At 65.6% G+C, this 54,501-nt stretch carries 58 protein-coding genes (2 of these 58 only partly in view); 25 read left to right on the forward strand and 33 right to left on the reverse strand.

Annotated elements, in window-relative coordinates; genetic code table 11:
- The 14 genes from G4Z14_RS04590 to G4Z14_RS04655 all read right to left on the reverse strand — a co-directional run.
- Window positions 1-936, reverse strand: the 5' portion of a protein-coding gene (locus G4Z14_RS04590) for an adenosylmethionine--8-amino-7-oxononanoate transaminase (RefSeq protein ID WP_164623609.1). It extends 306 nt beyond the left edge of the window; the window shows 936 of its 1,242 coding nt (coding positions 1-936); it begins with the start codon at window positions 934-936; the stop codon falls past the left edge of the window.
- A complete protein-coding gene (bioD, locus tag G4Z14_RS04595; RefSeq protein ID WP_164623610.1) occupies window positions 933-1,556 on the reverse strand; it encodes a dethiobiotin synthase in 624 nt (207 codons plus the stop codon). Before bioD ends, G4Z14_RS04590 begins: the two co-directional genes overlap by 4 nt.
- Window positions 1,557-2,681, reverse strand: a complete 1,125-nt coding sequence (locus tag G4Z14_RS04600; protein WP_164623611.1) for an 8-amino-7-oxononanoate synthase — start codon at window positions 2,679-2,681, stop codon at window positions 1,557-1,559. It lies immediately after the preceding gene.
- Window positions 2,678-3,643, reverse strand: a complete 966-nt coding sequence (gene bioB / locus G4Z14_RS04605) for a biotin synthase BioB (RefSeq protein WP_164623612.1) — start codon at window positions 3,641-3,643, stop codon at window positions 2,678-2,680. The genes G4Z14_RS04600 and bioB overlap by 4 nt, the downstream gene beginning before the upstream one ends.
- Before the next feature lie 96 nt (window positions 3,644-3,739).
- Window positions 3,740-4,363, reverse strand: a complete 624-nt coding sequence (locus tag G4Z14_RS04610) for a GntR family transcriptional regulator (protein ID WP_164623613.1) — start codon at window positions 4,361-4,363, stop codon at window positions 3,740-3,742.
- 304 nt (window positions 4,364-4,667) lie between these two features.
- Window positions 4,668-6,092 carry a gamma-aminobutyraldehyde dehydrogenase gene (locus G4Z14_RS04615; RefSeq protein ID WP_164623967.1) on the reverse strand — a complete coding sequence of 475 codons (1,425 nt, stop codon included), beginning with the start codon at window positions 6,090-6,092 and terminating at the stop codon, window positions 4,668-4,670.
- Between the two features lie 17 nt (window positions 6,093-6,109).
- Complete coding sequence (locus tag G4Z14_RS04620; protein WP_164623614.1) at window positions 6,110-6,928, reverse strand: ABC transporter permease; 819 nt, start codon at window positions 6,926-6,928, stop codon at window positions 6,110-6,112.
- Window positions 6,918-7,856, reverse strand: coding sequence for an ABC transporter permease (locus tag G4Z14_RS04625; protein ID WP_164623615.1), 939 nt, complete (start codon window positions 7,854-7,856; stop codon window positions 6,918-6,920). Before G4Z14_RS04625 ends, G4Z14_RS04620 begins: the two co-directional genes overlap by 11 nt.
- Before the next feature lie 127 nt (window positions 7,857-7,983).
- Window positions 7,984-8,982 (reverse strand): ABC transporter ATP-binding protein, encoded by a 999-nt coding sequence (locus G4Z14_RS04630; protein WP_164623616.1) that lies wholly within the window; start codon window positions 8,980-8,982, stop codon window positions 7,984-7,986.
- A 143-nt stretch (window positions 8,983-9,125) separates the two neighbouring features.
- A complete protein-coding gene (locus tag G4Z14_RS04635) occupies window positions 9,126-10,286 on the reverse strand; it encodes an ABC transporter substrate-binding protein (protein WP_164623617.1) in 1,161 nt (386 codons plus the stop codon).
- A 149-nt stretch (window positions 10,287-10,435) separates the two neighbouring features.
- Window positions 10,436-11,338, reverse strand: a complete 903-nt coding sequence (locus G4Z14_RS04640; RefSeq protein ID WP_164623618.1) for a LysR substrate-binding domain-containing protein — start codon at window positions 11,336-11,338, stop codon at window positions 10,436-10,438.
- Between the two features lie 3 nt (window positions 11,339-11,341).
- Window positions 11,342-11,773 (reverse strand): GAF domain-containing protein, encoded by a 432-nt coding sequence (locus G4Z14_RS04645; protein WP_164623619.1) that lies wholly within the window; start codon window positions 11,771-11,773, stop codon window positions 11,342-11,344.
- A 30-nt stretch (window positions 11,774-11,803) separates the two neighbouring features.
- Window positions 11,804-12,862 carry an HPP family protein gene (locus tag G4Z14_RS04650; RefSeq protein ID WP_164623620.1) on the reverse strand — a complete coding sequence of 353 codons (1,059 nt, stop codon included), beginning with the start codon at window positions 12,860-12,862 and terminating at the stop codon, window positions 11,804-11,806.
- Entirely contained in the window at window positions 12,859-13,203 is a 345-nt protein-coding gene (locus G4Z14_RS04655; protein WP_164623621.1) for a hypothetical protein, read from the reverse strand. The genes G4Z14_RS04650 and G4Z14_RS04655 overlap by 4 nt, the downstream gene beginning before the upstream one ends.
- Window positions 13,204-13,269: 66 nt before the next feature.
- Here G4Z14_RS04655 and G4Z14_RS04660 point away from each other — a divergent pair, with 66 nt between their 5' ends.
- Complete coding sequence (locus G4Z14_RS04660) at window positions 13,270-13,668, forward strand: OsmC family protein (protein ID WP_164623622.1); 399 nt, start codon at window positions 13,270-13,272, stop codon at window positions 13,666-13,668.
- Window positions 13,669-13,762: 94 nt separating this feature from the next.
- Here G4Z14_RS04660 and holA read toward each other — a convergent pair whose 3' ends face one another.
- From holA to G4Z14_RS04680, 4 genes are all read right to left on the reverse strand, one after another.
- On the reverse strand, window positions 13,763-14,764 hold the full coding sequence (holA, locus tag G4Z14_RS04665) for a DNA polymerase III subunit delta (RefSeq protein ID WP_164623623.1): 1,002 nt from the start codon (window positions 14,762-14,764) through the stop codon (window positions 13,763-13,765).
- Window positions 14,761-15,249, reverse strand: coding sequence for an LPS assembly lipoprotein LptE (gene lptE / locus G4Z14_RS04670; RefSeq protein WP_164623624.1), 489 nt, complete (start codon window positions 15,247-15,249; stop codon window positions 14,761-14,763). Before lptE ends, holA begins: the two co-directional genes overlap by 4 nt.
- Window positions 15,236-17,791, reverse strand: a complete 2,556-nt coding sequence (leuS, locus tag G4Z14_RS04675; RefSeq protein WP_164623625.1) for a leucine--tRNA ligase — start codon at window positions 17,789-17,791, stop codon at window positions 15,236-15,238. Before leuS ends, lptE begins: the two co-directional genes overlap by 14 nt.
- 83 nt (window positions 17,792-17,874) lie before the next feature.
- A complete protein-coding gene (locus tag G4Z14_RS04680) occupies window positions 17,875-18,387 on the reverse strand; it encodes a DUF3576 domain-containing protein (protein WP_164623626.1) in 513 nt (170 codons plus the stop codon).
- 311 nt (window positions 18,388-18,698) lie between these two features.
- On the opposite strand from G4Z14_RS04680, the gene G4Z14_RS04685 reads away from it, so the two are divergent.
- Both G4Z14_RS04685 and G4Z14_RS04690 read left to right on the forward strand, forming a co-directional pair.
- Window positions 18,699-19,592, forward strand: a complete 894-nt coding sequence (locus G4Z14_RS04685; protein WP_164623627.1) for a porin — start codon at window positions 18,699-18,701, stop codon at window positions 19,590-19,592.
- Window positions 19,593-19,703: 111 nt separating this feature from the next.
- The gene (locus G4Z14_RS04690) at window positions 19,704-20,357 is read left to right on the forward strand and encodes a YggS family pyridoxal phosphate-dependent enzyme (RefSeq protein ID WP_164623628.1); all 654 of its coding nucleotides are present in this window, start codon (window positions 19,704-19,706) and stop codon (window positions 20,355-20,357) included.
- Here G4Z14_RS04690 and G4Z14_RS04695 read toward each other — a convergent pair.
- The 5 genes from G4Z14_RS04695 to G4Z14_RS04715 are packed head-to-tail and all read right to left on the reverse strand — an operon-like array spanning window position 20,354 to window position 25,135.
- Window positions 20,354-21,817 carry an aldehyde dehydrogenase gene (locus G4Z14_RS04695; RefSeq protein ID WP_164623629.1) on the reverse strand — a complete coding sequence of 488 codons (1,464 nt, stop codon included), beginning with the start codon at window positions 21,815-21,817 and terminating at the stop codon, window positions 20,354-20,356. The two genes, G4Z14_RS04690 and G4Z14_RS04695, sit on opposite strands and share 4 nt — an antisense overlap.
- 7 nt (window positions 21,818-21,824) lie before the next feature.
- A complete protein-coding gene (locus G4Z14_RS04700; protein ID WP_164623630.1) occupies window positions 21,825-22,862 on the reverse strand; it encodes an LLM class flavin-dependent oxidoreductase in 1,038 nt (345 codons plus the stop codon).
- Window positions 22,859-23,782 carry a flavin reductase family protein gene (locus G4Z14_RS04705; RefSeq protein WP_164623631.1) on the reverse strand — a complete coding sequence of 308 codons (924 nt, stop codon included), beginning with the start codon at window positions 23,780-23,782 and terminating at the stop codon, window positions 22,859-22,861. Before G4Z14_RS04705 ends, G4Z14_RS04700 begins: the two co-directional genes overlap by 4 nt.
- Window positions 23,779-24,561 (reverse strand): alpha/beta fold hydrolase, encoded by a 783-nt coding sequence (locus G4Z14_RS04710; RefSeq protein WP_164623632.1) that lies wholly within the window; start codon window positions 24,559-24,561, stop codon window positions 23,779-23,781. The genes G4Z14_RS04705 and G4Z14_RS04710 overlap by 4 nt, the downstream gene beginning before the upstream one ends.
- Window positions 24,533-25,135 (reverse strand): amino acid synthesis family protein, encoded by a 603-nt coding sequence (locus G4Z14_RS04715; RefSeq protein ID WP_164623633.1) that lies wholly within the window; start codon window positions 25,133-25,135, stop codon window positions 24,533-24,535. The genes G4Z14_RS04710 and G4Z14_RS04715 overlap by 29 nt, the downstream gene beginning before the upstream one ends.
- A 99-nt stretch (window positions 25,136-25,234) precedes the next feature.
- Between G4Z14_RS04715 and G4Z14_RS04720 the strand changes: the two genes are divergently transcribed.
- On the forward strand, window positions 25,235-25,912 hold the full coding sequence (locus G4Z14_RS04720) for a GntR family transcriptional regulator (protein ID WP_164623634.1): 678 nt from the start codon (window positions 25,235-25,237) through the stop codon (window positions 25,910-25,912).
- Window positions 25,909-26,196 carry a DUF1330 domain-containing protein gene (locus G4Z14_RS04725; protein ID WP_164623635.1) on the forward strand — a complete coding sequence of 96 codons (288 nt, stop codon included), beginning with the start codon at window positions 25,909-25,911 and terminating at the stop codon, window positions 26,194-26,196. Before G4Z14_RS04720 ends, G4Z14_RS04725 begins: the two co-directional genes overlap by 4 nt.
- 3 nt (window positions 26,197-26,199) lie before the next feature.
- On the opposite strand, the gene G4Z14_RS04730 is transcribed toward G4Z14_RS04725, so the two are convergent.
- Complete coding sequence (locus tag G4Z14_RS04730; RefSeq protein ID WP_164623636.1) at window positions 26,200-27,192, reverse strand: MDR family oxidoreductase; 993 nt, start codon at window positions 27,190-27,192, stop codon at window positions 26,200-26,202.
- Window positions 27,193-27,292: 100 nt separating this feature from the next.
- On the opposite strand from G4Z14_RS04730, the gene mtgA reads away from it, so the two are divergent.
- From mtgA to G4Z14_RS04750, 4 genes are all read left to right on the forward strand, one after another.
- A complete protein-coding gene (gene mtgA, locus G4Z14_RS04735) occupies window positions 27,293-28,015 on the forward strand; it encodes a monofunctional biosynthetic peptidoglycan transglycosylase (protein WP_164623637.1) in 723 nt (240 codons plus the stop codon).
- Between the two features lie 63 nt (window positions 28,016-28,078).
- Window positions 28,079-28,744, forward strand: coding sequence for an FtsZ-binding protein FzlA (fzlA, locus tag G4Z14_RS04740; protein ID WP_164623638.1), 666 nt, complete (start codon window positions 28,079-28,081; stop codon window positions 28,742-28,744).
- A gap of 49 nt (window positions 28,745-28,793) precedes the next feature.
- Entirely contained in the window at window positions 28,794-29,810 is a 1,017-nt protein-coding gene (gene queG / locus G4Z14_RS04745) for a tRNA epoxyqueuosine(34) reductase QueG (RefSeq protein WP_227751540.1), read from the forward strand.
- 94 nt (window positions 29,811-29,904) lie between these two features.
- A complete protein-coding gene (locus G4Z14_RS04750) occupies window positions 29,905-30,090 on the forward strand; it encodes a hypothetical protein (RefSeq protein ID WP_164623640.1) in 186 nt (61 codons plus the stop codon).
- Between the two features lie 39 nt (window positions 30,091-30,129).
- Here the strand turns inward: G4Z14_RS04750 and G4Z14_RS04755 are convergent, their stop codons facing one another.
- Complete coding sequence (locus G4Z14_RS04755; RefSeq protein WP_164623641.1) at window positions 30,130-30,996, reverse strand: branched-chain amino acid aminotransferase; 867 nt, start codon at window positions 30,994-30,996, stop codon at window positions 30,130-30,132.
- Window positions 30,997-31,130: 134 nt separating this feature from the next.
- Here G4Z14_RS04755 and G4Z14_RS04760 point away from each other — a divergent pair, with 134 nt between their 5' ends.
- The 6 genes from G4Z14_RS04760 to dxs are packed head-to-tail and all read left to right on the forward strand — an operon-like array spanning window position 31,131 to window position 36,280.
- A complete protein-coding gene (locus tag G4Z14_RS04760) occupies window positions 31,131-31,631 on the forward strand; it encodes a MarR family winged helix-turn-helix transcriptional regulator (RefSeq protein ID WP_164623642.1) in 501 nt (166 codons plus the stop codon).
- Complete coding sequence (locus G4Z14_RS04765) at window positions 31,628-32,329, forward strand: response regulator (protein WP_164623643.1); 702 nt, start codon at window positions 31,628-31,630, stop codon at window positions 32,327-32,329. The genes G4Z14_RS04760 and G4Z14_RS04765 overlap by 4 nt, the downstream gene beginning before the upstream one ends.
- Complete coding sequence (locus G4Z14_RS04770) at window positions 32,329-33,249, forward strand: histone deacetylase family protein (RefSeq protein WP_164623644.1); 921 nt, start codon at window positions 32,329-32,331, stop codon at window positions 33,247-33,249. The genes G4Z14_RS04765 and G4Z14_RS04770 overlap by 1 nt, the downstream gene beginning before the upstream one ends.
- Window positions 33,249-33,488, forward strand: a complete 240-nt coding sequence (locus G4Z14_RS04775; RefSeq protein ID WP_164623645.1) for an exodeoxyribonuclease VII small subunit — start codon at window positions 33,249-33,251, stop codon at window positions 33,486-33,488. The genes G4Z14_RS04770 and G4Z14_RS04775 overlap by 1 nt, the downstream gene beginning before the upstream one ends.
- A complete protein-coding gene (locus G4Z14_RS04780) occupies window positions 33,485-34,354 on the forward strand; it encodes a polyprenyl synthetase family protein (RefSeq protein WP_321573006.1) in 870 nt (289 codons plus the stop codon). The genes G4Z14_RS04775 and G4Z14_RS04780 overlap by 4 nt, the downstream gene beginning before the upstream one ends.
- Before the next feature lie 12 nt (window positions 34,355-34,366).
- Window positions 34,367-36,280, forward strand: coding sequence for a 1-deoxy-D-xylulose-5-phosphate synthase (dxs, locus tag G4Z14_RS04785; protein ID WP_164623646.1), 1,914 nt, complete (start codon window positions 34,367-34,369; stop codon window positions 36,278-36,280).
- 34 nt (window positions 36,281-36,314) lie between these two features.
- On the opposite strand, the gene G4Z14_RS04790 is transcribed toward dxs, so the two are convergent.
- A complete protein-coding gene (locus G4Z14_RS04790; RefSeq protein WP_164623647.1) occupies window positions 36,315-36,782 on the reverse strand; it encodes a GNAT family N-acetyltransferase in 468 nt (155 codons plus the stop codon).
- A complete protein-coding gene (locus G4Z14_RS04795; RefSeq protein ID WP_164623648.1) occupies window positions 36,779-37,165 on the reverse strand; it encodes a GFA family protein in 387 nt (128 codons plus the stop codon). The genes G4Z14_RS04790 and G4Z14_RS04795 overlap by 4 nt, the downstream gene beginning before the upstream one ends.
- Window positions 37,166-37,337: 172 nt before the next feature.
- Here G4Z14_RS04795 and smc point away from each other — a divergent pair, with 172 nt between their 5' ends.
- Window positions 37,338-40,793: a chromosome segregation protein SMC gene (smc, locus tag G4Z14_RS04800; protein ID WP_164623649.1), complete on the forward strand. Its 3,456-nt coding sequence runs from the start codon at window positions 37,338-37,340 to the stop codon at window positions 40,791-40,793.
- Between the two features lie 318 nt (window positions 40,794-41,111).
- Here smc and cbiB read toward each other — a convergent pair whose 3' ends face one another.
- Window positions 41,112-42,023 (reverse strand): adenosylcobinamide-phosphate synthase CbiB, encoded by a 912-nt coding sequence (gene cbiB, locus G4Z14_RS04805; protein ID WP_164623650.1) that lies wholly within the window; start codon window positions 42,021-42,023, stop codon window positions 41,112-41,114.
- A 178-nt stretch (window positions 42,024-42,201) separates the two neighbouring features.
- Between cbiB and G4Z14_RS04810 the strand changes: the two genes are divergently transcribed.
- Window positions 42,202-42,552, forward strand: a complete 351-nt coding sequence (locus tag G4Z14_RS04810) for a hypothetical protein (RefSeq protein ID WP_164623651.1) — start codon at window positions 42,202-42,204, stop codon at window positions 42,550-42,552.
- Here the strand turns inward: G4Z14_RS04810 and G4Z14_RS04815 are convergent.
- On the reverse strand, window positions 42,549-43,079 hold the full coding sequence (locus tag G4Z14_RS04815; protein ID WP_164623652.1) for a L,D-transpeptidase family protein: 531 nt from the start codon (window positions 43,077-43,079) through the stop codon (window positions 42,549-42,551). The two genes, G4Z14_RS04810 and G4Z14_RS04815, sit on opposite strands and share 4 nt — an antisense overlap.
- The gene (locus tag G4Z14_RS04820; RefSeq protein ID WP_164623653.1) at window positions 43,076-44,251 is read right to left on the reverse strand and encodes a MalY/PatB family protein; all 1,176 of its coding nucleotides are present in this window, start codon (window positions 44,249-44,251) and stop codon (window positions 43,076-43,078) included. The genes G4Z14_RS04815 and G4Z14_RS04820 overlap by 4 nt, the downstream gene beginning before the upstream one ends.
- 66 nt (window positions 44,252-44,317) lie before the next feature.
- Between G4Z14_RS04820 and def (G4Z14_RS04825) the strand changes: the two genes are divergently transcribed.
- Genes def (G4Z14_RS04825) through G4Z14_RS04840 form a run of 4 tightly spaced genes read left to right on the forward strand, consistent with a single transcriptional unit; the run spans window position 44,318 to window position 46,516 of the window.
- A complete protein-coding gene (gene def / locus G4Z14_RS04825) occupies window positions 44,318-44,833 on the forward strand; it encodes a peptide deformylase (protein WP_227751541.1) in 516 nt (171 codons plus the stop codon).
- Window positions 44,833-45,336 (forward strand): peptide deformylase, encoded by a 504-nt coding sequence (gene def / locus G4Z14_RS04830; RefSeq protein WP_164623655.1) that lies wholly within the window; start codon window positions 44,833-44,835, stop codon window positions 45,334-45,336. The genes def (G4Z14_RS04825) and def (G4Z14_RS04830) overlap by 1 nt, the downstream gene beginning before the upstream one ends.
- Window positions 45,333-46,235, forward strand: a complete 903-nt coding sequence (fmt, locus tag G4Z14_RS04835; RefSeq protein ID WP_164623656.1) for a methionyl-tRNA formyltransferase — start codon at window positions 45,333-45,335, stop codon at window positions 46,233-46,235. The genes def (G4Z14_RS04830) and fmt overlap by 4 nt, the downstream gene beginning before the upstream one ends.
- A 47-nt stretch (window positions 46,236-46,282) precedes the next feature.
- Window positions 46,283-46,516 (forward strand): GlsB/YeaQ/YmgE family stress response membrane protein, encoded by a 234-nt coding sequence (locus tag G4Z14_RS04840; protein ID WP_164623657.1) that lies wholly within the window; start codon window positions 46,283-46,285, stop codon window positions 46,514-46,516.
- Here the strand turns inward: G4Z14_RS04840 and G4Z14_RS04845 are convergent.
- Both G4Z14_RS04845 and G4Z14_RS04850 read right to left on the reverse strand, forming a co-directional pair.
- On the reverse strand, window positions 46,513-47,019 hold the full coding sequence (locus tag G4Z14_RS04845) for a transcriptional regulator (protein WP_164623658.1): 507 nt from the start codon (window positions 47,017-47,019) through the stop codon (window positions 46,513-46,515). The genes G4Z14_RS04840 and G4Z14_RS04845 overlap by 4 nt on opposite strands.
- A gap of 40 nt (window positions 47,020-47,059) precedes the next feature.
- Complete coding sequence (locus tag G4Z14_RS04850; RefSeq protein WP_227751542.1) at window positions 47,060-47,956, reverse strand: hypothetical protein; 897 nt, start codon at window positions 47,954-47,956, stop codon at window positions 47,060-47,062.
- 245 nt (window positions 47,957-48,201) lie between these two features.
- Here G4Z14_RS04850 and G4Z14_RS04855 point away from each other — a divergent pair, with 245 nt between their 5' ends.
- The 3 genes from G4Z14_RS04855 (at window position 48,202) to G4Z14_RS04865 (ending at window position 51,717) form a co-directional block, all read left to right on the forward strand.
- Complete coding sequence (locus tag G4Z14_RS04855) at window positions 48,202-50,097, forward strand: glycosyltransferase family 2 protein (protein WP_321573007.1); 1,896 nt, start codon at window positions 48,202-48,204, stop codon at window positions 50,095-50,097.
- Between the two features lie 67 nt (window positions 50,098-50,164).
- The gene (locus G4Z14_RS04860; protein ID WP_164623660.1) at window positions 50,165-50,980 is read left to right on the forward strand and encodes a hypothetical protein; all 816 of its coding nucleotides are present in this window, start codon (window positions 50,165-50,167) and stop codon (window positions 50,978-50,980) included.
- Window positions 50,977-51,717 (forward strand): FkbM family methyltransferase, encoded by a 741-nt coding sequence (locus tag G4Z14_RS04865; RefSeq protein ID WP_164623661.1) that lies wholly within the window; start codon window positions 50,977-50,979, stop codon window positions 51,715-51,717. Before G4Z14_RS04860 ends, G4Z14_RS04865 begins: the two co-directional genes overlap by 4 nt.
- On the opposite strand, the gene G4Z14_RS04870 is transcribed toward G4Z14_RS04865, so the two are convergent.
- A complete protein-coding gene (locus tag G4Z14_RS04870) occupies window positions 51,718-53,313 on the reverse strand; it encodes an alpha-glucosidase (protein ID WP_164623662.1) in 1,596 nt (531 codons plus the stop codon). It abuts the gene before it with no gap.
- Window positions 53,314-53,522: 209 nt separating this feature from the next.
- On the opposite strand from G4Z14_RS04870, the gene G4Z14_RS04875 reads away from it, so the two are divergent.
- Window positions 53,523-54,501 carry the 5' portion of an MFS transporter gene (locus G4Z14_RS04875; protein ID WP_164623663.1) on the forward strand. Its footprint extends 269 nt past the window's final position, so the window shows 979 of its 1,248 coding nt (coding positions 1-979); the start codon lies at window positions 53,523-53,525; its stop codon lies off the right edge, out of view.

A 54,501-nucleotide genomic window follows, 5' to 3' on the forward strand; every position in this document is an offset into this window, starting at 1 on the left:
ACGCCAAAGGCCCAGATTGGCCGCTCCCGCCGCGCAGGCGATCGGATTGGCGGTATAGGACGACGAATGGAAAAACGTCTTCCGCAGATCCTCGGACCAATGCGAGGCATAGATCTCCTCGCGGCAGCAGGTCACGGCCAGTGGCAGCGAGCCGCCGGTGATCCCCTTGGACAGACAGAGGATATCGGGCGCCACCGCGGCATGGTCGCAGGCGAGGAAGCGTCCGGTGCGGCCCCAGCCGGTCATCACCTCGTCAGCGATCAACAGAACGCCATGACGGGCGCAGATTGCGGCCATCTCGGACAGGACCTCGGGCGGGTAAAACAGCATGCCGCCGGCACCGAGGACGAGCGGCTCGACCACCAGAGCCGCGAGGTCGCCCCGCCGGGCGGCACTCTCAAGCGCGTCCAGCGTCGCTTGCGGGTCAGACGGAAAGGGCAACCGGGTGACGGCGAAAAGCAGCGGGTCATAGGGCTGGCTGAAGACCCCCCTTTCGCCCACTGACATCGTGCCGACGGTGTCGCCGTGATAGCCGTGCTGCATCACGGCGATGCGGTGCCGCGCTTCGCCACGGTGGCGGAAATGGCCCAGCGCCATCTTGATCGCCACCTCGACAGACGTCGAGCCGCTGTCGGAAAAGAACATCCGAGTCAGGGTTTGGGGCAGGCGCGGCAGAAGGGCGGCGGCAAAGGCCTCGGCGGCGGGGTGGGTATAGCCGGCGAAGATCACCTGATCCAAAGCCCCCGCCTGGTCGCGGATCGCCGCCACGATGGCGGGGTGGCAGTGGCCATGGGTGATGACCCACCAGGACGAGATCGCGTCGAAAATCCGCGCCCCCGCCGCATCGGTCAGCCAGGCGCCCTCGCCCTTGACTATGGGGCGCATGGCCGGGTGCAGCGCGTGCTGGGTGAAAGGGTGCCAGATGGGCGAGGTCATGCGGGCGCTCCGGCAAAGGCTTCGGGCGGGAAGGCGGCGTCGAACGCCGCGCGCAGCGTCGCGGCGTCCAGATCGGGCAGCAAGGGCAGGCGGCCCAGATGCCGCACTTCGCCGATGCGGGCGATGGTCGCCTCGACCTGGGGTTCGGGCGGGCCGATGAAGGCCACACCCCAGACCGTCACCCGCCGCGCCCGCAGCGCCAGAAGCGACAACAGGCTGTGGTTGATCGTCCCGAGTGCCGTCCTTGCGCAAAGGATCACCGGCAGGCGCCATTGCACCATCAGATCCAGCATCAGCGCCTTGTCGTTCAGGGGCACCATGACGCCGCCAGCGCCCTCGACGACCAAGGGGCGTTCAACCGGCAAGACCAGCGCCGAGGCGTCGATCTGCCGCCCTTCCGCCGCCGCCGAGATGTTGGGCGAGGCGGGCAGCGCCAGCCGCAGGGCCTCGGGCAGGGCCGGGGCACCCGACAGGCGGGTCACGGTGGCGCTGTCGGTTTCGTCTTCAAGCCCGGACTGGATCGGCTTCCAGTACTGCGCGCCCAGCCGCCCGGCGAGGCCAGCGGAAAACACGGTCTTGCCGATGCCGGTATCGGTGCCGGTCACGAAAAAGGCGGTCATTCAGGTCTCCCAGAGGTCGGTGATGGCGGTGAAAAGCGCGTCGAGATCCGCCTCGTCGGGGTTCAGCGTCAGGGAGAGTCGCAGGCGTTCCGTCCCTTTGGGCACGGTGGGCGCCCGGATGGCGCGCAGGTCGAAGCCGCAGCTCTGAAGCGCCGCTGCCCGGGCGAGCGCGCGGGCCTCGCCCGGGGCGGGCAGCGACATGATCTGGGACTGCGGCGCGGGTAGGCCCAGCCGGGCCGCAAGGCCCGCAAGTCGCGCAACGCGGGCTTTCAGCCGTTCGCGCGTGCCGGGATCGGCCGCCAGATGGCAAAGGACGCCGCGCAGGATCTCGGCGCAAAGTGGCGAGGGGGCGGTGGAATAGATGAAGCTGCGCCCCCGGTTCACCAGCGTCTCGATCAGGGCGCGCGGCCCGCAAACCAGCGCGCCCTGCACCCCCAGCGCCTTGCCGCAGGTGTGCAGGGTGACGACATTCTCCGCCCCGGCGAAGGGCTGCGACAGGCCCCGGCCTCCGGGCCCCCAGATGCCGCTGGCATGGGCCTCGTCCAGCATCAGGAAAGCGTCATGCCGTGCGGCGAGGGCCGCGAACTCGGCCAGCGGGGCGAAATCGCCGTCCATCGAGTAAAGCGTCTCGACCGCGATCCAGACTTGCCCGCGCCCGCCCTCGCGCCGCCAGTCCAGAAGCGCGGCCTCTGCCGCCGCCACGTCGTTATGGGCAAAGGCGCGGGCGCTGGCTGTGCCCAGCCGCAACCCGTCATGCAGGCTGGCGTGGATCAGCGCGTCATGCAGCACCAGATCGCGGGCGGCGGGCAAGGCGGCGGCCAGCGCCAGATTGGCCGCATAGCCGGCGCCGAAATACAGGGCCGCCTCGGTGCCGTAATGCGCCGCAGCTTCTTGCTCCAGAGAGACCAGCGCGGGATGATTGCCGCGCAACAGGCGCGCCGCCCCGGCACCGGCGGGCACGCCCGCCTGCAGCGCCTGCAGCGCCAGATCGCGCACCAAGTCCGACCCCGCCAACCCCAGATAGTCGTTCGAGGCGAAATCCACCCCCCGCGCCGGCATCAGGACCCGGCGCTGACCGCGGCTTTCCAGGGCCTGCAACAGGCCGCGGTGGCGGTCCAGCATCATGGCTGAACCGTCTCGGCCTGCAGGCCCAGCCGGGCGAAAAGGGCGCGGTCGCGATCCTCTTCGGGGTTGCCGGCGGTCAGCAGCTTTTCCCCCATGAAGATCGAATTGGCACCGGCGAAGAAACACAAGGCCTGGGTCTCGTCGCTCATCCCGCTGCGCCCGGCCGACAGGCGCAGTTCCGTTGTGGGCATCAGGATGCGGGCAAGGGCGATCAGCCGGACAAGGTCAAGCGGATCGACCGGCGCGGCCTTGGAAAGCGGTGTATTCTCCATCGGCATCAACAGGTTGATCGGGACGCTTTCGGGATGGGCGGGCAGGGTCGCCAGTGTCACCAGCATCGAGATACGGTCCGCCACCGTCTCGCCCATGCCAAGAATGCCGCCGGTGCAGACCTTGATCCCGGCCTCGCGCACCCGGGCCAGCGTCGCCAGCCGGTCGCCGAAACTGCGGGTGGTGATGACCTCGGGGTAATAGGCCTCGGAGGTGTCGATGTTGTGGTTGTAATAGTCCAGCCCCGCCTCGCGCAGCCGCAGGACCTGATCGTCCGACAGCATGCCAAGCGTCATGCAGGTTTCCATCCCCAGCGCCTTGACGCCGCTCACCATGGCCTCGACTTCGGCCATGTCGCGGTCCTTGGGGCTGCGCCAGGCCGCCCCCATGCAATAGCGCGTCGCCCCGGAGGCCTTGGCCTTGCGCGCCTCGGCCAGAACCCGTTCGACCGCCATCAGCCGCGAGGCCGACAGCGTCGAGCCATTGCGCGCCGACTGGCTGCAGTAAGAGCAATCCTCGGGGCAGCCCCCGGTCTTGATCGACAAGAGCCGGCTGAGCTGCACCGTGTTCGGATCGAACCGCGCCCGGTGCTGGCCCTGGGCCTGCCACAGCAGGTCCATCAAGGGTTGGTGGTAAAGCGCGGCAGCCTCGGCTTCGGTCCAGTCGTGGCGCGGCGTGGCGGGTTCGGTCATGGTATCCCCTTGCTGCGGGGATTTTATCTATAAAAATTCACATCCTCGCGGCATGATGTGCCATTCGATCTATTCCAAGTCCATATCGATTCGAAATCAGACATAATTATCTATAATTTGTCGTCCGACATGGGCGCGACGGATATGCCGCGCCAGCGCCTCGCCGGCCTTGCCGATGGCCCCCTCCTGCAGCGCCTGCAGGATCGCGCGGTGGTCGCGGTCTTCGCGCGGGTAACTGGCGGCCCGCTGCGGCGCCAGAACCCGTCCGCCCCATTGCGCCAGCATCTGCAGTCGCTCCAACGCCTGCATCAGATGCGGCAGGGGGCAGGGCGCGATCAGAAGCCGGTGGAAGTCGCGGTTGGCGGCCTCCCAGGTCTCGGCATCGGTGGCCAGACTGCAGGCGCGGTCAGCCTGGACCACGCGCGCCATATGGCCGCGCGAATAGCGCTCGGCGGCATGATGCAACGCGAGGGATTCCAGCGCGGCCCGCATCTCCAGCACCTCGAAATGCCGTGCGGCATCCATCACCGCGACGCGCACCCCGCGCCGCGGCAGGGCCTCCAGCAGACCCTCGGCCTCCAGCCGGCGGAAGGCCTCGCGCACGGGGACATGGCTGGCCTGAAAGCCGGTGGCGATCTCGTCCTGCCGCAGTTTGGAACCCGGTGCGAGGTCGCCCGACAGGACCCGCCGCGACAGGTCGGCAAAGATGCGATCAGACAAAGTAGGATCGGAGTCTTGCGGCATTTGACGAACCTTGGCTTGCGGGCGAACGGAATGGCGATAGCACAGCCGGACCGCATGTTCACCCCGGCACCGCTGGAAATGCAGGGCCAATCTGCAAACCCGATTTCCCGGGGTGTCCGGGGGATGGGCGAACCCCTTGCCCGGACTTGCAGCCCACGGCCGGGTCCGTCTGGCCCTGCTTCACGACAGTCGGGGCGCCGCAGCGGTCGTCCATGCCGGGCGATCGTGCTCAGTGCCTTCGGCCTTACCCGACGAGACACGCGATGCGCGTTCGAGGCGGTCAGCCGTGCTTCACCATGATGTGCCGTACCACGGTGTAATCTTCCAGCGCATAGGCCGACATGTCCTTGCCATAGCCCGACTGTTTCAGCCCGCCATGCGGCATTTCATTGGTCAGCATGAAATGGGTGTTGATCCAGGTGCAGCCATAGCGCAGCCGGGCGGCCGTCGCCATTGCCCGACCGACGTCGCGGGTCCAGACCGAGGACGCAAGGCCATAGTCGCTGTCATTGGCCCAGTCCACCGCCCGATCGACATCGCTGAACGGCGTGACCGAGACCACCGGGCCAAAGACCTCGCGCCGCACGATTTCGTCGCTTTGCAGCGCGCCGGCCACCACGGTGGGCTTGTAGTAAAAGCCCTGATCCATCACCTCGCCGCCGGTGGTGACCTGAATGTGGTTCACCTCCTTGGCGCGGTTGACGAAACTTGCCACCCGGTCGCGCTGACGCTGCGAGATCAGCGGGCCGATTTCGTTCGTCGTGTCATCTGCCGCGCCCAGCGTGATCGAGGCGGCGGCCGAGGTCAGGTCGGCCACCAGATTGTCATACACCTTCTTGCCGGCATAGACGCGGCAGGCGGCGGTGCAGTCCTGCCCGGCGTTGTAGAAGGAAAACGCCCGTAGCCCTTCGACGACCGCGCCGACATCGGCGTCGTCGAACACCAGAACCGGGGCCTTGCCACCGAGTTCCAGATGGGTGCGTTTCACGGTCTTGGCGGCGGCGTCCAGCATCTTCTTGCCGGTGGCCACATCGCCGGTGAGGCTGATCATGTCGATGCCGGGGTGGTTGATGAGATAGCTGCCCACGGTCTGCCCGCGCCCGGTGATGACCGAGACCACGCCTTCGGGCAGCTCTTCGGCTAGGATATGCGCCATCTTCAGCGCAGTCAGCGGCGTCTGTTCCGAGGGCTTGAACACCACAGTATTGCCGCCGCCGATCGCCGGGCCAAGCTTCCACGCCATCATCATCAGGGGGTAGTTCCACGGCGCGATGGAGGCGACAACGCCGATCGGGTCGCGGCGGATCATGGAGGTATGACCCGACAGGTATTCCCCCGCCACCGCGCCATGCTGGCAGCGCACGGCGCCGGCGAAGAAGCGATAGCAATCGACAATCGCCGGAATCTCGTCGCCGCGCGCGGCATTGATCGGCTTGCCGCAGTTCAGCGCCTCGAGCGCGGCAAAGGCATCGGCCTCGGCCTCGATGCGGTCGGCGATGCGCAAGAGCGCGGCCGAACGTTCGCCGGGGGTGGTGCGCGACCAGCCGTCAAACGCCTTGCGGGCGGCGGCCACCGCGCGGTCGACCTGCGCGGTCGAGGCTTCGGGCACTTCAAGGATCAGACCGCCGGTGCGCGGGTTCAGGATCTGCTCTTTCGCCTCTTGCCCGGCTTCAAAGGAATTGCCGATCAGCAGATGGGTCTGGATGGTCATGGTTGGGCCTTTCATTTGCCTGCGCCTGCAGTCTCGGACCCGCTGCGGGTGAGGTAATAGGCGGCGAGGATGGGAAGGATGGTGGCGAGGAAAACGAGGATGGCGACGACATTGGTGACCGGGCGCTGGCGCGGGCGGATGAGTTCTTCCAGCATCCAGATCGGCAAGGTGGCCTGCTGTCCGGCGGTGAAGGTGGTGACGATCACCTCGTCGAACGAGAGCGCAAAGGCCAGCATGCCGCCCGCCAGAAGCGCGGTGCCGAGGTTCGGCAACAGCACATGCCAGAAGGTCTGGAAGGCATTGGCGCCAAGGTCGGCGCTGGCCTCCAGCACCCCGCCCGACAGGCGGCGGAAGCGGGCGACGGCGTTGTTGTAGACGATGACGATGCAGAAGGTGGCGTGGCCAAGGATGATGGTCCAGGTCGAGAACGGAATGTCCATCATCCCGAAGGCCGAGCGCAGCGAGATGCCGGTGATGACGCCGGGCAGCGCGATGGGCAGCACGATCAAGAGGCTGATCTGCTCACGCCCGAAGAACCGGGCCTGCGCCATGGCGGCCGAGACCAGCGTGCCGAGGATCATGGCAAGGAAGGTCGCGACGCTGGCGACCTTGAGCGACAGCCAGAGCGCCTGCCAGATGTCAGGGCGGTTCCAGGCGGCGGCGAACCACTCGGTCGTCAGGCCGGGCGGCGGGAAGGCATAGGTGCGTTCCTCGGTGGTGAAGGCATAAAGGAAGATCAGGAGGATCGGCAGGTGCAGGAACAAGAGCCCGCCGATGGCCGCGAGCTTCAGGCCGAGGGAGGCGCGGTTCGGATTGGCGTCAGAGCGCATCGAAAGCCCCCGCGCGTTTGGCCAGCGTCAGATAGACCAGCATGATGAGGATGGGGACCATTGAGAAGGCGGCGGCCAGCGGGATGTTCCCGGCGGTGCCCTGCAACTGGTAGACCGCCATGCCGATGAAATTCGCCGAATTGCCGACGATCTGCGGGATGATGTAATCGCCCATGGTCAGCGAGAAGGTGAAGATCGACCCGGCGATCACGCCGGGAAGCGCCAGGGGCAGGATCACCGTGCGGAAGGTCTGGGCGCGGGACGCGCCAAGGTCCTGGCTGGCCTCCAGCATCGAGGTCGGCACCCGTTCCAGCGCGGCCTGCATCGGCAGGATCATGTAGGGGATCCAGACATAGACGAAGACCATGAACATGCCGATGTAGCTGGTGGACAGCGAATTGCCGCCGATCACCGGCAGGGCGAGAAGCGCGTTCAGGAGGCCAGAGGTGTGGGTGGCCTCCGCCGCCCAGGTGACGATGCCTTCCTTGGCGAGGATCAGTTTCCAGGCGTAGACCTTGACGAGATAGGACGACCACAAGGGCAGCATGACGCCGAGGTAGAACACCGCCTTCCAGCGGCCCCTGGCGAAGCGGGCGGCGAAATAGGCGATGGGAAAGGCGAGGAGGGCGCAGCCAAGCGTGACGGCGGCCGACATCAGAAGGGTGCGCAGGATGACGTCGAAATTCGCCGGGCGCAGCAGTTCGGCATAGGTTTTCAGGGTGAAGTCTTCCTTCACCATGCCGGAAAACTCGTCGATCGAGTAGAAGCTTTGCCACAGCAGGGTGGCGAGTGAACCAAGATAGACCACGCCCAGCCAGAGCAGCGGCGGGGCGAGCAGAAGGGCCAGAAACACCCGTGGCCGGCGCCAGAAGAAGGCGGTGAGCCGGTCCGCCGGCCCGCGTTCGGGAAGGATGGCGGGGGCGGTCATGGTGTGGCCTTTCGGGCGGCAAAATTCTTGAAGAAAGAATTTTGGGCGGGCCCGGTTTGAGGCCGTCGGGATCTGGTCAGGCCGGGGATGCCTCCGGCGGGGATATTTGGGCCAGTATGAAAGGACATCACTTGTCCTCCATCAGGTGGAGGTGCTGGGGGGCGAAGGCGATGGCGGCGGTGCTGCCAGGGTCGGGAAGCGGATCGCCCGCGGGGACGAGGGCGGCGATTTCGGTGTCGCCGGATTTCAGCACCACGCGAGTCGCGGCACCGAGATAGCGCAGGGCGGTGACGGTGCCGGTGAGCGGACCAGTGGCGGCAAGGCGGGTGTGTTCGGGGCGCAAGGAGGCCCATTGCGCCGGGCCGCCGAGGGCTTGGGTCAGCGCCGGGGGCAAGATGTTGGAGGAGCCGACGAAATCGGCGACGAAGCGGGTGCGGGGTTTGGCGTAGATGTCTTCCGGGCTGCCGATCTGGGCGATCTTGCCTTGGTTGAACACCGCGAGGCTGTCGGCCATCGACAGCGCCTCGTGCTGGTCATGGGTGACGAAGACGAAGGTGATGCCGAGGCGCTGCTGCAGGGATTTCAGCTCGTCCTGCATCGCCTCGCGCAGTTTCAGGTCCAGTGCGCCGAGGGGCTCGTCGAGCAAGAGGACGCGGGGCTCGTTGACAAGGGCGCGGGCGAGGGCGACGCGCTGGCGCTGGCCGCCGGACAGCTGGCCCGGCTTGCGGTCGCCGTAACCGCCAAGCTGGACGAGATGCAGCATTTCCTCGGCCTTGGCGTGGCGCAGGGCGCGGGGGGTGCCCTTGACCATCAGCCCGTAGGCGACGTTGTCGCGCACGTTCATGTGCGGAAAGAGGGCGTAGTCCTGAAACACCGTATTCACGTTGCGCCGGTTCGGCGGGATGGCCGAGACATCCTGCCCGAAGATGCGGATTGCGCCGGCGCTGGGCTGTTCAAACCCCGAGATCAGCCGCAGGCAGGTGGTCTTGCCCGAGCCGGAAGGGCCAAGCATGGCAAAGAAGCTGCCCTCGGCGATGGTGAGGTCGACCGCATCGACGGCTTTCACGGCATTGGGGCCGGAGCCGAAATGGCGCGAGACGGATTGGAATTCGACGGCAGCGGTCATGGGGGACTTTCAGGTTCATGCCCCCCACCCCCAGCCCCTCCCCACGAGGGGGAGGGGAGGTGACGGGCCTCTTTGCGTTGCACGGAAGATCACGGTTTGCGGACCCCTCCCCCCTTTTTGGGGGAGGGATGGCGAGGGAGGCCTCAGCGGCCGCCGATCACGCCGATGTAGTCGGACACCCAGCGATAGTAGGGCACGCAGGCGCCTTCGCCTTGGGCGCAATTGGCGACCGGCGTGGTCCAGAACCGGATCTTGTCGAAATCATCCAGCCCGTTGGCCGTGCAGCCTTCGGCGGTCTGCATGCCGCGCCCGTCGGTGCAGGCAGCCAGAACCGCCGGGTTGGCGCCGAACCAGACCGAGAGGTCGGATTGCAGGTTCGAGGCCAGCGAATGCTCCATCCACTTGTAGGCGCAGTTCGGATGCGCGGCGTCGACATGCATCATGGTGGTGTCGGCCCAGCCGGTGGCGCCTTCCTGCGGGATCACGCTGGCGATCGGCTGCTTTTCGGATTGCATCAGGCCGACCTGGAACGGCCAGGAGCCGGAAGCCACCACGCCTTCGTTCTTGAAGTCGTCCATCTGGATGAAGGCGTCGTGCCAGTAGCGGCCCACAAGATCGCGCTGGACGCGCAAGAGGTCGAGCGCCGCCTTGTATTGCTCTTCGTTCAGCTCATAGGGCGAGGTGATCTTCAGTTCCGGCTTGTGGAACATGAGGTACTGCGCGGCGTCGGCAATGTGGATCGGGCCGTCATAGGCCTGCACGCGGCCCTTGTTCGACTGGCCGTCGGGCAGGGTCATTTCCTCGAACACCACGTTCCACGAGGTCGGCGGGGCGTCCTTGAAGGCGTCGGTGTTGTACATCAGCACGTTCGGCCCCCACATGTAGGGTACGCCGTAATGCACGCCGTCGACGGTGTGCCAAGGCGCGTCCTTCAGCCGGTCATCGACCGTGGCCCACGACGGGATGAGGTCGATGTTGACCGGCTGCACCCGGCCGCCGGCGATCAGCCGGAGCGAGGCGTCGCCCGAAGCCGTGACCAGGTCGAACCCGCCTTCGTTCATCAGCGCCACCATCTCGTCCGAGGTGTTGGCGGTCTTGACCGAGACCTTGCAGCCGGTGTCGGCCTCGAACTTCGTCACCCAGTCGAATTCCTTCATGGTCTCGCCGCGCTCGATATAGCCGGCCCAGGCGACGATCGACACTTCGCCTTCGCCCTCGCCGATGGCGGTGACCTGCGCCACGGCCGGGGTGAGGCCGGTCAGGACGGCAAGCGCCGTGGTGCCCATCAGTCTAATGGTCTTCATCGCAAAAACTCCCTGAAGGTTGGCCGCCCGGTCGGGCGGGCATGGCAATCGCGCCGGATTCCCGGTCATGCCAGCAGCCTGCCGGGGGTGCCGGCTTTTCGCAATATCAAAACGCAGAAAGGATCGTTCGGTTTTTCCGATGGATATGCCTAGCGGCTGGGCATCGCATCCTGCGCCGAGCGGATGAAATGATGCGCCGGGGTCGAGAGCGGCGCGCCGCGGCGCCAGGCGAGGCCGACCTGCACCGAGGGCAAGTCGCCCGAGATGTCGCGGATACCGATCCGGTCGCCTTCCAGTGACCAGGGCCGGTAGACGAGGCTCGGCAGGATCGCGAGACCGGCGCCGGTGGCGACAAGGCTGCGCACCGCCTCGACGCTGCGGGTGCGGAAGGCGATTTCCGGCTTCACCGCGAGCGCGCCCATCAGCTTGCGGGTGGATTCCTCGATCTCGTCCACCATCAGCTGGATCAGCGGCTGGCCCGCCAGGTCATCAAGTGCAATCGTCTCCTGATCCGAAAGGGGGTGCCCCAGCGGCAGCCAGAGCCGGTAGGGCGTGACCAGCAGGGTTTCGACGTTCAGCGCCATGCGGTCCTTGACCGAGGAGGTCAAGAGCACGGCCACGTCCAGCTCACCGCCGATAAGCAGGTGCTGAAGATAATCGCCATTGTCCTCGATCACGTTCAGCTCGACCTGCGGGAAGGCGCGGCGGTAGCGTTGCAGGATGTCCGACAGGACATAGCCGGCGACAAGGCTGGTGACACCCAGCGACAGGCGCCCGGTCAGCGGGCCGTCTTCCTTGGTAAAGGCGGTGCGGGCGGTGGCGACATCGGCGAGGATCTGCCGGGCATGGCGCAGGAAGGCGCTGCCCTTGTGGGTGATGAGAAGGCCGCGCGCCTGCCGGTCGAACAGCTGGACGCCAAGATCGTCTTCCAGCGCGCGGATCGCCTCGGTGACTGAGGATTGCGAGATGGACAGCTCGCGCGCTGCGCCTGTCACCGACCCGGCCTGCGCGGCGGCGACGAAGAACTGGAGCTGGCGCAGGGTGAAGGCCACGGCTCAGTCCTTGGCCATCTCGGCCACCAGCGCGGCGTGATGGGCGGCGGCGAGCGCCTGATAGGCGGCGAGCTTGTCCGGGGTGAAATGCTGTTCTTCGGCCAGAAGGTTCACGGTGCCCAGAACCCGGCCGCCGTCGACCACGGGAATGTTGATGCAGGAGCCGAGGCCGAGCGAGGTGATGAGGGCGTGGTCGAAGAAGTATCTGGCGAACTCGGGCGTGGTGTTGGCGACAAAGACCTGCTGGCCGGTGATGCAGTGGTCATACCAGCCGTCGCGGGTCAGCGGCTTGGTGCCGGATACCGGATATTCCACCGGGTGCGAGGTATAGGCGCGGCGGGCGAGGCCGGCGGCCTCGTCTTGCGTGGTGATGGTAAAGAGCCGCGTGCCAAGGGCAGCGCAGGCGGCGTGCAGGGTGTCATAGACGCTGGGCATCAGGGGTCTCCGGGGGGCGGGGCGCAAGGGTCAGGATGGCAGGCTGCGCGCCAGAAGCGCGATCAGGTCGGAGCGGGTGACAAGGCCGACAAGCTGTCCGGCCTCGACGATCGGCACGGCCTGCTCCTGCCCGTCGGCCAGCCGCTGCACCAGATCGGCGGCCGGGGTTTCCGGCGCGGCGTCGGGGGCAGGGTGGGCCAGATCGGCGGCGGTCAGGGCGGGATCGGCAAGGCCGACCAGCGCTTCCTCGGCGACCAGTCCGCGATAGCGGCCAGCCTCGACCAGCGGCAGGGTCTTGAAATGGTGACGGTGAAACGCTGCCGCCAGATCGGGCAGCGGGGTGGCGGGCGCGACCGTGACCAGATCGCGCGACATCAGGTGCCGGGCGGTCAGGCCGGCGAGCGGGCGGGTTGCCGCCTCGGCCTCGGCGGCGGTGATGAGGCGGGTCAGGTCCTCGACCCCGATGTTGGCATCAAGCCGCAGCCGGGACAGGAGTTCGGCCAGCGCGCCGGGGGGCGGCAGGTGGCGGCGCTCGGGCACGGCATCGGCGGTGCCATGCGGCGAAGGTGGCGGCAGGCGGAACGGATAGGCCCGCCCCGTCGCGCGGTTCCACATCAGGCCGGCGGCGACCAGCGCCAGACTGCCGACCAGCACCGGCGCCAGGGCAAAGCCCCATCCGGCGGGCGCGGCAAGGGCGGCGAACAGCGCCACTGCCCCGCCCGGCGGATGCAGCGCCCGGGTGGCGCCCATGGCCAGCACGGCAAGCGTCACCGCCAGCGGCGCGGCGACCAGTGCCGGCAAACCCGCCTGCAGGACGGCAAGCGCCGAAAGCGCCGACAGGCTGTTGCCGACCACCACCGCCCAGGGCTGGGCCAGCGGGCTGTTCGGCACGGCGAAGATCAGGAAGGCGCTGGCCCCGAAGGGCGCAATCAGCAAGGGATGGGCCAGCAGGTCAGCGTCCGGTGGTGCAAGGACCCACAGGACGACCGCCGCCAGCGCAAGGCCCACCCCCGCGCCAAATCCCGCCCGCAGCGTCTCGCTGCCCTTGGGGCGCGGCACGGCGGGGCCAAGGGCACGCCACAGGCTCATGCTGCGGGGAACCGGGCTTCGGCAAGCACCTGCCAGTCCTCGCCCGCCAGCAGCACCTCGGGGTTCGCTCCGGGTTGCCAGAGAAAGAGCAGCACCAGAACCGGATCTTTCGGGGCCTCGGTCTCGGCCAGAACCTGCCAGTGCAGGCCGAAGCCTTCGGCCAGCAGACCCTCGGCGTAGAACGCGATCTCCTCGCCGTCGATCATCTCCTCGGCCTCGTCCTGCGCCTGCCAGTCGCCGTCTTCCCACCAGATCGCCTGTCCTTCGATATCAGGATGACGCAGGGCAAGTTTCGCCAGCGGCGCAAGGAAACTCTGGTGCGGGGTCGGAGTGCGGGCCATGATGGGGTTCCTTTCCGGCTCAGGCATGGCAGAGCCGGGCGGCGGGATCAAGCGTTGGGGGCGAGGATGGACTATCGGGTGGTGGCGCATCGCGTGGACGCGCAGGGCAGCGTTGCGCGGGCGAAGGCGGCCGAACTGGTGCTGGGCACCGATCTGGCCGGGCGGCCTGACGCCTTCAACCCGGTGGAATTGCTGCTGGCGGCGCTGGCGGCCTGCATGATCAAGGGGGTGGAGCGGGTGGCCCCCATGCTGGGCTTTCAGTTCGACACGGTGGAAGTGCGGCTGCAGGCGCAGCGGCAGGACAGCCCGCCGAAGCTGGTGGGGATTTCCTACGAGATTGTCATGGGCAGTTCGGAAAGCGATGCACGGCTGGACCTGATGCACCGCAACATCCTGAAATATGGCACGATTTCAAATACGCTTGCAGCGGCGGTTCCCCTGCAAGGCACCCTTCGGCGGGCGTGAAACGGGGGCTTCACGCCCCCGCGCGGAGTTTGTGCCAAACTCCGCTTCCCCCGTGGGATATTTGCGCCAATGTGAAGGGAAGCCGGGCTGAAATTCAGCGTTTCATCATGGCGAGCCGGATCAGCGCGCGCTCCATCACGGCCATGGCGGGCGCCTTGGAAGCCGATCGCAGCGTCATGTCGGTCTCGACCAGAAGCGCCAGCGCCTGTTCCAGCGCACGCAGCCCCCATTGATTGGCCTGCCGCTGCACCGCGTCGCGCAGTTTGAAGATCACCCGCGCCTTGTTGATGCCGTTTGGATCGGCGGCGACCAGGTGCAGGGTGCGGAAATGGCGCAGCGCGGCGATGCAGATGGTGACGGGAGCGGTGCCTTGCCCTTCCAGACGGCGCAGCAGGGGGCCGATGGCGGGGGCGCGGCCTTCGGCGGTGGCGATGATGAGATCGTCGACCTCGGCCTCGATGGTGGCGGGGGCCATGGCGGCAACCTCGGCCGGGGTCAGGGGCGTCTCGTCGCGGTATTTGTAGAGCGCGATCTTCTCCAGCGTTTGCCGAAAATCGCCGGGGTCCAGCGCGCGGGCAAGGGCGGACAGATCGGCCATGGCGGCGGGTTCGATCCGGGTCAGGCCGGATTTCTTCAGCGCGTCCTCGATTTCCTCGCGCGAGGGCGGGTCGTCGTAAAGCCCGATCGACACCGCATTGAGGTGCTTTTCGAACAGCGTCTTGAGCGTGGATTTCGCGGTCAGTCCGCCGGCGGTAACCGTGATCTGGGCGTCCCCGAGCTGCCAGGATTTCAGCGCGGCGGCGATGGTGTCCAGCAGCCCGTCGGTGGCGTCCTCGACAAAGGCGACGCGCGGGCCGGGGAAGAAGCCGACGGATTTGATGGCGTCCTGCAAGAGGCTTGCGTCCTTGCGCAGATCGGAGGCGGCGATGCGGGTCAGCCGCATTTCGGCCTCGCCTTCAGGGCCGATGAGGGCGGCAATCGCCTCTTGCCGCTTCAAGGCGACGCGCATCGGGTCGGCCCCGAAAATCAGCAGCCCGGCATGGGCGGGGTTCGGCTTCTGGCAATAGCGGCTGGCCTCAAGCCCTTTCAGGATCATGGGGCAAAGCGGGCGGAGGCGGCGAGGATCTGCAGGGCGATCTGGTCAGCGAGGATGACCATCAGCCGCTCGGCCGCGTCTTCCTCGGCCGAAAGCCCGGCGACGGTGGCGCTGGTGGCAGACCAGGACGTGAAGTTTTCCGCCGTCCCGCCGGCAACCCGCGCCTCGCTGGCAAGATCGGTCAGCGACCAGTCGATGCTGCCTTTCAGGTTGTAGCGGGTGATCGAAGTGTCGGTGGCATAGCCGACGCCGACGGCTTCCGTCGTGATCGTATAGGCCAGCGCATAGCGCGGGTCCTTGGTGCGGCCGAACCGGGCCTGAACGGCTGTCACGAAGTCGAAGCTGTTCTTGTCGGTCGGTCCGGCAAGGCGGATGTGGCCTTGCAGCCCCCCCGCCGGACCGTTCGGGCCATAAGCCGGGGTAAAGCCGCAGGCGGCGAGCGCCAGCGGCAGGGCAAGCAGGGTTCGGCGGTTACACGACGACATTGATGATGCGCCCCGGCACGACGATGATCTTCTTCACCGGCTGGCCGGCAAGGAACTTGATCACAGCTTCGTCTGCGAGGGCGATCTTTTCAACCTCGGAGGCGGGCATGATTTTCGGCACGCTGATTTCCGCCCGGCGCTTGCCGTTGATCTGGATCGGCAGCGTGACAGAATCGTCGACCAGAAGGGCAGGGTCGGCCTTGGGCCAGGGGGCGAGGGCGCACAGCCCGACGCCGCCCTGATAGGCCCAGATCGATTCGGCGATATGCGGAGTCATCGGCGACATCAGTTTCGCCAGCGTGCGGATGGCCTCTTTCATCACCGGAGTCGAGGCGTTGGCCCGCGCGATGGTGTTGGTCAGGCCGTAGAGCGCGGCGATGGCCTTGTTGAAGGCGAAGCCTTCGATCGAGCGGGTCACCTCGTCGATGGCCCGCGCTACGGCGCGCGCCAAGTCGTCGTCGCCTTCGCCCTTGTGATCGCCGGGCATCTCGCCGATGCGCGAGCAGGTTGCCCAGACGCGGGAGAGGTGTTTGAAGGTGGCCTCGGCGCCCGAGGCCGTCCATTCCACGTCGCGCTCGGGCGGGCTGTCGGACATCACGAACCAGCGCGCGGTATCGGCGCCGAAGCTGGCGATGATGTTCATCGGGTCGACGACGTTCTTTTTCGACTTCGACATCTTGGCCGACGGGATCACCTCAACCGCCGTGCCATCCTTCAGCGTCGCTCCAGCTTCCGAGCGGAGGATATCTTCCGGCAGGTGATAGACCGGGCGGCCGTTGGCATCGCGCGTCATGTAGATTTCATGCGTCACCATGCCCTGGGTGAAAAGCGCGTTGAACGGCTCGATGGCCTTGGCCGGCAGGTGGCCGGTCTTCTGCATCGCGCGGGCGAAGAAGCGGCTGTAGAGCAGGTGCAGAATGGCGTGCTCGATGCCGCCGATATACTGGTCGACGTTCATCCAGTAATCGGCATCCTCGGCCACGGTGGGCGTCGTCGCGCGCGGGCTGGTGAAGCGGGCATAATACCAGCTTGAGTCCACGAAGGTGTCCATCGTGTCGGTCTCACGCCGGGCCTTGGCGCCGCAGGTCGGGCAGGTGCAATCGCGCCAGGTCGGATGACGGTCCAAGGGGTTGCCGGGAATGTCGAAGGTCACATCGTCGGGCAATTGGACCGGCAGGTTTTCCTTCTTCTCGGCCACCACGCCGCAGGTGGCGCAATGGATCACCGGAATCGGGCAGCCCCAGTAGCGCTGCCGGGAAATCCCCCAGTCGCGCAGGCGGTATTTGGTGACGCCCTGGCCATAGCCGTTGGCCTCGGCGTGCGCGATGGCGGATGCCACGCCCTCATCGCCGGTCTGGGTTTCGGCCCCAGCAAAGCCGCGCACATAGCGGACCTTTTCCGACTTCATCGGGGTGAAGGCCTCGGCCAGAACGGTTTCTTCCGCGCCTTCCGCGACAAAGACCGACTTGATTGGCAGGCCGTATTTGGTGGCAAAGTCGAAATCGCGCTGGTCATGGCCGGGGCAGCCGAAAATCGCGCCGGTGCCGTAATCCATCAGGATGAAGTTGGCGATCCAGACCGGAAGCTCCCAATTGGGGTCCAGCGGGTGCTGCACGCGGATGCCGGTATCCATGCCGATTTTCTCGGCGGTTTCCAGCGCCTCGGCGGTGGTGCCGCCCAGACGGCACTGGGCGAGGAAGGCGGCGACCTTGGGGTCGGCTTCCAGCGATTTCGCCAGCGGGTGATCGGGCGAGATGGCGGCGAACGACGCGCCCATCAGCGTGTCGGGGCGGGTGGTGTAGACCTCCAGCGTGTCAAAGCCTGCGGGGGCGCCGACGGTCTCGAAGGCAAATTGCAACCCGCGCGACTGGCCGATCCAGTTGGCCTGCATCAGCCGCACCTTCTCGGGCCAGTCCTTCAGCCCGTCCAGCGCGGTCAGCAACTCTTCGGAATAGTCCGAGATCTTGAAGAACCACTGGGTCAGCTCGCGCCGCTCCACCGCAGCACCCGAGCGCCAGCCCTTGCCGTCGATCACCTGCTCATTGGCCAGCACCGTCATGTCGACCGGGTCCCAGTTCACCACGGCGGCCTTGCGATAGACCAGCCCGGCTTCCATCATGTCGATGAACATCGCCTGCTGCTGGCCGTAATATTCCGGGTCGCAGGTGGCGAACTCGCGGCTCCAGTCGATCGACAGGCCAAGGGGCTTCATCTGCGCCCGCATGTCGGCGATGTTGCCGTAGGTCCATTCCTTGGGATGGCCGCCGCGTTCCATCGCGGCGTTTTCGGCGGGCATGCCGAAGGCGTCCCAGCCCATCGGGTGCAGCACGCTGAAGCCTTGCGCCATCTTGTAGCGCGCCACCACGTCGCCCATGGTATAGTTGCGCACATGCCCCATGTGGATGCGCCCCGAGGGATAGGGGAACATCTCCAGCACATAATACTTCGGTCTGGCCGGATCGCGCCGCGCGGTGAAGGCCCCGGCCTCATCCCAGGCGGCTTGCCATTTCTGTTCAATGGATGCGGGTTCGTAGCGCGACATGTCTGGCCTCAAAGCTTTGCCCGGCGGGATTACACCGCCGCGCGCTTGGGGTCCAGTAGGTCGGGCTGAGCCCGACCTGCGGCTCAAAGCTTGCCGTCTTGCACGCGCAGTTGCCGGGCGCGGGTCAGGATCGCGTCTTCCACCGCGCGCACCGTCGCCGGGTCGACCGCGCCGCCCTTGGATTGCAGCGACAGTTTCAGGCTGCGGGCATCCAGCGCCGGATCCTGCACCAGAACCGTGGCGCGATAGGCGCGGCCACCGCCGGGGGGCGTGCCGTAACCCGTGACGATCACGCCGGAAAACGGATCCACCGATTCGATGGGCAGAAAGTTCAGCACCTCAAGGCTTGCCGCCCAGATATAGCGGTTCACTTCCAGCGTGGTGTTGGCATTGGCGCCACCGCCAAAAAGATCGCTCAACCGCGTGGGGTTGGTGCGCTTGAACCGGCGCTCTTCGCTGGAGAGGAACGCCTCTTCATTCTGGACGTTCGCCTTTCCAGCCCCGCGGAACAGGCCGCCACCAAAGCCGCCACAGGCCGAAAGGCTTGCCAAAGCAAGAACAAGAACAGCGTTGCGGGCAAGGCGTTGCACGGTCATTCGGGCCCCCGGGGACGATCTTGCCTTGTTGTCTAGCCGAGGGGGCGGGGTGGAACAAGGCTTTTCGCGGCGCCCCTGCGCCCCTTGCCGCGCCCCGCGATCCGCAGGCTGCGAGGCGGGGTTGTCGCCGCTGTTTGCACGCTGGAAAGGGCCCGTCAGGGTGACTGTGACATTGCTGCATCATGATTTCGCTTCTTCCCCGTGGCGGGTTCGTCCGCATTGCAATCGCAGGCTCGAGCGGCGAGATATGCTCCATACCCAATTCGGATTCCCCTGAGTTGGGCCGCACCTTTGACACAAGAGGGAAAACGATGAAAAAGGTTCTTCTCGCGACCACCGCCGTTGTTCTGTCGGCTGGCGTCGCTTCGGCTGAAGTTGCTCTGTCGGGCAACGCCCGCATGGGCCTGCAGTACGACAGCATCTCGGGCGACACCGTCCTCGAAAAGCGCATGACCGTGAACATCGACGCCACGACCGAATCGTCGTCGGGCATCACCTTCGGCGCTCGTCTGCGTCTGCGCTCGAACGAAGCCGGTGCTGGCACCGTCAACGGCGCCCGCGTTTACATGTCGACCAACGGCCTGGAAATCGCCGCCGGCAACATCTACGGCGCTCTGGACTCGATGCCGGGCATGTATGACTCGGAAGTCGGTCTGACCGCTCTGAACGACGCTGGCGTTGTCACCAACACGGTCGCCAACCCGGCCACCGCCTGGGGCTTTGACGGCTACTCGTCGAGCGGCAACGGCGCGGAAGGCATCGAAGCCATCTACACCGCTGGCGGCTTCACCGGCCACCTGTCGTACTCGGAGCCGACCCTGTCGAGCGGTGCTTCGGCCCAGAAGCGTACCGCTGTTTACGGCGCCTACGTGTTCAACGACTGGACCGTCGCTCTCGGCCTCCAGGACTCGAGCGTTGCTGCTGAAGACAAGGTCGTCCTGACCGTCGGCGGCAAAATCGGCGACTTCGGTGTTGGCTTCGCTGCTGCCGACAACGACGGCGAATCGAAAGTCGCTCTGAACGGCTCGGCCACCTTCGGCGCGACCACCGTCAACGGCTTCATCGCTGACGAAGAGTCGGGCGCTGAACTGGCCATCGGCCTGGGCGTGACCTACGACCTCGGCGGTGCTTCGGTCATGGCCGGCGTTGAGCGTGACGCTGTTGGCGACACCCGCGCTGACCTCGGCGTGTCGTTCTCGTTCTAATCCGAACGAAACCACCTAAGGAAAAGGCGGCCTTCGGGCCGCCTTTTTCTTTTGCGCGCGGCTTTTCTTTCGGCCCGCGATATGGCCATCTGCCGCGCAGGAGGATTGCCCATGTCGCTTGCCGAGATCACCCGCCGCATCCGCGAGGCCGAGGCCGCGCATGGTCGCGCGCCCGGGTCCGTCAACCTGATCGCTGTCTCCAAGGTGCAGCCGCTGGAGCGGGTGGTGGCGGTGCTGGCCGAGGGGCATCGGCTGTTCGGCGAGAATTATGTGCAGGAAACGCAGGCGAAATGGCCCGATCTGCGGGCGCGGTTCTCTGGCGTCTCGGTGCATATGATCGGCCCGTTGCAGACCAACAAGGCCAAGCTGGCGGTCGAGTTGTTCGACGCCATCCACTCGGTTGACCGCCCGTCGCTGGCGGAAAAACTGGCCCGTCTGGCGCAGGACCGGGGCAGGTGCCCGGAGCTGTTCGTTCAGGTGAACACCGGGGAGGAACCGCAAAAGGCCGGGGTTCTGCCCGCCGATCTGGATGCTTTCCTGGCTGCGGCCCGTGCGATGGACCTGCCGGTGCGCGGCCTGATGTGCATTCCGCCCGAGGCCGAAGATGCCACCCCGCATTTCGCCGCTCTGGGTGCGATGGCCACCCGCAATGGCCTTGCGGGCCTGTCGATGGGCATGAGCAGCGATTTCGAGGCCGCCATCGCCCATGGTGCAACCCATGTGCGGGTGGGCTCCGCGATTTTCGGTGCGCGGAGCTACGCTTAGCGCATCACGAAGGGGTCGGGGATCGGATCATCCGAGGTGCGCAGCCAGACGGTTTTCACCGTGGTATAGTCCAGCGCCGCGGCCATGCCGCCCTCGCGCCCATGCCCCGACAGCCCATGCCCGCCGAAGGGCGCAATCGGCGAGACCGCGCGGTAGGTATTCACCCAGACGATCCCGGCGCGAATGCCCCGGATCATCCGGTGCGCCCGCGTCAGACTGCGGGTGAACACGCCCGAAGCCAGCCCATAAGCGGTGTCATTGGCCATTTCCAGCGCCTGTTCCTCGGTGTCAAAGGCCACAACCGACAAGACCGGTCCGAAGCATTCCTGCTGCACCGCCGGTGCGTGGGGAGCATCGGTGCAATCGAGAATGGTCGGCGGATAGTAGAACCCCGGCCCTTCCGGCGTTTTGCCACCCGTCACCAGACGCGCCCCGGCGGCGATGGAGGCGTCAACCAGGGCCTGAATCCGGTCGCGTTGGCGCCGGGTGCAAAGCGGGCCAACCTCGGTGGTCATCTGGTCAGGCGCCCCGATGGTCACCGCTTCGGCCTTGGCCTTCAGCCGCGCCAGCATGGCATCCTTGACTGTCCGCTGTACCAGATGGCGCGAACCGGCGACGCAGCTTTGCCCGGTGGCGGCGAAGATCCCCGCCACCTGCGCATTCGCCGCCGAGTCAAGATCGGCGTCGTCAAACACGATGAAGGGCGACTTGCCGCCAAGTTCCAGCGAGGTTTTCGACAGGTTCTCGGCTGAGGCGCGCACGATATGCCGCGCCGTCTCCGGCCCGCCGGTAAAGGCGATGTGGGCCACTTTCGGATGGGTGGTCAGCGCCTTGCCCGCCTCCGGCCCGCCGGTCAGCACATTGACGACGCCGGGGGGAAAGCCCGCCTCATGCACCAGCTTGGCAAATTCCAGAAGCGGTGCCGGGCCGTCTTCGCTGGCCTTCAGAACCACGGTGCAACCCGCCGCCAGCGCCGGGCCGACCTTCACCGCCGACAGGAAAAGCTGGCTGTTCCACGGCACGATCGCCGCCACAACGCCCACCGGCTCGCGCCGCAGCCAGACTTCCATGTCCGGCTTGTCGATCGGCAAGTGCGCGCCTTCGATCTTGTCGGCAAGGCCGGCGTAATAGCGGTAATACTCGGCCACATAGGCAATCTGGGCCGAGGTTTCGCGGATGATCTTGCCGGTATCGCGGGTTTCCAGCGCGGCCAGCCGGGGGGCGGCGGCCTGCACCAGATCGGCCAGCCGCATCAGCAGCTTGCCGCGCGCCGAGGCCGTGAGCCCCGACCACGCGCGGCCGAGAAAGGCGCGATGGGCCGCTTCCACGGCACGGTTCACATCGGCGGCCGAGGCATCGGGCATTTCGGCCCAGGGCTGGCCCGTGGCCGGGTCAAGACTGGCGAAATGCGCCGAAGCGGTATGAAACTCGCCGTCGATGTAGTGCTGAAAGCGGTCCATGTTGTCCTCAGGCGAAAGCGGGCATGACGTCTTCGATGAAGCGCTTCAGGCTGTCGCGCTTGCGCTCGAACGACATGCCGGAATCGATCCAGAGCGAGAATTCGTCATAACCTAGATCCTCGATCTTCTTCAGCTTTTCGATGACCTCCGCCGCATCGCCGATCAGCAGGTTATCCCGCATCACCTTGGGCGAATAGAACGGATGCGCCGCCATCTCCTCGGCCGTCAGGGGCTCGATCAGGCCCTGATTGATCGGCCGTTTGTTCAGGAACCATGCTCCGAAATAGCAGTAGAAGGCGTTCAGCTCCTCCGCCGCCTTGTCGGCATCGGCGGCGTCCTTGGCAACATAGCCGTGCTGCAAGATCATGATCTTCGGCCGTTCCACCTCGGGGTGGGCGGCGCAGGCGGTGTTGAAGCGGTCCATCAGGCTGACCACTTCCTCATGCGGCTGGTGCAGCGGCGTCACCTGCACGTTGCAGCCCTGCGAGACGGCGAAATCATGGCTGTTGGGGTCACGCGCCGCAACCCAGATCGGCGGGAAGGGCTGCTGCAGGGGCTTCGGCGCCGAGGTGGTTTTCGGGAACTGCCAGTATTCGCCGTCATGGGTATAATCGCCGGCCCAAAGCCCCTTGATCGCCGGGATCAGCTCGCGCATCCGGCCACCGGCGCCCCAGGCGTCAAGGCCCGGAAGAACGCGCTCGTATTCAAAGGAATAGGCGCCGCGCGCGATGCCCAGATCCAGCCGGCCATCCATGATGATGTCGGCCATCGCTGCCTCGCCGGCCAGTTTGATCGGGTGCCAGAAGGGGGCAATCACCGTGCCGGTGCCAAGGCGCACGTTCTTTGTCCGCCGGGCCAGATCGACAAGGTTCAAAAGCGGGTTCGGCGCGATGGTAAAGCTCATGCCGTGATGTTCGCCGGTCCAGATGGCGCACATGCCGCCCTCGTCGGCCATCTGGCACAGATCGAGCATTTCCTGATACAGCCGCGGCTCCTCGTCGGCCGCGTTCACCCGCTCCATGTGGATGAAAAGCGAGAATTTCATGGGGTATCCCTTTCGTCGGTTCGGTGCACGCGTCCCTGTTCGTGAGTGCCGAAGTAGATGCCAAAGCGCCCTGTCGGGGCCTCGTCCGCCAGCCGCTCCAGCATGATCCGCGCAGCGGGGTCGGAGACATCGGCCACGCCCTCGCGGCTGAGGTCCACGAGCGCGCCTTGCCGGGGTTTGCCGGGGCTGGTCGGGCAGAGGAACGCGATATGCTGCGCGCCCTGGCCTACGTCGTCATATACGGAATAGACTGCGCCGGGCTGGGCCTGCAGCCCCGAGGCGGCGATCAGCCGGGCAAGTGCTGCCTGCACGCCATCGCGGCCCGCCTTGGCCATCGGCAGGGTGACCCCGCCGCGCCCGTCGTCGATCAGCAGCACCTTGCCCTCGGCTTCCAGAATGGCGGTGATGACCACATCCGGGCCGGCGGGCAGTTGCGCGGCGGTCTGTGCCGGGGTGACATAAGCGCCCCGGTAATAGCCCAGCCCCGCCACTGGCGTCGCCTCGAACCCGCCAATGCGGCCGATCAGGATGGTATGGTCGCCCGCCAGCACCGTCTGTTCCAGCGTGCAATCGAACCAGGCCGAAACCCCGGCGATCACCGGATGCCCGACCGGGCCTTTCTTCCAGTAGACATTGGCGAAACGGTCCTCGGAGGGACGTGCAAAGGTGCCGGAGATGTCCTTTTGCCCTTCGGCAAGGATGTTCACTGCAAACCCTGCACCCTTGGCAAAGGTGTCGAGATTGCGCGAGGAATTGGCGAGGCTGACCAGCAAGAGCGGCGGGTCGAGCGAGACCGAGGAGAACGAATTGGCGGTAAAGCCCTGCGGCTTGCCGTCCCGGTCGAGGGTGGTCACCACAGTCACCCCGGTCATGAAGCAGCCAAAGGCGTCGCGCAGCGCGCGCGGGTCAACCTGGGTCATCGCGTCACCTCCTCTGCCAGCCAGTCGCGCAGCGCGGCCGATACCTCGCGCGGGGCGGTCAGGTTCACCATATGCCGGTGGCCCTCGATGACAACCGCCTGTCCGTGTTGCACCATGCCCGCCATGGCATAGGTCATGGCCGGTGTGGAATTGGCATCGCCGTCGGCAGTCAGCACCAGCGTCGGGCAGGCGATATCGCCAATACGGTCGGCGTAGACGGTGTCGCCTTCGGCAAAGGCGCGGTAAGCCATGGCATAGCCCTTCTGGCTGACCGCTTGCAGCCAGCCCGCGACCTGTGCGCGGGTCACCGCCTCGGCCTCGGTGAACCAGCGGGCCAGCGGGGCCTCGATGTTGCCCCGACCCGAGGCGATTTCATCGGCACGTCCCAGCACGGCGGCACGGGCCTCTGGCGTGCGGCGATGAACGCCGTTCAGCAGCGCCACGCGTTTCACCAGATCGGGCCGTTCGATCGCCAGACCGCCGGCGATCAGCGACCCCATGGAGTGGCCGGCCACGTTCATCGGGCCTTGCCCCAGCGCCTCGATCACGCGGGCGGCCCAGGCCACATATTCGGGCAGGCGCGCGCCTTCGGGCAGCGGCTGGCTTTCACCATGGCCAGGCATGTCGACGGCGAAGACATGCGCCTCAAGCCGCATCTGCGGCCCCCAGGCCTCGGCCCGCAGGCCGACGCCGTGGATCAGGAGGAGCGGCTCGCCCGCCCCCGCCTCCAGCACCCGAACGGTGCTGCCGTCAGACAGCCGCAGGGTTCTTGACGTCATGGCCAAGGTCTTTCAGATCCTGATAGCGGTCGCCGATGCGGTGATGCGGCCGCCCGCCGATCGAGGCGCCCAAGGCCACCACAATCTCATCGGCGGCGGGGGCGTCGGGAATGGCGAACTGGATGGTCAGGTAATGGCTGCGACGACCCTCGTCGTTCTTGTCCATCAGCGGGATCATGATCGGGCAATTGGCCGGGCCGCGGGTGTTGGTGAAGGCCAGATAGGTCTTGGCACCAACTGCGGTGCGGTAGTGGTTGCCAAAGCGCAGGGTGTGGATCAGCGCGGAAGCATGTTCCACCTCGCCGTCCAGCCCCACGACGGCCGCCTTGCCATAGCCCTCCACCTTGTCGCCCCCGCCGGCGGCCTCGATGATCATGCCGGTCAGAAGCTCGCCCAGGATCGGAGCAACGGCGTGGATCTCGGGTTTCAGATCCTCGACAAATCCCATCCCTGCCCAGGGGTTCTTGATGACCGCCGCCGCCGTGATGAACTTCAGCGGGGTTGCCGCCGTGCGGCCGCCTTCGATCAAGGTGGTCTCGATGTTCAGAAGCGTCTTGCGAATCTGTGCGGGCATGTCGGGTTCCTTCGATGGCGTGTTCGTAATATGGTATACCAACATACAGTCTGTCAATAACCTCTTGCGCGGCGGCCTGTCCCGGCCTAGATTTCGGGCATGAACAACGCCACCGACGACCTTCGCATCCACGAAGCCCCCGCCACGCTGCGGGCGCTGGCGGTGGACCGGCTGCGCGGCGCGATCATCGCCGGGCGGTTTCAGGGCGGTGACCGGCTGGTTGAACGCACGCTGTGCGATCAGCTTGGCGTGTCGCGCTCGGTGGTGCGCGAGGTGATCCGCACGCTGGAGGCGGAAGGGTTGGTCGAGACGCAGGCGCGTTCTGGCCCGGTGGTGGCGCGGCTTGACTGGTCGCAGGCCCGGCAGATCTATGACATCCGCCGGCTTCTGGAGGCCGAGGCCGCTGCCGATTGCGCGTTTTTGGCCGATGCGGCGGTGAAGGCCCGCCTGCGCGCGGCGCTTGCCGCCCTGGACACAGCCTTCGCCGAGGCGACGCCACAGGCGCTTTATGCCGCCACGACCGGGTTTTACGAGGTGATCTTCACCGCCGCCGGGCATGATGTCGCCTGGGAGATCGTGCAGCGTTTGAATGGCCGGATCTCGCGGCTTCGCGCCATGACACTGGCCACGAAAGACCGGCGGACCTCTGGCCCCGCGCATATGGCGCGGATTGCCGAGGCGATTTGCGCCAATGATCCAGTGGCGGCGGCAAAAGCGGTGCGCGAACATCTGAAGGACGCTGCCGAGATTGCCCGCAAGCTGCTGGAAACCCCATGAAAGCCTATTGGATTGCCCATGTCACCGTGTCTGACCCCGAGGCTTATGCCGGCTATCAGGCCTTGGCGCCAGCGGCCTTTGCCGCCCATGGCGCGCGGTTTCTTGCGCGCGGCGGGGCGCATGAGGTGATGGAGGGTCCGGTTCTGGACCGCCATGTGGTGATCGAATTTCCAAGCCTTCAGGCGGCAAAGGCCTGCTACGCATCGCCGGAATATCAGGCCGCGCGCACCCGTCGAGACGGCGCGGCGACCGCCCATGTCGTGATTGTCGAAGGTCTGGCCTGACTGTCAGGCGTTGACGTCGATCACCGCGCGACCCTTTACCTTGCCGGCCAGAATATCGGCCCCAAGCTGCGGCAGGTCGGCAAGCCTCCAGACCGTCACCATGGCCTCCAGCTTGTCCTTCGGCATGTCGCGGGTGATCCGGGTCCAGGCGGTGACCCGGCGGGCATAGGGCTGCGGCACGGAATCGATGCCAAGGATGTTCACCCCGCGCAGCAGGAAGGGCACGACCGAGGCGGGCAGAGTTGTCCCGCCCGCAAGCCCGACCGAGGCGATGGAGCCGCCATACTTCAGCTGCCCCAGCACGCGCGCCATCATCGGCCCGCCCACCGCGTCGATGCAACCGGCCCAAGTTTCCGATTCCAGCGGGCGCTTGACGATTTCGTTGATCGCCTCGCGCGGGACGATCTGGCGCGCGCCGAGGTCGCGCAGATAGGCTTCGGTCTCGGGCCGCCCGGTGACGGCGGCAACCTCATACCCGGCCGCGGCCAGCAGGGCGACCGCGACCGAGCCGACGCCGCCGGCCGCCCCTGTCACCAGAACCGGGCCGTTGCCCGGTTTCAGCCCGTGATCTTCCAGCGCCAGAATGGCCAGCATCGCGGTAAGTCCCGCAGTGCCCACCGCCATCGCCTGCTTCGTCGTCAATCCGGCGGGCAGCGGAACCAGCCAGTCGGCCTTGACCCGCGCCTTCTGAGCATAGCCGCCCCAGTGGATCTCGCCCACCCGCCAGCCGGTCAGCACCACTTTGTCGCCGGGCTTGTAGCGCGGGTCATCGGATTTCTCGACGGTACCGGCAAAGTCGATTCCCGGCACATGCGGATAGCTGCGCACCAGCCCGCCGCCGCTGCCAAGGCACAAGCCGTCCTTGTAGTTCACCGTAGAATATTCGACAGCGACCACGACATCGCCCGCAGGCAGATCGGCCAGGCTGATCTCCTGCACGCCGGCATGGGTTGCCCCGGCCTCATCCCGTGTCACCACCAATGCGCGGAAGGTCATCGCCGTCTCCTGTGTCCCTCCGCCGATGTTTGCCGGGGATCGAGGCAAGTGCAAGCGGTCCTTTCTTGACCGCGCGGCAGACATCGGGCCTATGTGGCCCATGGCCGCGCGCAAGAAACCCCAACCTGTTCCAGAGCCGTTGCCGGAAAAACCGCGGCTGTTGCGGCGCCTGCGCACCTGGGCGGCGCGCGGGATCTTGGGGCTCGCCGCGTTTTATGCGGTGCTGATCCTGCTGTTCAGCTTTCTGCCGCCGCCGATCAATTTCTACCAGTTGCAGGAAAGCTGGCGGCTCGGCGGGATTGAAAAGGACTGGGTTGGCTGGGACGACATCGCGCCGGTGATGGCGCGGTCGGTCGTGGCGGCAGAGGATGCGAATTTCTGCCTGCATTGGGGGTTCGACATGGCGGCGATCCGCGATGCGATCGAGGACGGCGGCGCGCGCGGGGCCTCGACCCTGTCGCAGCAGGTGGTGAAGAACACCTTCCTCTGGCACGGCCGCAGCTATGCCCGAAAGGCGCTGGAGGCAGCGCTCACGCCGGCGATGGAGCTGTTCTGGTCCAAGCGCCGGATCCTGCATGTCTATCTCAACACGGCCGAATTCGCCGAAGGCATCTTCGGCGTGCAGGCCGCCGCGCAGCATCATTTCGGCGTCGACGCGCACGATCTGTCGGCCCTGCAGGCCGCGCGGCTTGCCGCCGTCCTGCCCGACCCGCAGGGGCGTTCGGCCAGCGAGCCGTCGTCGTTTGTGCGCAAGCGGACACGCGCCATCATGGCCGGGGCCGAGACCATCGCCACGGACGGGCGGGCGGGCTGTTTTGAATAGCGCGGTTGCAACCGCCGCCAAGGGCGCTATTGAAGGTCAATCCTTGCTGCAGGCCCGCCCTCGATGATCCGCCTCTACCACTTCCCCCTCTCGCCCTTCTGCCGCAAGGTCCGCCTGACGCTGGCCGAAAAGAAGCTTGAGGTCGAACTGATCGAAGAGCGCTACTGGGAGCCCTCGCCCGATTTCCTGCGCCGCAACCCGGCCGGCAAGGTGCCGGTGCTGCGGGTCGACCAGAAGGTGATGAGCGAAAGCCAGGCAATCTGCGAATATCTGGAAGAGGCGATCCCGACGCCCGCCCTGATGCCGCGCGACGTCGATGCCCGCTACGAGGTGCGCCGTCTTTGCGCCTGGTTTGACGACAAGTTTCATGACGAGGTGACGTCGAAGCTCTTGTACGAGCGGGTCAACAAGAAGGTCATGGGTCACGGTTATCCGGATTCGAAGAACGTGAAATTCGGAGCCGGGCGGATCAAGTATCATCTTGATTACATGGCCTGGCTTCTGGACCAGCGCCGCTGGCTGGCGGGCAATGAAATGACCCTGGCCGATTTCACCGCGGCGGCGCATCTGTCCTGCCTTGACTACATCTCGGACGTGGACTGGAACCGCAACGCGACGGTGAAGGACTGGTACGCCAAGATCAAGTCGCGGCCGTCTTTCCGCACGCTGCTGGCCGATCAGATTCCGGGCTTCCCGCCGCCCGCGCATTATGCCGACCTCGATTTCTGATCCGACCCCCGGGGGCCAGCCCCCGGACCCCGGGGATATTTGGGCCACATTGAAGGCACAGCTCTTAGGCCACGCCGAGGCCGAAGGCTTTTCCAAGCTGCGGATCTGCGCGCCCGAGGCGGTGCCCGAGGCGGCGGGGCGGCTGCGCGCGTTTTTGCTGGCGGGTCGGCAGGGCCAGATGGGCTGGATGGCCGAGCGCGAGGAGTGGCGCGGCAATCCGGCGGCGCTCTGGCCCGAGGCGCGGTCAGTCATCATGCTGGCTGAGGTCTACACCCCGGATGGCGACCCGATGGCGGGGTTGGCAGAACGGGATCGCGGTGTGGTTTCCTGCTATGCGCAGGGCAAGGATTACCATGACCTTGTGAAGCGGCGGCTGAAGCGGCTGGGGCGCTGGTTGCTGGATCAATCGGGCGGTGAGATCAAGGTTTTCGTCGACACCGCGCCGGTGATGGAAAAGCCGCTGGCGCAGGCGGCGGGTCTGGGCTGGCAGGGCAAGCATACCAATCTTCTGGCGCGCGATCTGGGAAACTGGTTCTTTCTGGGCGCGATCTTCACCACGCTGGACCTGCCGAAGGACGAAGCCGAGATCAGCCATTGTGGCAGCTGCACCGCCTGTCTCGACGCCTGCCCGACCGGGGCCTTCCCCGCGCCCTATCAGCTGGATGCCCGGCGCTGCATTTCCTATCTGACCATCGAACACAAAGGCCCGGTAGCCGAGGATCTGCGTGGCCTGATGGGCAACCGGATCTATGGCTGCGATGACTGCCTGGCCGCCTGCCCCTGGAACAAGTTTGCCGCCGCCGCGCGGGATCTGGGCTATCAACCAAAGGTCGGTCTGCCCGAGCTGGTGGAGCTTGCCGCCTTGGATGACGCGGCATTTCGCGCGCGGTTTGCCGGCAGCCCGGTCAAGCGGATCGGGCGCGACAGGATGGTGCGCAACGTGCTTTATGCCATTGGAAATTCGGGGAATCCCGCGCTGATTTCGGCTGCGCTGCGCTTGGTGGCAGACCCCGATCCGGCGGTTTCCGACGCCGCGCGGTGGGCGGTTGACCGCCTGCGCCGCTAGGCGTTTCGGCAGTCATTCGAAATGGGCGAAAACTTCATGTTGGGTTTGACTGATTCTGCCCTAGATTGCTGTCAGGCACTTGAGGGAGATCGCCATGACCAAACATCTGGCCGACCATCGCACCGCGCCCACCGGGGGCCGGGTGAAGGCCTTTCTGACCATCGCGCGCGACCGCAGCGAAAGCGCCTGGCGCGGACTGTGGCAGCGGCGGTTTGACCGGGCCGAGGACAACCAGCGCCTTGTGCAATATGTCCGCATCGAAAAGGGCCGCGAGGCCTAGGGGCGCCCCGGACGCAAGGCCGGAGGCGCCGCAGGGCTGTCAGGCGCGCACCAGCTTTTCGTAATCGGCGGCGATGCGCTGGGTCAGATCGCCCACGACGAAGGTGTGCTCGCCGATCTGGCCCACGGGCGTCACTTCGGCGGCGGTGCCAGTCAGCCAGCATTGCTCGAAGCTGGCCAGTTCCTCGGGCAGGATGTGGCGCTCATGCACCGTCACGCCCATGCCTTTCAGCATGCCGACCACGGTCTGACGGGTGATGCCGTTCAGGATGCAGTCGGGCTTCGGCGTATGCACTTCGCCATCTTTGACGAAGAAGATATTGGCGCCGGTCGCCTCGGCCACATAGCCGCGGAAGTCGAGCATCATGGCGTCCGAGCAGCCTTTGGCTTCCGCCGCGTGTTTCGACATGGTGCAGATCATGTAAAGCCCGGCCGCCTTGGCCGCATGCGGGATGGTGGCCGGATCGGGGCGGCGCCACTTGGCGATGTCGAGCTTCGCGCCCTTCATCTTGGCGTCGCCGTAGTAGTTCCCCCAGGACCAGCAGGCCACTGCCATGCGGATCGGGTTGCGCTTGGAGGCCACGCCCATGTCCTCGCCCGCGCCACGCCAGGCCAGAGCGCGGACATAGGCATCGGTCAGGCCATTGGCCTTCAACACGGCCTCTTTCGCGGCTTCGATTTCCTCCACCGAATAGGGCAGCGGCATGTCCAGAAGCTCGCCCGACTTGCGCAGGCGTTCCGAATGTTCGCGGCTTTTGAAGATCTTGCCATTGTAGCAGCGCTCGCCCTCGAACACCGACGAGGCGTAGTGCAGCGCATGGGTCAGGATATGCACCTGCGCCGAACGCCATTCCACCAGCTTGCCATCCATCCAGATGAACCCGTCGCGGTCGTCATATCCAGCCATGTTTGCCTCCGTTTGCGAATGTTGCGCAAGAATGGTCCGCTTCGGACATAATATTGCGCCAAATTGGCGAATCGCTAGCGTTTGTGACTTGGAATGTCAACAAGGCTGACGTAAAATCGGGCAAAGGGGGACCTATGGCCGAACCGATTACCCAAAGCGAAAACCTGCTGTTCCTGACCGACGATCAGGTGCGCAAGGGCATCGAGGCGATGTTCTTTGCCTATCGCGGCTTTACCGCCGACCCGGACCGCATTCTGGAGACGATGGATTATGGCCGGGCCCATCACCGGGCGGTGCATTTCATCCATCGCAGCCCCGGCACGACCGTCGGCAATCTGCTGGCCATTCTGGGCGTCACCAAGCAATCGCTGAACCGCATCCTGCGCACCCTGTTCGAGGATGGTCTGGTCGAGGCGCGGGTGGGCAAGAAAGACAAGCGCGAGCGGCATCTCTATCTGACAGAAAAGGGCCGCGAGCTGGAGCGGGCCCTGTCTGACGCGCAGCGCGCGCGGATGCGGGCGGCCTATCGCGCGGCGGGGCCGCAGGCAGTGCAGGGCTTTCGCACCGTGCTGGAGGCGATGATGGACCCGGAGATGCGCCGGCAGTATCTGGGCTTGAAGGAGGCCGGCGCATGAGTGATCCGCAGGCGCATCTTCTGGTCGTCGATGATGATGAGCGCATCCGGGGGCTTTTGCAGAAGTTCCTGATCCGCAACGGCTTTCTGGTGACGACTGCCCGCGATGCGGCGCAGGCGCGGCGGCTTCTGGCGGGTCTCGACTTTGACATGCTGGTGCTGGACGTGATGATGCCGGGCGAGGACGGCATCAGCCTGACGCGCGATCTGCGGGGCCAGATGGCGGTGCCGATTCTGCTGCTGACGGCCAAGGGAGAAACCCAGAACCGGATCGAAGGGCTGGAGGCGGGGGCGGATGACTATCTGGTCAAGCCGTTCGAGCCGAAGGAACTGCTTTTGCGCATCAACGCGATCCTGCGGCGGATGCCGCAGGTCAAGGCGGCGGCGCAGGCGCCCAAGGTCTTGCAGATGGGGGCGGTGCGCTATGACATCGACCGGGGCGAACTGTGGCGCGGGGCCGATCCGGTCAAGCTGACCGCGACCGAGGCCCAGTTGATGCGCGCCTTTGCCGCCCAGCCCGGGCGGCCGATCAGCCGGGACAGGCTGGCCGGCGACGCGCCGGCCGAGGACAGCGGCGGGCAGGAACGCGCGGTAGATGTGCAGATCACGCGCCTGCGCCGCAAGATCGAGGATGATCCCAAGATGCCGCGTTACCTGCAAACCGTGCGGGGCGAGGGCTATATGTTGCAGCCAGACTGATGGCGCTGGTGTTCTCCCATGCCGCTTTCGCGGGGCACGTCACGCCGCCGGGGCATCCGGAGCGGGTGGACCGACTGCGCGCCGTCGAGGCAGGCTTGGCCGGGCTGGAGGTGGACCGGCGCGAGGCCCCCCTTGCCGATCTTGATGCGGTGACGCGCTGCCATCCCCGCGCCTATGCCGACCGGGTCGCGGCGGCGGTTCCCAAGGCGGGCTGGGCGCAGCTGGACGGCGATACCTTCCTTTCGCCCGGCAGTCTTGAAGCCGCGCTGCGCGCCGTGGGCGGGACGGCTGCGGCAGTGGATGCGGTGCTGGGCGGCACGGCGGAGAAGGCCTTTGTCGCCTGCCGTCCACCGGGCCACCATGCCGAAACCGCCAAAGCCATGGGGTTTTGCCTGTTCGGCACGGTTGCCATTGCCGCCAAACGGGCGCTTGACCATCACGGGCTGTCGCGTGTCGCCATCGTCGATTTCGACGTGCATCACGGCAATGGCACGCAAGATCTGCTCTGGGACGAGGGGCGCTGCCTCTTTGCCTCCAGCCATCAGATGCCGCTTTATCCCGGCACGGGTTCGGCCCGCGAACAGGGGGCGCATGGCCAGATCGTCAATGCGCCGTTGCCCGGCGGCTCGGGTGGGGCGGAGATGCGGCGGGTCTACGAGACGGTGATCTTTCCGCGCCTGATGGACTGGCGCCCGGAGCTTGTCCTGATCTCGGCAGGCTTTGACGCCCATGCCGATGACCCATTGGCGGGGCTGGAATGGCAGGCCGAGGACTACGCTTGGCTCACCACCCGCATCTGCGAGATTGCCGCCGATTGCGCGGCCGGGCGGGTGGTATCCTGTCTGGAGGGCGGCTATGATCTTGCAGCGCTGCAGGCTTCGGTTGCTGCGCATGTGGGCGTTCTGGCAGGGCAGGGATGATGACCGACAAAGCCGTATCCGAAATGAGCTTCGAAGAGGCGATGGCCGCACTTGAGCAGGTCGTGACCCAGTTGGAGCGCGGCGAGGTGGCGCTGGAGCAATCCATCGCGCTTTACGAAAAAGGCGCGGCGCTGAAGGCACATTGCGCGGCCAAGCTGAAGGCGGCGGAAGAAAAGGTCGAGCTTATCCGCGCCGCCGAGGGCCGCGCCGTCGGCACCACCCCGGTGGAAGGGTTGTGAGTTTTCCGCAGCAGCTGGCGGTCGATGCGGCAGCCATCCAAGCCCGTCTTGATGCGGCCATGGCGGGGCTGACAGACCAGCCGGTGATTCAGGCGATGCGCTATGCCGCGCAGGGCGGCAAGCGGTTGCGCGGGTTTCTGGTGCTGGAGTCGGCGCGGATGTTGGGCGTGGCCGAGACCCGCGCCATCAGCGCCGCGGCGGCGGTCGAGGCGCTGCATGCCTATAGTCTCGTGCATGACGACATGCCCTGCATGGACGATGACGCACTGCGCCGGGGCCTGCCGACCGTGCATGTGAAATGGGATGAGGCGACGGCGGTTCTGGCCGGCGATGCCTTGCAGACGCTGGCCTTCGAGATGCTGACCGATCCGGCGCTGGGCGCGGGCGACACCCGTATTGCCCTTGTCGCGGGCCTGGCCAAGGCCAGCGGTGCCGAAGGCATGGTTCTGGGTCAGGCGCTGGACATCGCCGCCGAAACTGCAGCGCAGCCGCTGACGCTGGGGCAGATCACCGAGTTGCAGGCCGGCAAGACCGGCGCGCTGATCCGCTTTTCGGCCGAGGCAGGGGCGATTCTTGCGGGAGCCGACCGCGCCCCCTTGCGGGCCTACGCCACGGCACTGGGGCTGGCGTTCCAGATCTGGGACGATGTGCTGGACGTGACGGGCGATGCGGCCCTGACCGGCAAGGCCGTGGGCAAGGATGCCGCTGCTGGCAAGGCCACGTTCGTTTCGCTGCTTGGGCTGGATGAGGCCCGCGCCCGGGCCACAGACCTTGTAAGGCAGGCGGAAGCCGCGCTGTCCCCCTATGGGGCGGCGGCGCAAAACTTGATTGATTGCGCCCGTTTCGTTATTGCGCGCCAAAGCTGAACAGGAAACGCCATGGCAGACCGTCCCCATACCCCTGTGCTTGACCGGGTGCATCTGCCAGCCGACCTGAAGGGCCTGACTGATCGTGAGTTGCGGCAGTTGGCGGATGAATTGCGGGCCGAGACGATTTCGGCGGTCTCGGTGACGGGCGGCCATCTTGGCGCTGGTCTTGGCGTGGTGGAACTGACCGTTGCGCTGCATGCCGTGTTCAATGCCCCGCGCGACAAGATCATCTGGGATGTCGGCCACCAGTGCTATCCGCACAAGATCCTGACCGGGCGGCGCGACCGCATCCGCACCCTGCGCACCGAGGGTGGGCTTTCCGGCTTTACCAAACGCTCGGAAAGCCCCTACGACCCGTTCGGCGCGGCGCATTCCTCGACCTCGATCTCGGCGGCGCTGGGCTTTGCCATGGCGGCCGATCTGGGCGGCGATCCCGGCGATGCGGTGGCGGTGATCGGTGATGGGTCGATGTCGGCCGGCATGGCCTTTGAGGCGATGAACAACGCCGGCCATCTGAAAAAGCGGATGTTCGTCATCCTGAACGACAACGAGATGTCGATCGCGCCGCCGGTCGGGGCGCTGTCCAGCTACCTGTCGCGGCTTTACGCGGGCGAGCCCTATCAGGATCTGAAATCGGCGGCGAAAAGCCTTGCCAGCCTCTTGCCCGAGCCCTTTGCCGAAGGCGCGCGCCGGGCCAAGGAGATGATCAAGGGAATGGCCGTGGGCGGCACCCTGTTCGAGGAACTGGGCTTTTCCTATGTCGGCCCGATCGACGGTCATGATCTGGAGCAGCTTCTGCCCGTGCTGCGCACCGCCCATGCCCGCGCCACCGGGCCGACGCTGATCCATGTGCTGACCCGCAAGGGCAAGGGTTATGCTCCCGCAGAAAATTCGCCGGATCGCGGCCATGCGCGGGCAAAATTCGACGTTTTGACCGGCGAGCAGAAGAAAGCCCCGTCCAATGCGCCGTCCTATACCAAGGTCTTCGCCGAGGCCCTGATTGCCGAAGCCGAGGTGGACCCGAAGATCGTTGCCATCACGGCGGCGATGCCCGACGGCACCGGGCTGGACATCTTTGGCCATCGCTTCCCCAAGCGCACCTTTGACGTCGGCATCGCCGAGCAGCACGCCGTCACCTTTTCGGCCGGCCTTGCGGCGGGGGGGATGAAGCCATTCTGCGCGATCTATTCCACCTTCCTGCAGCGCGGCTATGATCAGGTGGTGCATGACGTGGCGATCCAGCGCCTGCCGGTGCGCTTTGCCATCGACCGCGCCGGGCTGGTCGGAGCCGATGGCGCGACCCATGCCGGATCGTTCGATGTGGCTTTCCTTGCCAATCTGCCCGGCATGGTGGTCATGGCCGCCGCCGATGAGGCCGAGCTGATGCACATGGTCGCCACCGCCGCCGCGCATGATGACGGCCCCATCGCCTTCCGCTATCCGCGGGGCGAGGGCATGGGGGTGGACCTGCCGCGCAAGGGGGTGCCGCTGGAAATCGGCAAGGGCCGGATGATCCGCGAGGGCGCGCGCGTGGCGCTCTTGTCTTTCGGCACCCGTCTGGCCGAAGTGCTGAAAGCCGCCGAAAGCCTCGCGGCAAAAGGGCTGTCACCCACCATCGCCGATGCCCGCTTTGCCAAGCCACTGGACCGCGAGTTGATCCTGCAGCTGGCGCGCGAGCATGAGGTTCTCATCACCATCGAAGAGGGGGCGGTGGGCGGCTTCGGCAGCCATGTAGCGCAGCTTCTGGCCGATGAGGGCGTTTTTGACCATGGGCTGAAATTCCGCTCCATGGTGCTGCCGGATACCTTCATTGATCAGGCCAGCCCCGAGGCGATGTATCGCATCGCCGGCATGAACGCGCCCGAGATCGAGGCCAAGGTACTGGAGGTTCTGGGCGTGGCGACGGTGGGAAAGCGGGCCTGAATCCTGCCTCGACAAGACCGCAAAGCCGGAACAGTCAGGCTGCGGCAAGCGCCCGGCGAAAGGTCAGCGTCGTGGGCCGGTCATAGCCGGGATGGGCGCTGCGGCCGGTTTCGGTAAAGCCAAGCGCGCGAAAGGTGGCGTGGTTGGTAGTCAACTCGATGCGGGTCTGCAGCTCTACCCCGGCCAGCCCCAAGGTGCGGGCGCGGCTCAACGCCAGGTCGACCAGATCTCTGGCAAGACCTTTGCCGCGCTGGTCCGCCGCGACGGCCAGCTTGCCGAGGTAAAGCCAATCGCCCTTCACCGTCAGGAACATGCAGGCCACGGCGGGCGTGCCGATGGCCCAGACCTCACCGTCTTCGGCCTGCCGGGCGATTTCGGCCTCAGTCAGGCGGTGCATGGAGGAGGGCGGGTCGATCATGCCGTCCATATAGGCGAATTCGGCCCGGATCAGCGCCAGCAGGCTGCCCCAGTCATAAGGCGGGGTCACGCGCGTCGGGGTCATTCCCGCCTCAGCCCGTCCGAGAGGTGAACCCAGGGAAGTTGCTCATCGGTGTGGCAATGAGCGGTGGGAGTATAGCTTTCCGGCCTGTCGAGGGTGGCCGCGTAAAAGTGGATCTCTCCGGGAAACCGGGTAGAGCGGTAGGACATCTGCGCCCCGCAGCGTGGGCAGAAATCCCGCCAGACGCCGGCAGAGGAGGCGTAGGTGGCCGGGGGCTTGCCGGTCCAGGCCCAGAAGCCATCCTTGATTCCGAAGAAGGAGGCAAAGGCGGCGGAGGTCGCCCGGCGACAGCTTTCGCAGTGGCAGTGCGCCTGCCAGAGCGGTTGGGCGTCGGCCCGGTAGGTGACATCGCCGCAAAGGCAATGGCCGGTGATGGGAAGCTGCATGGGGCACCTCTCTCTTGACAGGGTGCGTGGCCAAAGCCGCGCGGTCAAGCGTGGCAATCGTCAAGATGTTGGGGATAATCTGCCCGAAGTCGCCATATCCTGCGGGGTTTGATTGACTCATGGTCTCTCCCGCCTGACCATGAGACGTTGAAGGAATCACAGGACAACCCGCGTGCGCTTTACCAAGCTTCGGCTCAACGGCTTCAAGAGCTTTGTGGACCCCACCGATCTGGTGATCCACGACGGGCTGACCGGTGTTGTCGGCCCGAATGGCTGCGGCAAGTCGAACCTGCTGGAGGCCCTGCGCTGGGTGATGGGCGAAAACCGCCCGACCGCGATGCGCGGCGGCGGGATGGAGGATGTGATCTTCAACGGCGCGGCCACCCGTGGCGCCCGGCATTTCGCCGAGGTGTCCTTGGTCATGGACAACTCCGACCGGTTGGCGCCTTCGGGCTTCAACGACAGCGACCACATCGAGATTGTCCGCCGCATCACCCGTGATGCCGGCTCGGCCTACAAGCTGAACACCAAGGATGTGCGTGCCCGCGACGTGCAGATGCTGTTTGCCGATGCTTCGACCGGGGCGCACAGCCCGGCCTTGGTGCGGCAGGGGCAGATTTCGGAACTGATCAACGCCAAACCCAAGGCGCGGCGCCGGGTTCTGGAAGAGGCCGCCGGGATTTCCGGCCTTTATGCGCGGCGCCACGAGGCGGAGCTGAAACTCTCTGCCGCCGAGGCGAATTTGCTGCGCGTCGATGACGTGCTGGAGCAGCTTGCCCAACAGCTTTCCGCCCTGACGCGGCAGGCCAAGCAGGCCGCCCGCTATCGCGAAATCGGTGAGGAATTGCGTCGGGCCGAAGGCCAGCTGCTGTTCCGGCGCTGGCGCGAGGCCGATCTGGCCCGGTCCGAGGCCGATGGCACGCTGCGCCAGCGGGTGATCGAGGCGGCGCAGGCCGAGGCGAACGCCCGAAATGCCGCCAAGCTGCGTGAGATTGCCGAAGATGCGCTGCCGCCGAAACGCGAGGAAGAGGCAATCGCGGCGGCGATTCTCCAGCGCCTGATGGTGCAACGCGACCAGCTGGGCGAGCAGGAAGCCCGCGCCCGCAGCCAGATCGAAACCCTGAAGGCGCGCATCCTGGAACTGGCCCGCGATGCCGAGCGGGAGGCAGGCCTGAACCGCGATGCGGGTGAGGTGATCGAGCGGCTGGACTGGGAGATCGAGCAATTGCAGCGCGCCCATGACGGGCATGAGGACCGGCTGGCCGAAGCGGCAGAGGTGGCGCGCGAGGCCTCCTCGGTCCTGACCGGCCGCGAAGAAGTGCTGACCGCGGCCACCGAAGATGCCGCGCGGCTGGCCGCCCGCCACCAGTCGGCGCAGCGCTTCCTTTTTGACAGCCGGACGGCTGTCGACAAGGCCGAGGCCGAAGCCACACGCGCCGCCGAGGCCGTTCTGGCCGCCGAGGAAACGCTGGTATCCGCGACCGAGACTATGGGGCATGCCGAAGAGGGCAAGGCCGAGGCCATGGCCTTGGCCGAAGCGGCCGATGAGGCTCTCGCCAGTGCCGAAGAGGCCCGCGCCGTGGTGCAGGACCGCGAATCCGAGGCCCGCGCCGCACGCTCTTCGGCCGAGGGCGAGGCGGCGGCCATTCGTGCCGAAGTGGCGGCGCTGGCCAAGCTCGTGCAGCGCGAGGCGACCGCGGGCAACCAGCTGCTTGATCGGTTGACGGTGGAGCCGGGGCTGGAAAAGGCGCTTGGCGCGGCCTTGGCCGACGATCTTCGTGCGCCTGTGGTCAGCGACGACCGGCCCTCGGGTTGGGTTGGCCTGCCGGATTATGCCGACCCCCAGAGCCTGCCCCAGGGGGCGACCGCGCTTGCCGATTTTGTTGCGGGGCCTGCCGTACTGGCACGCCGTCTGGGCCAGATCGGCCTTGTCGACCGCGAAGCGGGCCCGCGCCTGCAGGCGCTCTTGCAGCCCGGCCAAAGGCTTGTCAGCCGCGAAGGCGATCTCTGGCGTTGGGACGGTTTCCGTGCCGGGGCCGAGGATGCGCCGTCCGCCGCCGCGCTTCGCCTGCAACAGCTGAACAAGCTGACCCGGTTGAAGCGCGATCTCGAAGAGGTCGCGGCCAAGGCGGAAGGCGCCGCGCAGGCCCATGCCGCGTTGCAGGCCCGGCTGGCCGAGCTTGCCCGTGCCGACCAGATGGCCCGCGAGGCCCGTCGCGCCGCCGATGCCCGCGTGGCCGAAGCCAACCGGGCCGCCGCCCGCGCCGAGGCCGACCGCTCGGTGGCCGAAGGGCGTCTGGAAACTGCCCGCATCTCGGTTCGGCGCTATCAGGAAGACGCGGCCGAAGCGCGCGAGCGGCTGGAAGGGGCTCTGGCCTCGGTTGAGGAACTGGGCGATCTGGAGGCCGCGCGCGAAACCGTCGAGACGGCAAAAGTTGCCGTGGAGGCCGCACGCATCACCATGATGTCGCGCCGGTCAACTCATGACGAGGTGCGGCGCGAGGGCGAGGCGCGGGTGCGCCGCCGTCAGGAAGCCACCAAGGAACTCTCGGGCTGGAAGCACCGGCTGGAAACCGCGTCGAAGCGGATTGCCGAACTGGATGCCCGCAAGGCCGAGACCGAAGACGAACTGGCCGAAGCCAGCGCCGCGCCCGAGGAGATTGCCATCAAGCGCGAGGAGCTGGCCGAGGCGAGTGCCGAGGCCGAGGCCCGCCGCCAGACTGCCGCCGATGCCTTGGCCGAAGCCGAAGGTCGCCTGCGCGAAACCCGCGACATGGAGCGCGACGCCGAACGCCTGGCCTCGGATGCCCGCGAGATCCGCGCCCGCGCCGAGGCCCGCTCCGAGGCCGCGCGGGCCACGGTGCATCTGGCGACCGAACGGATTGCCGAGGAGGCGGGGGCCACCCCCGCGCAGCTTCTCGATACGCTCAAGGTCGATCCCGATCGGATGGCGGATGCCGAGACGCTGGATACCGAGGTGCAGCGCCTGAAACGGCAGCGCGAGGCGCTTGGCGCGGTGAACCTGCGCGCCGAGGAAGATGCCAAGGCAGTGGACGACGAATATCAGGGGCTGGCGGCTGAAAAGATCGACCTTGAGGAAGCCATCAAGAAACTGCGCGCCGGAATCGCCGGCCTGAACCGCGAGGGGCGCGAGCGGCTGCTGACCGCCTTTGAGCAGGTGAACACCAATTTCGGCCAGCTTTTCACCCATCTGTTCGGCGGCGGCGAGGCGCGGCTGGTCCTGGTGGAATCCGACGATCCGCTGGAGGCGGGGCTGGAGATCATGGCCCAGCCGCCCGGCAAGCGGCTGTCCACCCTGTCGCTGCTGTCAGGGGGCGAACAGACCCTGACTGCGCTGGCGCTGATCTTCGGCGTCTTCCTCGCCAACCCCGCACCGATCTGCGTGCTGGACGAGGTGGACGCGCCGCTGGACGATGCCAACGTCACCCGCTTTTGCGACATGATGGACGAAATGACCCGCCGCACCGAAACCCGGTTTCTGGTCATCACCCACCACGCCGTGACCATGGCCCGCATGGACCGGCTGTTCGGGGTCACGATGCAGGAACAGGGCGTCAGCCAACTCGTCAGCGTCGATCTGAAGCGGGCCGAGGCGCTGGTGGCTTAATCCCCGCTTAACCACGCCACCTTACACCTGTCCTCGCCGCAACCCTTTGCGGCGAAAGGGGGTGAGGAACCTGGATGAACATCACTACCGGAAGTGGATGGTGATTATTGCTGTGGCGACGCTGGCGGTGGCCATCATCCGTCTTTGGATCGGGGGCTGACCCTGGGACAAAGAAAACCCGGCGGAGCTAGCACTCCGCCGGGCTCCATTTTTCAGGTGAGGACCTGGAAAACACTTCTACCGTATGCCTAGCATGATGGGTATTTCTTGCCAAAAAGTAAAGCACCGCCCGAACTCTATCAGAGTTAACGCTGCGGATCACGCCAGCACCGCCACAACCACCGCAAGCCCCAGCATGCCGCCCCAGGCCCGCCAGAGCGTTGTGATCGTGCGGTCGATGTCCTTTGGCCGCAGGTCGCGCCGCCCTTCGGGGTAGACCCAGGGGTAGTCGGCCATCTGGCCGTGATAGCTGCGCGGGCCGGAGAGCGCGATGCCCTGCACGCAGGCCACCGCCGCCTCGGGCCAGCCGGCGTTCGGGCTGCGGTGCAGGGGGGCATCGCGCAGGATGGGCTTCGGGTCGGTCCAGCCATTGGTCAGGGCGATCAGCAGCGCGCTCAGCCGGGCCGGGATCAGGTTCAAAAGATCATCAAACCGCGCCGCCGCCCAGCCGAATTCGCGGTGGCGCGGGGTCATGTGGCCGATCATGCTGTCGGCGGTGTTGGTGATCTTGTAAAGCAGCAGCCCCGGCAGGCCGCCAACCAGAAACCAGAAGGCCGGCGCGATCACCCCGTCGGAGAGGTTTTCCGCCGCGCTTTCGATGGCCGAGCGCGACACGCCGGAGCGGTCCAGCACCGCGGTGTCGCGCCCGACAATCATCGCCACCGCGCGCTGCCCGTCCTTCAGCGACTGGCGCAGGCCGGCGGCCACTGCGCCGACGTGTTGAACCAGCGATTTCTGCGCCAGAAGGATCGCGGCGACCAGAACTTCGACAATCCCGAAATCCGGCAGGCAATGAATGAGCCAGCCAAGCACAACCGCCATCATTGCCAGCGCCGCCATGACTGCCACACCCTTCAACCGCAGAGTAGCGCCGTTGTTGAACCGACGGTCACACCAGCCCACCAGGCGGCCCATCAGGACGGCCGGGTGGGGATAGCGGTCCCAGATCAACTTGGGTTCGCCCAAGGCGGCATCAAGCAGCAGGGCCGGAATCAGCAAGGTTGCAGACATCGGGGTTCCTTTCCTTGGGGCCTTCAATAACCGAAGGCGGACAGATGACAATGGGGCCGTGCGTGGCCATATTTGCGACAATTTCGCCACTGCAGTCTGGGAAATCGGCAACATTCCGCCAATTGTCATATTGTAAAGACAAACCCGGCAAATACTGTCTCCAACGAGGGAGGCGAAGATGCTGGAATTCCTGCCGAAAGACATAGCCGAGGGGCTGGCCGCAGCCCAAAACCGCGAGGCCGCCCGCAAGTCGCGTCTGCGGGTGCAGGTCGGGGAGGCGGTGTTTCCGGTGTTGCGTTTCTGGCACGATGGTTTTGCACTTGATGCGGCGCTGACGCCCAAGCTGCGCGGTCTGGTCGATGTCTACGACGGCTCGCGTCATATCTTCCAATGCCTGATCGTCGCCTCTTCGGAGGAACATGGGCAACTGATCTGCGAGTTCAAGCGCAACACCGCCGTGCGCGACAGCGCGCCGCTGGACTACTGGCGCGACGAAAACGCCCCGATCGGCTATCTGCCCCGCAACTAGGGCCGCACCTCCACTGGCGTGCCGATCCGCGTCACCGCCCAGATTTCCTCGATCTGGGCATTGGTCAGCGCAATGCAGCCCGCCGTCCAGTCCCCCTTGGCCCGCATGCCTGCCGGCATGGCATTCGGCTGGCCATGCAGCATGATGTCTCCGCCTGGATCATAGCCGGCCTTGCGGGCGCGGACGCGGTCCTCGGGTTGCGGATAGTCCAGCCCCAGCGACAGGTGAAAGCGCGAGCGGTCGTTGCGCCGGTCAATGCGGAACACCCCTTCCGGCGTACGGCCATCGCCTTGCTGCAGCTTGTCGCCCACCGGTGCAAACCCCAGCGCCACCGGATAGCTGCGTACCGCCCGCCCGTCCTGCCAGAGAGTCAGCCGACGTGCGGCCTTTTCGACGACGATCCGGTCGACCATGCCGCTCAAAGGCGGCAAGGGCGGAACCGGCGGGGCTGACACAGGGCGCAGCCAGACCGTCGCCGCGAGGGCCAGCAGTGCCAGAACCAGAACCAGCCGGGCGAGCCGTTTCATTGCAGGTCGGCAAAGGCCTTTTGCAGCCGCGCCACCGCCTCGGCCACCACCGCGCGCGGCGTGGCAAGATTGAAGCGCAGGAAGCTGTCGCCGCCCAAACCAAAGCTGTCGCCATGGTTGGCCGCAATCCGCGCGCCCTGCTCAACCCGGCTGGTGAATTCGGTCGCGGTCATGCCGGTGCCGGCGAAATCGACCCAAGCCAGATAGGTCGCCTCCAACGGCATCGACCGCACGCCCGGAATGGCATTCACCCCGGCGTCGAACAGCTTGCGGTTGCCGTCGAGATAGGCCGTCAACTCATCGACCCAGGCTGCTCCCTCGGGCGAATAGGCCGCGGTCGCCATGAACATTCCGAAGGAATTCGGCGAAATGCCCATCGCCATCATCCGGTCGGCAAAGCGCTGCCGCAGCGCCGGGTCCGCGATGATGACATTGCCGGTGTGGGCGCCGGCGATGTTGAAGGTCTTTGTGGTGGCGGTCATCATCACCAGCCGGTCGGCGATCTCGGGTGCGGCCTTGGCCATCACCGTATGCTTCTGCCCCGGCATCATCAGATCGCTGTGAATCTCGTCCGACAACAGGATGAGGTTGTGGCGCCTGGCAAACTCCGCCACGCCACGCAGTTCCTCGACCGTCCAGACCCGCCCGCCCGGATTGTGCGGCGAACACAGGATCATCATCGTCTCCCGCCCGGTCATCCGGGCATCCCAGGCGGCGAAATCCATCTCGTAGCGGCCGTTCACCAGCGCCAGCGGGCATTCCGTCACTCCGCGCCCGGCAGCTTTGATGACCCGCGCGAAGGCGTGATAGACCGGGGTCGTCAGCACCACCTGATCGCCCGGCTTGCTGAAGGCGTCGATGCACATCGAGGTGCCGTTCACCAACCCATGCGTGGTGAAGATGTGGTTGCGCTCCACCTCCCAGCCATGCCGGGTCTTCATCCACCAGCGGATCGCATCCAGATAGGCCAGATCATCGCCATAATAGCCATAAACCCCATGCGCCAGAACGCCTTCCAGCGCCTTTTGCACGCAGGCCGGCGGGCGGAAATCCATATCGGCAACCCACATTGCGATGCCGTCGCTGGCCGGCACGCCAAAGGCGCTTTCCATCGAGTCCCACTTGACGGAATGGGTGCCGAAACGGTTGATCGGGGTATCAAAGTCGGTCATGACGTGCCTATCGAAAATTGCTCACCCTACTTGCACCAATCGGCCCTGCGCCGTAAATCCGAAAACATGATCCGCCCCATCCTGATCCATCCCGACCCGCGTCTGAAAAAGCCCTGTGAGGGTGTTGCCGAAGTCACACCCGACCTTCGGACCTTGGCGCTGGACATGCTGGAAACCATGTATGACGCGCCCGGCGTCGGCCTTGCGGCGCCACAGGTCGGCGTGTTGAGCCGGGTGATCGTGATGGATTGCATCAAGGACGGCCCGCCGGAACCGCTGGTGCTTTTGAACCCGCGGGTGATCTGGTCCTCCGAGGATGTGAATGTCTATGAGGAAGGCTGCCTGTCAATCCCTGACCAATATGCCGAGGTGAAGCGCCCGGCCTCGGTGACGGTGGAATGGATGGATCTTGACGGCGCGCGGCAGGAACGCACCTTCACCGGGCTTTGGGCGACCTGTGTGCAGCACGAGATCGACCATCTCGATGGCAAGCTGTTCATCGACTATCTCGGCCCGCTGAAGCGCCAGATGATCACCCGCAAGATGGAAAAGCTGAAGCGTGAACGCGCGCGGATGGCGTGATGGCCGTCCGCCGCTGCCTGTCCTGGCCGAACGCCTGTTTGAAAACACCCGCTGCCGAGGTGGCTGCGATCACCGACAAGGTGCGGGCGATCTGGGCCGACATGGTGGACACCATGGACGCGATGCCGGGCTATGGCCTTGCGGCCGTGCAGATCGGCATTCCGCTGCGGCTTGCGGTGGTCGATTGCTCCGAGACGCGGGGGCAGGCGATCCTGATGGCAAATCCCGAGGTCTTGCACGCCTCGATCCAGCCGCGTGAGCATGAAGAAGCCAGCCCCAACCTGCCCGGAGTTTCGGCCGTCATTTCGCGCCCGCGGGCGGTGACGGTGCGGTTCCTGAATGCGGCGGGTGAGGTGGAGGAGCGGGATTTCGTCAATCTCTGGGCGACTTCGGTGCAGCACCAGATCGACCATCTGGCCGGCAAGATGTATTTTGATCACCTCTCGCCCTTGAAGCGGAAGATGCTGTTGGTCAAGGCTGAAAAGCTGAGGAAGCGGGCATGAAGATCGTCTTCATGGGCACGCCAGAGTTCTCGGTTCCGGTCTTGGAGGCGTTGCACCAAGCCCATGAAATCGTTGCGGTATACTGCCAGCCGCCCCGCCCGGCCGGACGCGGCAAGGCCGACCGTCCCACCCCCGTTCACGCCCGCGCGCTGGAGCTTGGTTTGCCCGTCCGCCATCCGGTTTCGCTGCGCAGTGAAGCCGAGGTGAAAGACTTTGCCGATCTGGGCGCCGATGTCGCCGTGGTCGTCGCCTATGGCCTCATCCTGCCGCAAGCCATTCTGGATGCGCCGCGCCTTGGCTGCCTGAACATCCACGCCTCGCTCTTGCCGCGCTGGCGCGGCGCGGCGCCCATCCATCGTGCAATTCTGTCAGGCGATGCCGAAACCGGCATCTGCATCATGCAGATGGAGGCCGGGCTGGATACCGGCCCCGTTCTGATCTGCGAAGCCACTCCGATCGGGCGAGAAGAAACCACCGCCGAGTTGCATGACCGGCTGGCGCAGATGGGTTCCAGAATGATCGTTCAGGCATTGCAGATGCTGCCGCTCGCCGCCGTGCGGCAGGCGACCGAAGGCGTCAGCTATGCTGCCAAGATCGACAAGTCGGAGGCCCGGATCGACTGGTCCCGCCCGGCAATCGAGGTCGATCGGCAGATCCGCGGGCTTTCGCCCTTTCCCGGTGCCTGGTGCGAGGTGGCCGGAGAGCGCGTGAAGATGCTGCGCTCCCGGCTGGCGCCGGGCGCGGGGCAAACCGGAGAGGTCTTGCACGGCATGACCATCGCCTGTGGCGACGGCGCAGTCGAAATCACGCTGGCGCAACGCGAAGGCAAAAAGCCGATGACGGCGGAAGAGTTCCTGCGGGGGTTCGTCTTGCCGGCAAAACTTGCTCAAGCTCTTTAACAACACCGCGTTCATCGCCATATTGGCTGCAAAGCTGGGAGGTGGTCATGGGCATCGTGTTGCTCGTCATCGTCGGCATTGCGGCAGGATTTCTGGCGACCCGCCTCATGGGTCTTGACACGGATGTGCCGACAACCATCGCGATCGGGGTTGCAGGGGCGCTTGTGGGCGGGTTCGTCTTGCGGGGGCTGTTGGTCGTGTCAGGCGGGATGGCCGGGTTCGTTGGCGCCGTCCTTGGTGCCATCCTGTTGATCTGGCTATGGAAAACCTATGGCCGTTAAGGCAGCGCCTTGAGCATGTCTGCCAGCCGGAAGCTTTTCCCGCCAGCCGCCTGCCAAAGCTGCCGCCCTTGCCAGGTGGCAAATATCAGCGCCGCAGCCTCGCGTCCCTTCGATCCGCCGCCACGCCGGGCGCTGATCGCGGCCTCGACCGCGATGCGCCAGCTTTCCGCCGCCTGACGAAGCGCCTCGTCCCGCAAGGACAGCGCAACCAGGGCGGGCGCGGGCGTAGGGAGCTGTTTGAGAAGCGCCTGGGCGCCCTTGGCTGAAACCAGCGCTTCCGCCTCGATTGTTGTCACGGCCTCGGTCAGCCCGGCCCACTCTGCCAGAGCGGCCGCCCGCACCATGCCCTCGACCGACCCATAGCGCTGCGCCAGGGTGGCCGGGGCCAGTCCGGTCAACTGCCCAATTACCCCGAACGTCAGGGATTTTTCGCCCTGCGCCTGCAGAACGGCAAGAAGTTGCCTGAAGATCGCGGCGTCGGATTGGGTTCTCGGGCGTGCCATGGATGAATCATGAACGGTTATTCCTGAAATTCAAGAACATTCATCCGTTATCTTCCGCGTCAGCGCCCTGCCGGGAGATCTGGTCGATCCGCCGCACGCCGGCCTGCTGCTCCAGCATCCGCTTTCCCTGCCTGGCAAGACCGACTTCCTTCAGGATTTCCCATTTCCGATAATGCACCGTGAAGATTTCGCGCCCTTCTGGCAGGGGCTCGCCGCGCAGGCTCCCGCCAAGGATGAAATGCTGCTCCTCTGGAAGGATGTTCCATTTCAGCCCGGCCTTCTGGATAGCCAAGGGCAGGCTGATCTGGTCAAGATAGGGGCGACGACCCGGTATTTCTTCATTTTTGTCAATTGTTTGCGCAAGGTCCATCCAGACTTGCGGAAAGCTTTGACCCTCCGCGTTGCGGTGTTTCTCCGGAAAGCTGAACAGGCCGGAGGAGAAATAGGGCAGCCGCTGGCGCGCGCCTTTCTGGCGCATCAGTTTGACCCGTTCTTCGGGCAGGGCCATGCCACAGGTTTCGTAAATCCGGTGCCAGGTCTGACCGGTGCCCCAGACCATTGAGGCGGCGGGCGTCAGGGAAACATGGCCATCCTTCACGATACTTTCGACCTTGTTCGGGCGAAGGCACAGCACATCACTATCAAAGAAGGCCGAGAATTCGGTCTCCCGCGGCTCCAGCGTCGCCAGAATCTTGTTGCCGTGGGGATAGTCCGGGCTGAACCGTCCCTCGACCCTGAAGGGGCGTACCTCGCAGCCCAGCTTGGCGAGAACGGCGATCACATCCTTGGAAACCGTGTCAATCTTGGTATCCGGACAGTAGCCGACAAGCGCAACAGTCTGCCCGAACTGCTGGCGAAGGGAGCCGGCCAGATAACAGGCCATCTGCTCATAGCGCGGCGGTTCAACGATGAAATAGACGGTCAGGCGCGGCGACATCACGGACTTCTTTTGCAGGGCCAGAACCGGCCCGAGGGCAACTATGCCGGAGCGCCCGCTATCTGTCACCCCGTGGAAATCGCGGACTTTTCAAAATTGTTGCCAAAATCGCAACAGATCTTGCGTCGTGATTGGCCGCCCGCCAGAGACATCCGCGCCCGATATCTTGCCCGGCGGCGAGAATTTCGCCTATGCTGCATGCAGAACAAGAGGCCAAATCAATTGGCCTGCCAGATGAGGCAACGGTGGCAAACGCAAGGAAGGCCAAGGCGCCGGTTGACGCCAGCGATCGCCCGCGCGGCGCGGCTGCGCTTTGGGGTACGGTTCCCTTTGGCTTGAAACGGCACGTCAGCCCGCACGGTCAGGTGACGGCGGTTTCAATGATGAAGGACGAAGGACCATTCGTCATCGAATGGGTGGCCCATCATCTTGCTGTCGGCTTTACCGATCTGGTTGTTTATACGAATGATTGTTCGGATGGCACCGGCGACATGCTGATACGGCTTGAGGAGTTTGGCCTCTGCCACCACCGCCGGAATGTCATTCCAGAGGGCATTCGCCCACAACCCTCGGCGCTGAACCACGCGCAGGACGAACCCGTGGTCGGGCAATCCGATTGGGTGATGGTGTTTGATGCGGACGAGTTCCTGTCGATCAGATATGGCAACGGGACGCTGGATGACCTGATCGGCGCGGCGAAAGCGCAGCAGGCAAATGGCATCGTGGTCACCTGGCGGATTTTCGGCTCGGGCGGCGTGGTGGACTGGAGCCGCGCGCCGGTCAGCGAACAGTACCTGCTGGCCGCACCGCAAAGCTGGAACAAGGGCTGGGGCGTAAAGACGCTGTTCACCTTCGATCCGGATTACTGGAAGCTCGGTATTCACCGACCCAAGATGAAGACCCGCCACATCAAGACCGAGTTTCCCGATCAGGTAAAATGGCTGAACGGCTCGGGCCGCGAGATGGAGGACTATTTCAAGTTCCGCGGCTGGCGGTCGATCACCCGCACGGTGGGCTATGACTGGGTGCAGTTGAACCACTATGCAGTGAAGTCGGTCGACAGCTACGCAATTCGCAAGATGCGCGGCAATGTCAACAACAAGGCTGACAAATATAACAGCGATTACTGGAGCTTGCAGGACAGGAACGAGGTTCGGGACGACACGATGCTGCGCTATTCCGAGGCGCGGAACCGCATCATCGGGCAGCTTCTGGCGGATCCGGAGCTGAACCGGCTGCATCAGGCGGCCGTGGCCCGGGCCGAAGCGCGGCTGGCGGACCTGAAGCAGACCGAGGCCTATCACCAGTTGGTGGCGGATCTGGCGACGGCCTCTGCGGTGCCGATTTCGCAGATCGTCGCCAAGCCACCGCAGGCACGGGACAAGGAAAAGATCGCCGCGCTGATGTCGGACGTGGAAAAGCAGCGCGGGGCCAAGGCGAAGGCGGACCGCAAGCTTGGCCCAAGGGAGCCGCCGGTCGAAGCCGTGCCGATGGGGGCCTACAATCCCGGCCCGATTGACCTGTCGGGCGATCTTTCAGTTGAGATCTTCGCCAATCACAGCATGAAGCTGCCGCTGGATCACCGGGTCTTTGCCGCGCATGTCTTGCCGCTGATCCAGAGTGGAAAATTCGAGCGGGGATTGGCCCGCAAGATGCCTTTGGTGCTGCCAAAGCAGGCGCGGGCGCTGGAAATCGGGTCTGCGGTCGGCTTTCTGGCGGGGCATTGCGCCAATATTCGAACGGATATTCACTTTACCCTGCATGAGGACGATCCGGGCCTGCGGGAGATGCTGCAAATCGTCTGTCAGCTGTCCAACAGGTCCTTCAATGACAGGTTCGTGCTGTCGGACAGGCCGCTCGTTGACCTTGTGGCTGACACGCAGCGTCTGATTTCCGAGACCGGCCCCACCAGCCTTTTGCTTGCCGACGCGCGGCTTTCGCCCGAGATCCTGACAAAAGTCCTGTCGACGATGCCTGGCTCCGCGCCCGTGCAAGTCTTCCTTTACGGCAGGTGGCTGGAGATCTGGCACGACCGGATCGGCGAGGTTTCGAACCCGCTGCAATCGCTGGGGTACCGCCCGACCGACAGCTTTGACCCCAATATTTGCCGGGGTTTCAGCATGGGCGGCTTGCCCGGATGACAAACTGGACTTGCCGCCATCGCTGCGGCAGTGTTGCGAAAACAGAAACAAATGAGGCCCGAGTATCATGTCGACCCCTGTCCGCCGCCCTGTTGCCTCGCTCTGGATCGGGGAAAGGCTGCATTACCTGAACCAGCTTTGCTTGCTCAGCCATGTCCGGCAAGGACACCCGACGACGCTTTACTGCACTGACAAGGTATCGAACGTGCCCGAGGGGGTGATCGTCAAACCGGCGACGGAGATCATGTCGGTCGACATGGACATCGTGCGGCAGACCTCGGAATCCTTCCTGTCCAACGTCTTTCGTTACAAGATGATTCAAAAGACCGATGCGGTGTGGATCGACTGCGACGCCTATTGCCACAGGCCCTTCCCCGACGAGATGACCCATATCTTTGCGGGGCACGGCTTTCGTGGGGCGCTGAATTGCGGGGTGGTCTACATTCCGCAGAAGGGCGCGCTGATGGATCAGCTTCTGGACTATTACGACAACCTGCCCGAGGCGCCCGCCTGGTTCAACAAGCAGCAGCGCAAGAAGATCGACAAGCAGGACCGGTCCCTGCCGCAGGCCGTGCGGATCTACAACGCCGAACGCACCGCCTTTGGCCCGCAGGCCTTCACCTACTTCGCGCAGCAGACCGGCGATTATGAACGGGCGCTCACTCATGATGTGCTTTACCCGGTGCCGTTCCAGTTGAATGATGTGTTCTACGACCCGCATTGCAACGTCGAGGGGCATTTTACTGACGCCACGCTGTCGGTGCATCTCTACACCAACGGCACCCGCCCCTGGTGGCGCAAGAATCCGCCGCTGCCCGGTTCCTATGCCGACCGGATGTGCAAGGTCGAAGGCGTCGATCCGGCCGGGGCGCTCGAGGAATGAGCGACAAGGACGAGGATCTGCCGGAGGAAGCCACTGGCAGGCGTAGCAGGAAAGGTAATAAACCCAGAGTATTGCCTTCAACCCCTGAGGAAGTTGACGCCCTGGTCCGGCGGCAGAAGCGCAACCTGCGCAAGGCCTGGGCCGAGGGCTATCTGACGGCGGTCACAGCAATGTTGCGGCCCGGCGATCTGGCGGTCGATTGCGGTGCGAACATGGGAGTGGTGACGGAGCGGTTGGCCGCGACAGGCGCGGATGTCATCGCCTTTGAACCGGACCCCTTTGCTTTCAAGACGCTTGAACAAAAGTTTGGAAACCTGCCGAACGTTACGCTCGTCAACGCGGCGGTCGGGGTGGGGACGGGCACGGTTCGGCTGATGCGGGCCGACAATTTCGGGGACAATCCGGAAGGGGCCTCGGTCAAGTCGACCATTCTCGACGGCGGCCGCCGGATTGATGCGGAAAACTCGGTTGAGGTGCCGCTGATCGACTTCCCGTCCTGGGTTCAGCAGCAGATCAAGGCGCGCGGCGAGGTGGCTTTCGTCAAGATGGACATCGAGGGGGCGGAACTCGACATCCTTGAGAAGATGCATGCCGAACAAGGCTTCGTTAACCTGCGCTGCCTGGTGGCCGAGACCCATGAACGCAAGTTCAAAGACCTGCGTGACCGATACAAGGCGCTGCGTGAGGCGGTTGCAGAGGGCTATGCGCCGGGCAAGGTGAACCTCGACTGGATCTGATCAGGTTTTGGCCCTGAAGAAACCAAATCCGTTCGGGCCGAGACACAGCACTTCGCCTTGCAAGGCGCAGGTCTGCAAGGGGCCGCACTGATCCCCGAGGCCCGGCACGTCGACAGCCACAGGTTGCGCTGAAAGGTTGAAGACGCAGGTCAGTGCATCGGCGCCTGTGCCGCGACGGAAGGCGAGGACCGGGTCCGCTGTTTCAAGAAACTGGCATCCACCCAGGCGCAGCGCCGCGTTGGCCTTGCGGAAGGCGATCATGGCGCGGTAGCGCTCCAGAACCGAGTCCGGCCTGCCAATCTGCCCTGCGACATGCCGCGCGGCTTGCGGTGCCTTGACGGGCAGCCAAGGTGTGCCCGCGGTAAACCCGCCATGCGCCGCGCCATCCCAGACCATTGGCGTGCGGGTGTTGTCGCGGCCGACCGGGGCAGGCCAGAAGGCGATGCCCTGCGGGTCGGTCAGCTCATCGAATGACAGTTCGGTATCGGTCTGGCCCAGTTCCTCACCCTGCCAGAGACAGATCGAGCCGGGGAAAGACAGCAGCAGCGCCGCGGTCTGGTTGGCCAGCGCGGCAGGGCTGGCGCCATAGTCCGCCCAGCGGGTCAGGTGCCGCCGCACGTCATGGTTGGAAAACGCCCACATCGGCCAGCCCTTCGGGGCGCCGGTGAAGAACTCTTCGATCTTGCCGCGGAAGAAGGCGGGGGAATAGTCATCCCCGAACATCTCGAAGCTGTAGCATTGGTGCAGGCGGCCCGGCGCGGTGTAATCGCCCATCATGGCGATGGCGTGATGCGTCTCGCCCACCTCGCCGACCGAAGTGCGGTCGGGGTAGGTGTCCAGCACCCGGCGGATCCGCTCCAGCCAGCCGAGGTTCTCGGGCTGGTTTTTGGAAAACAGGTGGTATTGCATGTTGTAGGGGTTCGCCTCGGGCTCGGGCTTCACCCGGTAGTCGGCGGCATCGTCGCGCAGCAGGCGGTCGTGGTAGAAATAGTTCACGGTGTCGAACCGGAAGCCATCCAGCCCGCGGTCCAGCCAGAAGCGCAGGGTTTCTTCGTGCCAGGCCACGACGTTGGGGTTGTGAAAGTTGAAATCGGGCTGGCTCGCCAGGAAATTGTGGAAGTAATACTGCCGGCGCCGCGCGTCCCAGGTCCAGGCGGGGCCGCCGAATACCGAAAGCCAGTTGTTCGGGGGGCTGCCATCGGGGCGCGGATCGGCCCAGACATACCAGTCGGCCTTGGGGTTGTCGCAGCTCTGGCGGCTTTCCTGAAAGGCCGGATGCTGGTCTGACGAATGCGACATCACCTGATCGACGATCACCTTCAGCCCAAGGTCATGGGCGCGCGCGATCAGGGCATCGAAATCGGCCAGCGTGCCAAACACCGGGTCAATGTCGCGGTAATCCGAGACGTCATAGCCCATGTCGGCCATGGGCGAGGCGAAAACCGGCGACAGCCAGACTACATCGACGCCCAGATCGGCAAGATAGGGCAGGCGACGGGTGATGCCGCGCAGGTCGCCCACCCCATCGCCAGAGTCATCCTGAAACGACCGCGGGTAGACCTGATAGGTTACCGCGCCACGCCACCATTCGCTCATTTTCCCACCTCGCCCTGCACGTCGACACCCTGCCCTGCCAGGAGAAGGGGGGCAAGGCCCCGCCCGTAGCCCTGCATGCCGCGCGGGCCTTTCCCGGCCGGCCCTCTCCGGGGCGGGATCGAACGGGCGGTTGTAGCCCGCACAATATTCCGTTTGACCCTGCCGTCCTGCCGTCGCAGGTTGCCCGGCACACCCGGAGATCAGAGACCATGACCAGCACCGCCGCAAAATCGCAGCTGATAACACCGGTGCTTCTGGCTGGCAGCATCATCCTGATGCTGACCTTCGCCGTCCGGGCCAGCTTCGGGGTGTTCCAGATCCCGATCGCGACCGAGTTCGGTTGGCCGCGGGCCGAGTTCTCGCTGGCCATCGCCATCCAGAACCTGGCGTGGGGCATCGGCCAGCCGATGTTCGGCGCGATCGCCGAGCGCTTCGGCGACCGCAAGGCGATCATTTCGGGCGCGGTGCTGTATGCAGTCGGTCTGGTCCTTTCGGCCTATGCCACCGGGCCGGGGCAGCACCAGCTTCTGAACATCCTGATCGGTTTTGGCATTGCGGGTACCGGTTTCGGCGTAGTGCTGGCGGTGGTGGGGCGCGCGACCAGCGCCGAGAACCGCTCGATGGCCTTGGGCATTGCGACCGCTGCCGGGTCGGCGGGGCAGGTGTTCGGCGCGCCGGTGGCAGAGATCTTGCTGCAAAGCTATCCATGGCAGACGGTTTTCGTGATCTTCGCCGTAATCGTCCTGTGCACGCTGGCCGCGCTGCCGTTCCTGTCCACCGGAAAGGCCGCCACAAGGGCCGAACTGGAGGAAAGCCTTGGCACGGTGCTGAAGCGCGCCTTCAAGGACCCAACCTATACGCTGATCTTCCTTGGCTTTTTCTCCTGCGGTTATCAGCTTGCCTTCATCACCGCGCATTTCCCGGCCTTCATCACCGATTTCTGTGGCGCCATTGATGGCACCGGCATGCTGGCGGCGCTGGGGATCAAGACCACCTCGGCGCTTGGCGCGGTGTCGATCTCGGTCATCGGGCTGTTCAACATCGTCGGCACGCTGACGGCGGGCTGGCTGGGCAAGCGGTACACCAAGAAATACCTCTTGGCCGGGGTCTACACCGGGCGCACCATCGCCGCCGCAGTGTTCATCCTGCTGCCGATCACGCCCGCCTCGGTCCTGATCTTCTCGGCGG

This window comes from Tabrizicola oligotrophica (assembly GCF_011008935.1).
Taxonomy (GTDB): domain Bacteria; phylum Pseudomonadota; class Alphaproteobacteria; order Rhodobacterales; family Rhodobacteraceae; genus Tabrizicola_A; species Tabrizicola_A oligotrophica.

Excerpts from the sequence above, each read along its gene's own strand:
- G4Z14_RS04845 (WP_164623658.1), bottom strand. The coding sequence starts at position 47,019 with ATGGCACGCCCGAGAACCCAATCCGACGCCGCGATCTTCAGGCAACTT.
- dxs (WP_164623646.1), top strand. The coding sequence starts at position 34,367 with ATGGCAGACCGTCCCCATACCCCTGTGCTTGACCGGGTGCATCTGCCA.
- G4Z14_RS04660 (WP_164623622.1), top strand. The coding sequence starts at position 13,270 with ATGGACTATCGGGTGGTGGCGCATCGCGTGGACGCGCAGGGCAGCGTT.
- G4Z14_RS04765 (WP_164623643.1), top strand. The coding sequence starts at position 31,628 with ATGAGTGATCCGCAGGCGCATCTTCTGGTCGTCGATGATGATGAGCGC.
- cbiB (WP_164623650.1), bottom strand. The coding sequence starts at position 42,023 with ATGTCTGCAACCTTGCTGATTCCGGCCCTGCTGCTTGATGCCGCCTTG.
- G4Z14_RS04625 (WP_164623615.1), bottom strand. The coding sequence starts at position 7,856 with ATGACCGCCCCCGCCATCCTTCCCGAACGCGGGCCGGCGGACCGGCTC.
- G4Z14_RS04645 (WP_164623619.1), bottom strand. The coding sequence starts at position 11,773 with ATGCCCAGCGTCTATGACACCCTGCACGCCGCCTGCGCTGCCCTTGGC.
- G4Z14_RS04680 (WP_164623626.1), bottom strand. The coding sequence starts at position 18,387 with ATGACCGTGCAACGCCTTGCCCGCAACGCTGTTCTTGTTCTTGCTTTG.
- G4Z14_RS04620 (WP_164623614.1), bottom strand. The coding sequence starts at position 6,928 with ATGCGCTCTGACGCCAATCCGAACCGCGCCTCCCTCGGCCTGAAGCTC.
- G4Z14_RS04655 (WP_164623621.1), bottom strand. The coding sequence starts at position 13,203 with ATGGCCCGCACTCCGACCCCGCACCAGAGTTTCCTTGCGCCGCTGGCG.
- G4Z14_RS04685 (WP_164623627.1), top strand. The coding sequence starts at position 18,699 with ATGAAAAAGGTTCTTCTCGCGACCACCGCCGTTGTTCTGTCGGCTGGC.
- G4Z14_RS04690 (WP_164623628.1), top strand. The coding sequence starts at position 19,704 with ATGTCGCTTGCCGAGATCACCCGCCGCATCCGCGAGGCCGAGGCCGCG.
- G4Z14_RS04630 (WP_164623616.1), bottom strand. The coding sequence starts at position 8,982 with ATGACCGCTGCCGTCGAATTCCAATCCGTCTCGCGCCATTTCGGCTCC.
- G4Z14_RS04715 (WP_164623633.1), bottom strand. The coding sequence starts at position 25,135 with ATGCCCGCACAGATTCGCAAGACGCTTCTGAACATCGAGACCACCTTG.
- G4Z14_RS04695 (WP_164623629.1), bottom strand. The coding sequence starts at position 21,817 with ATGGACCGCTTTCAGCACTACATCGACGGCGAGTTTCATACCGCTTCG.
- G4Z14_RS04720 (WP_164623634.1), top strand. The coding sequence starts at position 25,235 with ATGAACAACGCCACCGACGACCTTCGCATCCACGAAGCCCCCGCCACG.
- G4Z14_RS04710 (WP_164623632.1), bottom strand. The coding sequence starts at position 24,561 with ATGACGTCAAGAACCCTGCGGCTGTCTGACGGCAGCACCGTTCGGGTG.
- G4Z14_RS04795 (WP_164623648.1), bottom strand. The coding sequence starts at position 37,165 with ATGCAGCTTCCCATCACCGGCCATTGCCTTTGCGGCGATGTCACCTAC.
- G4Z14_RS04700 (WP_164623630.1), bottom strand. The coding sequence starts at position 22,862 with ATGAAATTCTCGCTTTTCATCCACATGGAGCGGGTGAACGCGGCCGAC.
- G4Z14_RS04600 (WP_164623611.1), bottom strand. The coding sequence starts at position 2,681 with ATGATGCTGGACCGCCACCGCGGCCTGTTGCAGGCCCTGGAAAGCCGC.
- G4Z14_RS04755 (WP_164623641.1), bottom strand. The coding sequence starts at position 30,996 with ATGGCTGGATATGACGACCGCGACGGGTTCATCTGGATGGATGGCAAG.
- fmt (WP_164623656.1), top strand. The coding sequence starts at position 45,333 with ATGAAGATCGTCTTCATGGGCACGCCAGAGTTCTCGGTTCCGGTCTTG.
- G4Z14_RS04760 (WP_164623642.1), top strand. The coding sequence starts at position 31,131 with ATGGCCGAACCGATTACCCAAAGCGAAAACCTGCTGTTCCTGACCGAC.
- G4Z14_RS04775 (WP_164623645.1), top strand. The coding sequence starts at position 33,249 with ATGACCGACAAAGCCGTATCCGAAATGAGCTTCGAAGAGGCGATGGCC.
- G4Z14_RS04730 (WP_164623636.1), bottom strand. The coding sequence starts at position 27,192 with ATGACCTTCCGCGCATTGGTGGTGACACGGGATGAGGCCGGGGCAACC.
- G4Z14_RS04750 (WP_164623640.1), top strand. The coding sequence starts at position 29,905 with ATGACCAAACATCTGGCCGACCATCGCACCGCGCCCACCGGGGGCCGG.
- G4Z14_RS04705 (WP_164623631.1), bottom strand. The coding sequence starts at position 23,782 with ATGACCCAGGTTGACCCGCGCGCGCTGCGCGACGCCTTTGGCTGCTTC.
- G4Z14_RS04770 (WP_164623644.1), top strand. The coding sequence starts at position 32,329 with ATGGCGCTGGTGTTCTCCCATGCCGCTTTCGCGGGGCACGTCACGCCG.
- lptE (WP_164623624.1), bottom strand. The coding sequence starts at position 15,249 with ATGTCGTCGTGTAACCGCCGAACCCTGCTTGCCCTGCCGCTGGCGCTC.
- G4Z14_RS04815 (WP_164623652.1), bottom strand. The coding sequence starts at position 43,079 with ATGAAACGGCTCGCCCGGCTGGTTCTGGTTCTGGCACTGCTGGCCCTC.
- fzlA (WP_164623638.1), top strand. The coding sequence starts at position 28,079 with ATGATCCGCCTCTACCACTTCCCCCTCTCGCCCTTCTGCCGCAAGGTC.
- G4Z14_RS04790 (WP_164623647.1), bottom strand. The coding sequence starts at position 36,782 with ATGACCCCGACGCGCGTGACCCCGCCTTATGACTGGGGCAGCCTGCTG.
- G4Z14_RS04650 (WP_164623620.1), bottom strand. The coding sequence starts at position 12,862 with ATGAGCCTGTGGCGTGCCCTTGGCCCCGCCGTGCCGCGCCCCAAGGGC.
- mtgA (WP_164623637.1), top strand. The coding sequence starts at position 27,293 with ATGGCCGCGCGCAAGAAACCCCAACCTGTTCCAGAGCCGTTGCCGGAA.
- leuS (WP_164623625.1), bottom strand. The coding sequence starts at position 17,791 with ATGTCGCGCTACGAACCCGCATCCATTGAACAGAAATGGCAAGCCGCC.
- G4Z14_RS04860 (WP_164623660.1), top strand. The coding sequence starts at position 50,165 with ATGTCGACCCCTGTCCGCCGCCCTGTTGCCTCGCTCTGGATCGGGGAA.
- G4Z14_RS04635 (WP_164623617.1), bottom strand. The coding sequence starts at position 10,286 with ATGAAGACCATTAGACTGATGGGCACCACGGCGCTTGCCGTCCTGACC.
- bioB (WP_164623612.1), bottom strand. The coding sequence starts at position 3,643 with ATGACCGAACCCGCCACGCCGCGCCACGACTGGACCGAAGCCGAGGCT.
- def (WP_227751541.1), top strand. The coding sequence starts at position 44,318 with ATGATCCGCCCCATCCTGATCCATCCCGACCCGCGTCTGAAAAAGCCC.
- G4Z14_RS04725 (WP_164623635.1), top strand. The coding sequence starts at position 25,909 with ATGAAAGCCTATTGGATTGCCCATGTCACCGTGTCTGACCCCGAGGCT.
- def (WP_164623655.1), top strand. The coding sequence starts at position 44,833 with ATGGCCGTCCGCCGCTGCCTGTCCTGGCCGAACGCCTGTTTGAAAACA.
- G4Z14_RS04810 (WP_164623651.1), top strand. The coding sequence starts at position 42,202 with ATGCTGGAATTCCTGCCGAAAGACATAGCCGAGGGGCTGGCCGCAGCC.
- G4Z14_RS04820 (WP_164623653.1), bottom strand. The coding sequence starts at position 44,251 with ATGACCGACTTTGATACCCCGATCAACCGTTTCGGCACCCATTCCGTC.
- bioD (WP_164623610.1), bottom strand. The coding sequence starts at position 1,556 with ATGACCGCCTTTTTCGTGACCGGCACCGATACCGGCATCGGCAAGACC.
- holA (WP_164623623.1), bottom strand. The coding sequence starts at position 14,764 with ATGATCCTGAAAGGGCTTGAGGCCAGCCGCTATTGCCAGAAGCCGAAC.
- G4Z14_RS04840 (WP_164623657.1), top strand. The coding sequence starts at position 46,283 with ATGGGCATCGTGTTGCTCGTCATCGTCGGCATTGCGGCAGGATTTCTG.
- G4Z14_RS04870 (WP_164623662.1), bottom strand. The coding sequence starts at position 53,313 with ATGAGCGAATGGTGGCGTGGCGCGGTAACCTATCAGGTCTACCCGCGG.
- G4Z14_RS04850 (WP_227751542.1), bottom strand. The coding sequence starts at position 47,956 with ATGTCGCCGCGCCTGACCGTCTATTTCATCGTTGAACCGCCGCGCTAT.
- G4Z14_RS04865 (WP_164623661.1), top strand. The coding sequence starts at position 50,977 with ATGAGCGACAAGGACGAGGATCTGCCGGAGGAAGCCACTGGCAGGCGT.